This window comes from Anaerosolibacter sp., assembly GCF_029240175.1.
Classification (GTDB): Bacteria; Bacillota; Clostridia; order Peptostreptococcales; family Thermotaleaceae; genus Anaerosolibacter.
Genome location: NZ_JARBTM010000032.1, coordinates 1 through 57671, shown reverse-complemented (window position 1 = coordinate 57671; position 57671 = coordinate 1). Strand labels below are relative to the sequence as shown.

The following is a 57671-nucleotide window of genomic DNA, read 5'->3' as shown; positions in this document are numbered from 1 at the left end:
TGTTCTAAACTCTAAGGAAATGCTTTTGTTCTTTCATAGGGAACTAATAGTTCCCTATGACGCTTCGCTGTAACCCTCCAATTATTAGACATAAAGGGGTGAACCCCTTTAAAAATCCCCTATATCTAGAAAATTGAAGACCATATTTTCTAGATATAAAAAAAGTACGCAAAAGCCATAGACTTTTGCGCAATCATCAAATAAGGGGGTTTTGGGGGGTAACAGGAAAATATAAAACAATTTAATTTTCCTGCCTCTCCATGGGATCTTTAAAATAGATTCCTTATCAATATATATACCCCTTCATATTTTTATAAACATTTTTTTACAAATTTCTTTTTTATTCTTCCTCTTCTGCACCTTGGGCAACTTTTGCTATGGATACAATATTTGTATCTTGTCCTACCCTCATAAGGGTTACGCCTTGGGTATTTCTGCCCATTCTTGAAATGTGCCTTACCTCAAGTCGAATGATGACACCACCTGTACTGATTAACATCACGTCATCCTCATCACTTACGACCTTAGCACCTACAATAAGGCCCGTCTTATCCTTTGTATTGTAGGTAATGATACCTTTTCCGCCCCTAGATTGAATTCTATACTCTTCTAAATCAGTTCTCTTTCCAAATCCATATTCACTGACAACCAGTAAATCACTGCCTTCTGATACTAATTCCATGGCTACAATATAATCTTCATCTGACAGGTTCATTCCTTTTACACCCATGGCTGATCTGCCCATATCTCTCACATCATTTTCATGGAAACGAATAGACATACCTTCTCTGGTAACCATAACAACTTCTTGCTTACCATCGGTTAGCTTTACGCTGATTAATTCATCATCTTCCCTTAGGCTGATGGCAATCAAACCTGCTTTTCTAGATGTATCGAACTGAGATAACTCTGTCTTCTTAATGATGCCTAGTTTTGTAGCCGAAATCAGAAACTTATTATTCTCAAATTCTTTAATAGGGATTACAGCTGTTATTTTTTCATTTGGCTGAAGCTGCAGTAGGTTTACAATAGCTGTACCCTTCGCCTGTCTCTTGGCTTCTGGAATTTCATAGGCTTTCATTCGATAAGCTCTACCAAAGCTTGTAAAGAATAACACATAATTATGGGTCGATGTGGTGAACAGATGCTCCACAAAATCCTCTTCCCTGGTCGTATGTCCTGCAACCCCTTTTCCGCCTCTTTTTTGAATTTTATAGGTGTTGGCTGGAAGTCTCTTTATATATCCAAAATGGGTTAATGTGATGGCCACTTCTTCTTCTTGGATTAAAGATTCCATATCGATCTCATCGGCGGCCGCCATAATTGCAGTTCTTCTTTCATCACCATAGGCTTCTTTAACCTCGATCAACTCTTCTTTGATGATATTTAAAAGCAATCTTTCATTGGCTAGGATTTCTTTATATTGATTGATCATCATAATTAACTCTTCATATTCTGCGTCAATTTTTTCCCGCTCTAATCCAGTTAATCTTTGAAGACGCATATCTAGGATGGCTTGTGCTTGTTTTTCTGATAAAGAAAACTCACTCATCAACCTTGTCTTCGCTTCTTGGGTATTGGCAGAACTTCTGATCAAACTGATTACTGCATCTATGTGATCTAAAGCAATTTTTAAACCTTCTAAGATATGGGCACGCTCTTCAGCCTTTGTTAGATCGTACTTGGTTCTTCTTGTGACCACATCTTTTTGATGTTCTAGGTAATGGTAAATCATCTCCTGAAGATTTAATACCTTAGGCTCTCCATTTACCAAAGCAATCATAATGATACTAAATGTATCCTGCATTTGAGTATGTTTATAGAGTTTATTAAGGACCACATTGGGGTTTGCGTCACGTTTTAATTCTATAACAATACGCATACCTGTACGGTCGCTCTCATCCCTTAAATCTGAAATTCCCTCTATTTTCTTGTCCCTTACCAGTTCTGCAATCTTTTCAATCAGCTTTGCCTTATTCACCTGATAAGGAATTTCACTTACGATAATTTGTGTTTTTCCCTTTGCTGTTTGTTCAATTTCTGCATTGGCTCGAACTGTAACTTTACCCTGTCCTGTACGATAGGCTTCCTTAATACTTTCGAAGCCCATGATCATAGCACCGGTTGGAAAATCTGGACCTTTTACGATTTTAATTAAATCTTCCACATTTGTCTCTTCATCATCAATCATTTTTATGGTCGCATCGATAACCTCATTTAAGTTATGGGGTGGAATCGATGTGGCCATTCCTACGGCAATACCATTAGACCCATTGACCAATAGGTTTGGATATCTACTCGGTAATACGGCAGGTTCTTTTAATGTTTCATCAAAGTTTGGTGTAAAATCCACCGTTTCTTTCCCAATATCCCGAAGCAATTCGATGGCAAGCTTAGACATCCTTGCTTCTGTATAACGCATGGCTGCTGCTCCGTCACCATCCACAGATCCAAAGTTTCCATGGCCATCTACCAGAAGATATCTTGTTGAAAAATCCTGAGCCATTCTAACCATGGCTTCATATACAGAGCTATCACCATGGGGATGATATTTACCCAGTACGTCACCGACGATACGAGCAGATTTTCTATGGGGTTTATCAGGGGATAAACCCAACTCACTCATGGCATATAAAATTCTTCTATGAACAGGCTTTAATCCATCCCGAACATCGGGCAAGGCTCGTCCTACAATTACACTCATGGCATAATCGATGTAGGACTTTTTCATTTCTTCTTCTATATCAATTTGTATTATTTTACTAGTATCCTCTATCATTTCCGTTCCCCCTTACTACACATCTAGATTGCTTACATATTTTGCATTTTCTTCGATAAAATCGCGTCTAGGCTTTACCTTATCTCCCATAAGTGTAGTAAAAATTTCATCAGCTGCCACAGCATCATCGATGTTCACTTGAATCAGTGTTCTTCTCGTAGGATCCATGGTTGTATCCCATAATTGCTCTGGATTCATTTCCCCAAGACCCTTATATCTTTGAATACTGATACCTGTTCTACCAATTTCATTCAATAATTGATCTAATTCCTTGTCGGAATATACATAGTGCTCATCCTTTGATTTTTTAATCTTATACAAAGGTGGCTGAGCGATGTATATATGTCCTAAATCAACCAATGGTCTCATATAACGGTAAAAGAACGTCAGTAATAGTGTCCGAATATGGGCACCATCCACATCGGCATCGGTCATGATGACAATTTTATGATACCTTAATTTATCTATATCAAAATCCGAATCAATACCGCAGCCAAAGGCCGTAATCATGGCTCTGATCTCATTATAGTTCAATATCTTGTCCAATCTTGCCTTTTCTACATTCAGAATTTTACCCCTTAATGGTAGAATGGCTTGGGTTCTACGATCTCTACCCTGTTTTGCAGAACCCCCGGCAGAATCACCCTCTACTAGAAATACCTCGCTTAGTTTTGGATCTCTTTCCGAACAGTCTGCCAGCTTACCTGGAAGGGCCATGCTATCTAGAAGACCTTTCCTCCTTGTCAGTTCCCTGGCTTTTCTCGCTGCCTCCCTGGCACGGGCAGCCCGTAGGGATTTTTCCACAATAATTTTCGCTTCAGAAGGGTTTTCTTCTAAGAAGGCAGTAACAGCTTCAGCGGATATCGTTTCCACAATTCCTCTCATCTCACTATTTCCAAGCTTCGTCTTCGTTTGCCCTTCAAATTGGGGCTCTGTCAACTTCACAGATATAATGGCCGTTAAACCCTCTCGAATATCTTCTCCTGAGAGATTCTCTTCTTTCTCTTTTAGTATATTGTTTTTTCTTGCATAGTCATTTATAACCCTTGTTAAAGCAGCCTTAAATCCTATTAGATGGGTACCGCCCTCATGGGTATTGATATTATTAGCGAAGGAAAATATATTTTCCGTATATGCTTCCGTATACTGCATGGCGATCTCCACATAAGAACTATCCTTTGATCCTTCAAAGTAGATGATGGTTTCACTAACGATATCTTTATTCTTATTTAAGTGCTTCACAAACTCTTGAATTCCACCTTCGTAATGGAAGGTAACATCCTTTGGATTCTCAGGTCTTCGATCAACTAATCGAATACGGATTCCCTTATTTAGGAACGCCATTTCTCTTAATCGGTGCTCCAAGGTATCAAACTTATAAGCTACCTCTTCAAATATAAGGTGGTCCGCTAAAAAAGTAGTTTTTGTACCTGTTTCATTGGTCTCTCCAATGACCTCTAATGCTGTCATTGTCTGCCCTCTTTCATAGCGTTGCTTATAGATCTTTCCATCCCTTTTCACTTCTACTTCCATCCATTCAGATAAGGCGTTTACAACGGAAGCACCTACCCCATGAAGTCCTCCTGATACTTTATATCCCCCACCGCCAAACTTACCACCGGCATGAAGTACCGTATGTATTACCTCTACTGCTGGCTTTCCCATCTTTGGATGAATATCTACGGGCATACCCCTAGCATCATCTTGAACACTAATGATATTGTTTTCATGAATGATAATCTCAATATTTTTACCATGTCCTGCCAAAGCCTCATCAACACTATTATCTACAATCTCATATACCAGGTGATGTAATCCTTTAGGACCTGTAGAACCTATGTACATTCCCGGCCTTTTCCTTACAGGTTCTAACCCTTCTAGTACTTGTATCTGTTCAGCACTATATTCCTGCGTTATCTTTTCAACCATTTTTTTACCCCCTACAATCGATGTACCGTATACTCTTTATTGTGTCGCTTTGTATACAATCATACTTTGAAACTGCAAAAAGGCACACTTTGTGTGCTCGCTTTTCTCATTGGCTTCTGATGTCTATGCTAAAGATGAAGTTCATCCATAAAATTTGTCCGTTTCTGAAGGGTTACAGAAGAGATAGGTGAATAATATATTACTGTTTTCACTTCTTTGGATGATTTTTTTGATCTTTTGATTTTCTTTTCCGTAATGATACAGGACTTTGGTTCTTCCTCTGAGATTCTTACGATAAATTCTTCTTCTTCAGCAACTTTTAAAAATTCTTTACTATCCTTTGATTTAGATATGGAAGCAATATCCACAATCGATATAATATCTTTTATGGGAACAACCACATCTCCTCCCAGATGAAGAAACATAAGAACGCCTCCTTCATAAAATATCCACATTATATTATAACCTTTTCGATTCAAGTATAAAAGTTTTTTTGTAGGTATGGAAAAATAATGAGACTTTCCTCCCTATTTTATTATTTAATTTTCTGTCTATATCCTATCAATCCGATGACTAACAACTCTAAGACTCTCTGCTTATTCAAGCAGAGTTGTACAGCCCCTGGATAACACGACTTGGCGTTCAGGTGGAGTTACCTGTGCCCGCGGCGGGTGCAAACTCCATCTGAACTGAGTCTTAGTTGATATCATCACTTTGTCGAACAACAGCTTTTTCCACATAGTAAATGTTTTTCGCTTCTAAGTTTAATGTAGATAAAGCATTTAGGTCCGTTGTCGTTATAAATGTCTGAATATCCCTTAAACTTTTTACTAAAAAGGCTTGTCTTTTAACATCTAGTTCAGACATAACGTCATCTAAAAGCAAGATAGGATATTCTCCTGTCTCTGCTTTCATTAATTCAATCTCTGCCAGTTTTAAAGCTAAAGCAGAGGTTCTTTGCTGGCCTTGAGATCCAAATATTCGTATATCAATACCATTCACGAACACACCAAGATCATCCCTATGGGGGCCCACAGTGGTTGTTCCTCTTTGTATGTCTACAATTAGAGCTTTTTTCAAATCTCTATGAAAGTAATCTTGAATTTTTGCTTCATCTTGCACTTCCTTAATGCTGCTTATATATTTGATTTCTAGATTTTCTTTGTTATCTGTAATTTTACGATGAAGTAATCTACTTAATGTATTTAAACGAAGAATAAACTTTATTCTCTCTTTGATTATACTGGTTCCCAATTCAACTAATTTTTCATCCCATATATCTAAGGTTGCCATATATTTTCGATCATGACTTATTTTCTTTAATAGATTATTTCTTTGTATCAATACACGGTTATATTGGCTGAGATGATGGTAATATCGGGGTTTCATATTTGATATTTCAATATCCATAAATTTTCTTCTCTCCATAGGTCCTTCTTTTACTAGCTTTAAATCCTCTGGTGAGAATACAATCACATGAACATTGCTCAATAAATCAGCAGTTTTCGTTAAAGTTATCCCATTTACTTTCATTTGTTTTTTTTTATTTTCTTCCAACTTTATCTCAACAGAAATGCCAGTATATTTTTTTTCTCCCTCCACATGAATATAGGCTTTATCCTTATCCATCTTAATGATTTCTCTTTCCTTACTGGTTCGGAAGGATTTTCCTGTTCCCGTCATATAAATAGCTTCCAAAATATTTGTCTTTCCCTGGGCGTTATCACCAATAAATACATTCATTTTCGGATGAAGTTTTAAGTCCAATTGATGATAATTTCTAAAGTTAATTAACTTTAACTTTTTTAAATACACACTTAGCACCCCTTGATCTTGCAAAATCTGATCATCCCTAGATATTCCACCTAGTAACCATTGTATTTATTCCACCACTTTTACTTTATTCCCTTCAACTTCAACAATATCTCCGACTCGAATCTTTTTACCTCGCTGATATTCCTTCGTTCCATTTAACTTTACCATACCATCCTGGATCATTAGTTTGGCGTGGCCTCCTGACTGTACCAAGTCTGCCATTTTCAACAACTGATCTAGTTTAATGTATTCCTCTTGGATTTTAATTTCCTTATACATTATGAGAACTTCCTTTCGTTACGTTTTATATCTATCATGGGATATTTAACACCTAATTATTCCAATGTATCTATTATATAGAACTATTCTTTATTTTAAAAGGAATTTATAATTTGACTTACTTTGACCTTTATTGTATAGGATTATTTTCATTATTACAAATTCCATATATTGTATTTTTACTTTACTAAAAAACTAGAGCCCTTTGTGAAGGGCTCTAGCTCTAACCTGCAAGTCTAACAGGTAATACCAAATAGGTATAGTTATTTGTATCCGTAGGTTTAATAATACATGGACTTACGTTGGTTGTGAAATCTAAATAGATTTCATCACTGTCGAGTATTTTTAATGCATCTAGGAAATATTTGGAATTAAATCCAATATCAATATCTTCGCCCTCAAGCTCAATTCGCAAGTTTTCATATACCCGGCCTATTTCGGCATTGGAAGTAATGGTCATCATTTCATCCTTTACGGAAAACTTAATCAGATTGTTTTTACCTTCTCTAGCAAGAAGAGAAGCTCTCTCAATACTGTCCAGCAAATCTCTGGTTTTCACCTTTACCCTGGATTTGAAATCTTTAGGAATAATTTGCTTATAGTTTATAAATTCTCCTTCAAGCAGTCTAGAGATAACCCGGACATTTGCCATTTGGAACAACACGTGCTTATCGGTAAAGAATATATCTACCTTGGCGTTTTCTTCCTCTGATAGAATTCGATGAATTTCATTCAAAGTTTTTCCTGGAATAACGGCTTTATTGTTAAAATCTGCCTTTATATTCCCTTGTCTTAATGACAACCTATAACCATCTAAAGCCACCATATTGATAATTCCTTCTTGAATTTCCATCAATACCCCTGTCAAAATAGGTCTTGTCTCATCTAATGCGGTTGCAAAAGCGGTTTGGCGGATCATGTTTTTCAATAAATCCTGAGGGATTTCATAAGTATTCTCTTCTTCAACAGCCGGTAACTCTGGAAACTCTACTGATGGTTGTCCTATCAACGTAAACTCTGAGTTCGCACACTTAATTGTCATAGTGTTTGTTTCATCAACTTCAACTTCCACATCGGCATCAGGGAGCTTTCGAATAATATCTCCAAGAAGTCTTGATGAAATAACAATAGCTCCTTCAGATAGAATATCTGCATCTATGTAATGCTCTATGCCCACCTCTAGGTCTGTGCCCACTAGTTTTAATTTTTGATCACAAGCCTCAATGAGTATTCCTTTTAGAATAGGTAATGTAGTTTTTGTTGAAACAGCTTTTTGAACAATATTGATACTAGCTGATAGGTTTTTTTGACTGCAAATAAATTTCATCTGTGGATAACCTCCTTGTCTGAAAAAGGTATAAATAAATATAAATTTTTAGTAGTAATAGTAGTAGGACATGTGAATTTGTGAGTAAGTGGTTGTATGTCATGCAATTACTTGCGTAGAAGCTGTTAACGAAATGTGTATAAAGCCCCTTCACTTATCCACATATTCCAAAGATAAAACATTTGTTAGAACTTATACACAAATTATTAGGGCCTTAACCACAGCCCCTTGTGTACTATTTATTCTTTATATCCTTAATCATGTTTTCTATTTTAGATTTAAAATCTATACTGTTATTGATATCGTGGCTAATTTTTTCATGGGCATGGATAACAGTGGTATGGTCTCTTCCACCAAACTCATCACCTATCTTTGGGAGAGACAAGTCTGTGAGTTCACGGCATAAATACATAGCAATTTGCCTTGGATAAGAAATAGATCGGGTTCTTCTTTTTGAATTAAAATCATCTAACTTTAGTCCACTATGCTCTGCGACTACATCTTTTATGAGGGCTACGGTAATTTGTTTAGGTCTTGCAGATGAAATGATGTCTTTTAAAGCTTCACTGGCTAACTCAACGGTTACTTCCTTATTTGTAAGGGAAGAGTATGCTACAATTCGAATCAAAGCACCTTCAAGCTCACGAATATTGGCCTGAATTTTTTTGGCGATATAGTGCATTACTTCATTCGGGACATCTATATTTTCAACCTCTGCTTTTTTTCGTAAAATTGCTATCCTTGTTTCCAAATCAGGGGGCTGAATATCTGTAATTAAACCCCATTCAAAACGAGATCGTAAACGATCTTCTAATGTAGGGATTTCTTTAGGGGGACGATCGCTGGAAATGATAATCTGTTTATTGGCCTCATGGAGGGCATTAAAGGTATGGAAGAATTCTTCTTGCGTTCGTTCCTTACCGGCAATAAATTGAATATCATCGACCAAAAGTACATCTACATTCCTATACTTATTACGAAATTCCACGTTTTTATCATCACGAATAGAGTTGATTAACTCATTGGTAAATTTTTCTGAGGAAACATAAACAACCTTGGCATTGGGATTCTGTCCCAGGATGTAATGACCAATGGCATGCATCAAGTGAGTTTTTCCTAGTCCCACACCCCCATAGATAAACAATGGGTTATAAGCTTTTGCAGGAGATTCTGCTACGGCTAAAGATGCAGCGTGGGCGAAACGATTACTATTTCCAATAACAAAGGTATCAAAGACATACTTAGGATTTAAATTAAGGGTATCAAAGCTATCGGAAGTGCTATTGTTGTTGTGATGCTGTGGGGCTTGCTGGGTCGCCTTCATATATCTTTCACTTCCAGGAACAATAAAGTCTAGCCGATACTCATGGGAAGTAATTTGCTTAATGGCGTTCATGATCAAATTTGCATACCTGGCTTCCAAAATACCTTTAGAAAAATCATTGATCACGCCGAGAACGATCGTATTTCCATGAATAGAAATAGGTTCTATGGGTTTTAGCCAAGTATTGTAGCTTACTTCTGTCAGCTCTGTTTTTATAAGATTCAGAGCTTTTTGCCATATATCTGGCAGATTAACACTCATATAGCGACCTCCTATCAGAATGAAATAAAAACAACCCCATAGATAAAATAAAAAAAAATAGGAGTTGAAAATAGAGCATATCCACAAGATATCCACAAAAATTGTTGATAGATTGCTTTTCTAAAAAATTTTTGTGAATAAATTTTATGAACTAGGAAATGATTAGATTTGTGGATAACATATGGCATAAAAAAATATTCATAAAATCCCCAAGGGCTTGTACACAAAATCAACAATAGAAATTGATGTTCATACACATATAAAAATGAGATTTATCCAATAAAAATGAAAGAAGTGTGTGTACTTATACACAGTTTTATCCACAGTCTGTGCATAAAGTTGAGTTTGTGAATAAAAATTTCCACTTATCAACAGTTTGTCTTAATCATATCAAATTCAAAAAGGGATTTCAATCATAAACACAAAAATTATCCACAGGAAAAAAATGTGGTGATATCTTTATCCACAAAAGCTGGAAAAAATTCATTTCTTGACAGATTGTGCTTACGAAGTTATAATTATTTAGTAAATGCTCATTTTAGGGATGATATCCCTATCAATAAGATATAATATAGGTAGATTTTGAAGGGGGTGTTTTTCGTGAAGATGACATATCAGCCAAAGAAGAGACAAAGAAAGAAAGAGCATGGTTTTAGAAAAAGAATGAAAACGAAGTCTGGTAGAAACGTTTTAAAAAGACGTAGATTAAAAGGCAGAAAAAGTCTGACTGCTTAAGGGCCGCATAACGTGGCCTTTTTCTATAACTATAGATATAGTTGGAAAATTGTGAAGTGCATAAATTTATGGAAGAGAATTTGAAAAAAATTCATATTACATAGGAAATATTGTGCATACTAAGAAATAAATGACATAATGAAAAGTGCATAAGACGGAAGGCTTTCATTAAAAGGAAGGAAAAACCATGGAGCAAACGCTGCGACTGAAAAAAAACATGGAATTTAAAAAGGTATATGATAAAGGAAATTCTATGGCAAATAGGCTATTGGTTCTTTTCATGATGAAAAATGGAGAAGATTTCAATCGCGTGGGTTTTTCGGTGAGCAAAAAGGTAGGAAAGAGTGTCGTTAGAAATCGTGTTAAGCGGTTAATGAAGGAAAGTTTTCGATCTGTGGGACCTGCGGCTGCGAAAGGATATGATTTGGTATTTATCGCTAGGGTTAATATAAAGGAAGCGTCCTATAGTGACGTAGAGAAGGCCATGGTTCATTTACTAAGAAAATCAAAACTATTGAAATAGGTGAAATCATTGAAGGATATATTGATATGGATGGTGAAAATATATAGAAAATATATTTCTCCTCTTAAACAGCCGTCCTGTAGATTTTATCCAACATGTTCTCAGTATGCATTGGATGCCCTCTCAAAGTATGGGGCAATAAAAGGGACAATTCTGAGTATAAAAAGGATCCTTAAATGCCATCCTTTTCATCCTGGAGGGCATGATCCTTTAAAGTAGAAAGATAGGGGGTAAAAGATTTGATCGCGAAACCGTTAGGAATGCTCTTAAATTTCTTATATGGTCTTATTGGAAACTACGGAATTACGATTATTGCATTCACGATCATTGTGAAGCTTATTCTGCTGCCATTAACAATTCAGCAGTTAAAATCAACAAAGCAAATGTCCGAATTACAACCGAAGTTAAAGGAATTACAGGAAAAGTATAAAAACGATAAGGAAAAGCTGAATGCAAAAACCGTAGAGCTATATCAACAATATAAAGTAAACCCAGTGGGTGGTTGCTTACCCCTTTTGATTCAGATGCCGATTATTTTTGGTCTTTTTGCTGTGTTACGGGAGCCGATTAAGTATATTACTGATCCAAATTTTGTACAGGCTGTGAATGAAGCATTTTTATGGATTCCAAATTTGAGCCAGCCAGACCTGATTATATTACCTGTTTTGGCAGGTATTACAACTTATTTCTCTATGAACTCTGCTAGTACAGGTGCTGCACAGAATCAAACAATGAAAACCATGAATATGGTATTCCCTGTAATGATTTTATGGTGGGGAAGAAGTTTCCCAGCAGGATTAACGTTGTATTGGGTAGTAAGTAATATATTCCAAATGGTACAACAATATCTTTTACCTAAAGCTGGAACAGTGGGAACGCCTAAGGAGGAGTCAAATTAGTATGAGATTTACTGAAAAGACTGCAAAAACCGTAGAGGAAGCTGTAAAGATTGCATTGGAGGAATTAAAAGTTAGCCAGGATAAGGTAGAGGTTGAGGTGCTTGAAGCACCCAGTAAGGGTATCTTTGGCCTAATTGGTACAAAACAAGCAAAAGTAAAGGTTACTGTGATTGATAATCCTCAAGAAGATGCTTTAGTATTTCTAAAGGATGTTCTAAAGACTATGGGGTTGGAAGCACAATACAAAACGAAGCTTAAGGGCGAGACTTTATATGTAGATGTATTCGGAAAAGATATGGGTATATTAATTGGCCGTAGAGGGCAAACGTTGGATTCTTTACAGTATCTTGTTAGCTTGGTTGTAAATAAGGATCGAGAGAATTACCTTCGGGTTGTCTTGGATACAGAGGATTATCGCAGAAAGAGAGAGCAGACCCTTATTCGGCTGGCCAATAGATTGGCACAAAAAGTTAGAAGCTCTCGTAAAGATATCATATTAGAACCGATGAATCCTTATGAAAGAAGAATTATCCACTCTGCCCTACAAAATCATCCCCATGTAGAAACAAGAAGTCATGGAGAAGAACCTTATCGTAAGGTAATTATCACTACAAAATAACAGGAAATAGATTCGATTTATCGATAAAAACAGGTATAATGATGATACTACAAAACCCAGTAAGTATACTGGGTTTTGTTAATGTTAAAGGTTAGATTTAGTTTGTTATTTGATATTGTAATGGTTTGACAGATTATTGGTATAATATATAATATTGAACAGTACTAATGGTAAGTTTATAGCGTTTTTTGATAAAAATGAGGTGAAAAGATGATCGATGATACAATTGCAGCCATTGCTACAGCTCCAGGGGAAGCAGGAATCGGGATTGTTCGTTTGAGCGGACCTATGGCAGTGGAAATTTTAGACCAGGTTTTTGTTCCCAGTAAGGGAAAAAGCATAAAGGAGTTTCCTAGTAGAAGATTAACCCACGGATATATCGTCCACCCTCATACCCAGGACAAAATTGATGAAGCTTTGGTTGTTTATATGAAGGGTCCTCATACCTATACGGCCGAAGATGTGGCGGAAATTGATTGCCATGGCGGTATCGTTCCTGTACGAAGAATATTAAGCCTCGTGTTGTCCATGGGGGCAAGGATGGCTGAACCAGGAGAGTTTACAAAAAGAGCGTTCCTCAATGGAAGAATAGATTTGGCCCAGGCGGAGGCTGTGATGGATGTAATCAGTGCAAAAACAGAGAAGGGCTTTGATATTGCTCTGGGACAGCTAGAAGGTTCTTTATCAAAGGAAGTACATAAGATTCGAGCCAATATTTTAGAAATGATCGCCCATATTACGGTAAATATTGATTTTCCTGATGAGGATATTGAGGAGATTACATATGATGGATTGGAAAAACAAGCGAAAAAAATCGTTGACATCATAGACACACTTCTGTCTACAGCCCATTCGGGAAAAATTATTAGAGAAGGCTTAAAAACTGTTATTATCGGAAAACCCAATGTAGGCAAATCTTCATTGATGAATGCATTACTTAAGGAATCTAGGGCTATTGTCACTGAGATACCTGGAACAACCAGGGATGTCATCGAAGAGTATGTGAGTATCCAGGGAATACCTTTGAAAATTGTGGATACTGCAGGTATTCGAGAAACCGAAGATCTTGTGGAGAAAATAGGGGTAGCGAGAAGTAAGGAATTCTTTAATAAGGCCGATCTCATCATATTTGTGCTGAATGCATCGGAGTCTCTAACAGAAGAAGACCGCCAGATTATTCAACTGGTTAACGATAGGGATGCGATTATCCTTTTGAATAAAACAGATCTGCCCATGGTAGTGAATGAAGGAGAATTACAGGAAATGCTGCCGGGTAAGAAGGTAATAAGAATTTCTGTAACGGAAGGTATAGGATTAAAGGAAATAGAAGACACCATTGCCCAGATGGTTTATGGCGGTCAGGTAAAGCATAAGGAACTATCCTTAGTTACCAATGTACGCCATCAAAATGCTTTAGAAAGGGCAAAGAGGAGCATGGAGGACGCTGTGAAAGCCATTCAAACCAATATGCCATTGGACTTTGTCGAGGTAGATGTAAGGGACTGTTGGGAGTACCTGGGAGAGATTACTGGAGATACCGTCGGTGAAGATATCATCGATAGGATATTTGCAAATTTCTGTTTAGGGAAATAGAATCAAGTAACGGTACGCGGTGCACGGTGTCACGCAAGGAGAACCTGTCATGGATACGATCTTTGATCTATGACAACATGTTCTTGTCCATATGAATTTCTTAAAATGCGATTTGTGGTATATTACACCCTGGCAAAAAGAATTGTATTATAGTTAATTCAGAATCCGTGACACCGTGTACCGAACAACGCGCACCGCGTAAAAAGGAGGAAGGGTAGATGCTAGATCGATTTGTAGCGGGCACTTATGATGTGGTTGTAATTGGTGCTGGCCATTCTGGATGCGAAGCAGCTTTGGCTGCTGCAAGAATGAATTGTAAGACATTAATATTGAGTATAAATTTAGAGTCCGTTGCCATGATGCCTTGTAACCCTGCCATCGGAGGTACGGGTAAGGGGCATTTGGTAAAGGAAATAGATGCATTGGGTGGAGAAATGGGTTTAAACATTGATAAAGCCTTTATTCAAAGCCGTATGCTCAATACGGCTAAAGGCCCCGCTGTCCATTCGTCAAGGGCTCAGGCAGATAAGGTTTTGTATCATGTTGCCATGAAAAAGGTATTGGAAAATCAAGAGAATCTTGACCTCAAGCAGGGGGAAGTTGTTGAGATTCTCGTAGAAAATAATAAAGTACAAGGTGTTGTTTTGCGTACAGGTGGCATTTACCACTGCCAGGCTGTGGTTATGGCTACAGGAACTTATCTTGGAGGAAAAATATTTATTGGTGGTGTGAATTACGAGAGCGGTCCTAATGGTCTGGCATCATCAAAGGAGCTCACTAAAAACTTGAAAGAATTAGGATTGAAAATGCGTCGCTTTAAGACAGGTACTCCTGCACGAGTCGATGAAAAAACATTGAATTTTTCAAGGATGGAGATACAGCCAGGAGATCAAGAAATCATTCCTTTCTCCTTTATGAATGATTCATTGGAGAAGGAGCAAGTACCTTGTTGGCTTACATATACCAACAAAGAAACCCATCTAGTGATTATGGATAATCTACATCGCTCAGCCATGTATAGCGGAGAAATTGAAGGGACAGGGCCTAGATATTGTCCTTCCATCGAAGATAAGGTTGTGCGCTTCGCTGATAAAGAAAGACACCAGTTATTCATTGAGCCAGAGGGGTTAGACACCCATGAGATGTATGTCCAGGGAATGTCTACCAGCTTGCCGGAGGATGTGCAGCTTAAATTTTTAAAGACGATTCCAGGACTTGAAGATGTAAAGATTATGCGGCCTGCCTATGCCATTGAATATGATTGTATAGACCCTCAGCAGTTAAAACTTACCCTAGAGTGTAAGGATATTGATTCCCTATATTCCTCTGGACAGTTTAATGGAACGTCTGGCTATGAAGAAGCTGCAGCCCAAGGGCTGATTGCTGGGATTAATGCTGCCCTTAAAATTCAGGGAAAGGATCCTTTTATATTAGATCGCTCTGAGGCATATATTGGTGTGCTCATTGATGATTTGGTCACAAAGGGAACCAGTGAACCCTATCGTATGATGACTTCGAGGGCTGAGTATCGTTTGGTATTAAGACAAGACAATGCGGATCTTAGACTAACAGAGAAAGGGCGCAAAATTGGGTTGGTTAAAGAGGATCGCTACGACCGGTTCTTAAGAAAAAGTCAGCAGATCGCAGTTGAAGTTGAGCGATTGAGAAATACCATGATTACGCCAGCTGTGGGCAATGAATTTTTACATAGGATGAATAGTGCTGAAATTCGCAGTGGTATATCTCTCTATGATTTATTAAAAAGACCTGAGTTGACCTATGAGAATCTTCGAGAGTTAGATAAGGAAAGACGCACACTGCCGAAAGATGTTATCATGCAGTGTGAAGTTCAAATTAAGTATGAGGGCTACATAGACAAACAATTAAAGCAAATTGAGCAGTTTAAAAAGCTAGAAGGCAAAAAGCTGCACCTAGAGATTGATTACACTGCCATAGAGGGATTACGATTAGAAGCTAGACAAAAGCTTAATGCAGTAAAGCCTCTTTCTGTGGGACAAGCTTCAAGAATCTCCGGGGTTTCTCCAGCAGATATTTCTGTTTTACTGGTATATTTGGAACAGCAGCGTAGAAGGAGAAGTGAAGGTGATGAATAATCTAGATATCTTAACAGAAGGTGCAGGAAAATTGGGTTTAACTTTGTCTGAAAAACAGACAGAACAGTTAATCAAATATAAGGATCTGCTTTTGGAATGGAACGAAAAGATGAACTTAACTGCTATCACCGATGAAAAAGAAGTGATGATCAAGCACTTTCTTGATGCTTTGTCCTGCGCGACGGTGAAGCAGATTAAAGAAGATGCAAAAATTATTGACGTTGGAACGGGTGCAGGCTTTCCAGGAATACCTTTAAAAATTTATTTTCCAAAGTTGTCTTTGACATTGCTAGATTCTTTAAATAAACGAATTAATTTTCTTAAGACCGTTTGTGAAGACATAGAAGTAAAGGATGTTCAGTTTGTCCATGGCCGTGCTGAAGACGTTGGTGCAAATAAACAGCATCGAGAAAAATATGATATTGCTGTGGCAAGGGCAGTTGCTGAACTAAACGTTTTGAGTGAATATTGCCTACCTTTTGTCAGGGTTGGCGGATATTTTATATGTCAAAAAGGACCTAGCATTCATGAGGAGATAGAGCGGGGGAAAAAGGCAATCGAAATCCTTGGGGGTAGAATTGTAGATCGAAAGGACATATCATTGCCCTTCAGTGAGATCACCCATAATATTGTTATTATAGAGAAAGTAAGAAATACGCCGACAAAATTCCCTAGAAAAGCTGGAACACCGTCAAAAAACCCATTGATTTAGTCGTTTTCTAGTTGAATTTGTTGAGCGAAATATAGATTAATTTTCTCTGAAAAGGAAGGAAGTAAGGTGTTTTTGACGAATTGTTTAATATGTCGGAAAATATGAACTTCAATTTCTTACATAGTGTATAAATTAGGAGCTTTTGTATGAGGGGAAGATGGAATATGGTGTTAGAGCAAAATAATACAGTGTTACAGGTTCCAATAGATCTAATAAGGCCAAATCCGTATCAGCCAAGAAAAGTATTTACGAAGACTAGTTTGGAAGAATTGAGTGCATCCATTAAAGTTTATGGTATTTTGCAGCCTATTAGCGTGAGAAAGATGGGACCGGATCATTACGAGTTGGTGGCAGGCGAGCGGAGATTAAGAGCAGCAAAGCTTGCCCAATTAGAGAAAATTCCTGTTATCGTGTCTGAAATGACAGATCAAGATTCTTCTGTATTGGCACTTATAGAGAATCTGCAGCGTGAAGACTTGAATTTTATTGAGGAAGCAGAAGGATACAATCATCTGATCCTAGATCATCATTTCACCCAACAGGATATTGCAGAAAAGGTGGGAAAAAATCAATCTACTATCGCGAATAAGCTCCGAATTTTAAAATTATCTAAAGATATAAAAGAAAAGCTCATGGAGTTTGGTTTGACCGAGCGGCATGCCAGGGCTTTATTGAAGCTGCCAGATGAAAAACTTCAGCTAAAGGTGTTGGAGGAAGTTGTTAAGAAGGATCTGACAGTAAAGAAAACTGAAAAAATGATAGCAGATATTTTAGAAGAGCTGTCAAAACCAAAAGATCCTGAAAAAAGACAGAACATCAAAAGCGCCTTTAATTTTAAAATTTACCTAAATACATTAAAAAATGCCTTTAATGCGATCAAACAGACAGGACTGGATGCGGAGTATAAACAGTTAGACAAAGGAGACCACATTGAAGTTGTTGTAAAAATTCCTAAAACACGATAAATGAAAATATGAAGATTAGGTTATAGATAGGGTATCTATAACCTTTTTATTTTTCTATTTTAAGATGAGTTTTTAGAAAAAAACGACCTTCATAAATTTGATTTAACAAGATAAAAAAAGGCTGGTAATGGGAAAGGTTCAAACGAAGGTTAAAACGCCTTAAAAGGCGATTATAGGGCAGACTTTACCGGAGTAAAGTGCTATATTTTTCCTGATAGGGTCAGGACACCAATAACGATAAAAGCTACACCTGCACTCATTTGCAAATAATGGGGTGGAATGTATTTTGTAATATATGTACCTGCGAAAACGCCAATTAGTGCACTTAAAACTAAAGCGGAGGCAGCACCAATGAAAACACCTAAAACAGACTTTGATTGGGTAGCTAAAAGCATTGTTTGAAGTTGTGTCTTATCTCCCAACTCTGCTAAAAAGACCATCCAAAAAGCACTAATAATAATTTTCCACATCTATAGATCCCCCTTATAATTTGGTGAAAATATCCTATGATTTCCCATCTTTGATTCATAAAAAGTAAAGAGAATGCGCTGGACCAAGTGCCATACTTTTATAGTATATTCATCATAATCCCTTACTATTAATAGATATTAAGAAACGAATCTATTATGAAAGTATAAATTTCCTTTTTTTTCTTAGTAGATTTTTATTTTTCCTTTTCAACGAAGAAGGAATAGAAAATGTTTTAACGAAATGTATTTATATGATAAAAATTAATTGGAGGTGATTTTGGTGGGAAAAGTAATTGCTATTTTTAATCAAAAAGGCGGGGTAGGGAAGACGACGACCAATGTCAATCTGAGTGCTTGCCTCGCAGCGAAAGGAAAAAAAATTCTGGTTATCGATATAGATCCTCAAGGCAATTCAACCAGTGGACTGGGAATTGATAAAAGTAATCTTCCTACATCCATGTATGATTTAATTATTGGAAACGCAGATATACACCAATGTATTTATGAAACCAATCGAGAAAATCTTTCCATCGTTCCCTCCAGCGTCCAACTTGCAGGGGCGGAAATCGAGTTGACGGATTTAGATAGTAGAGAAATGCGTTTGAAGCAGGCAATACAAGAAGTAAGAGATACCTTTGATTATATTTTTGTGGATTGTCCGCCATCACTAGGGCTTTTGACGATTAACTCCTTGACAGCTGTAGACAGCGTGCTTATACCTATACAATGTGAATATTATGCTTTAGAAGGCGTAAGTCAATTAATGAATACGATTGAATTGGTAAGAAAAAACCTAAATCCAAGCCTAGATATTCAAGGGGTAGTACTGAGTATGTTCGATGGAAGGACAAACCTTTCTATACAGGTTGTAGATGAGGTTAAGAAGTATTTTAAAGGCAAAGTATATACAACCCTTATACCGAGGAATGTAAGATTGGCAGAGGCACCTAGTTATGGTTTGTCTATTATCGAATATGATGCAAAATCCAAGGGGGCAGAGGCGTACAGTGAACTAGCTGAAGAATTTTTAGACCTAGAAGAGGATGTGATCTAATTGACCAAGATGAAAGGTGGCCTTGGAAAAGGCTTAAATGCATTGATCCCAGAGCGAAAGATTGAGCCTGCTGTTATCGAAGCAAAGAAGGGTGATGCTTTAAAAATAAGTATCCATGATATTAAACCTAATCGTAGTCAGCCTAGAAAAGATTTTGCCAAAGATAAGCTAGAGACATTGGTAGATTCTATAAAGCTCCATGGTGTCATCCAGCCGATTGTTGTTAGAGCTGTTGATATTGGTTATGAAATTGTGGCTGGAGAGAGAAGATGGAGGGCAGCAAGAGAAGCTGGACTGAAGGAAATTCCTTGTATTATTAAAGAATTGAATGATCAGCAGGGCATGGAAATTGCTTTGATTGAAAACATTCAAAGAGAGAATTTAAACCCTATTGAAGAAGCCCTTGCTTTTAAAAGCTTACTGGATACATACCATTTAACCCAGGAACAAATTTCGAAAGCTATTGGAAAAAGCAGACCCCACATCGCAAACACCATGAGATTATTAAATCTACATGAGACGATTCAGGAAATGCTTATTGAAAATCAGATCACCAGTGGTCATGCTAGGGCTATTCTGCGATTGGAAAGCGCCTCTTTACAACAAAAATTAAGTAAAGAAGTGGTTGAGAGGGGATTGTCTGTTCGTGAAACAGAAGCTTTGGTTACAAAAGTATTGGATGGAAAAATGAAAAAAGAAATCTCAAAAGACCAGAAAGACATAGGTTTGCTTAATTTGGAAGAAACATTAAAAATGTTATTAGGGACAAAGGTAAGTATAGTAAAAGGAAAGAAAAAAGGAAAAATAGAGATTGAATATTATAGTGATGATGAACTCGAACGATTGATAGACTACTTCCAAAAAAAATAGAAATGTTTCACGTGAAACATTTTGTGAAAATTACTTTTGAATGGCAGAATAGATTTATGTTCTGCCATTTTTATGTTATAGACAGGAACAGCACAATATAATATGATAAAAAAGAGAAAGTGTAATTCCATCAAAGCAGTAGATAGCCTTAGAAATATTAAATTTTCTATTTGTGTTGAAAGACATGAAACTTACAGCATAAATCTACTAGAAAAGAGAGATGCCTATGGAAAAAATTATATATCAAGTAGATGCATTCACAAACAAGAGGTTTGGCGGAAACCCTGCAGGGGTTGTGCCTGATGCCTATGGATTGACGGATCAACAAATGCTGAAGATTGCAAGGGAAATGAATTTATCAGAAACAGCGTTTCTGATTCCCATAAAAAATGGTGATGCTGATTATGAAGTTCGATTTTTTACGCCAGAACAAGAGGTTGATCTGTGTGGACATGCCACCATTGGAGCTTTTTATGCCCTTGCAGAAAAGGGATATATGGAGATAAAGGAGAGTATATTCACCATAAAGCAAAAAACGAAAGCAGGCATTTTACCTGTAGAGATTCATTTTCAAAAGGATAAGATCCATAAGATCATGATGACACAAGCACGACCGGAGTTTTTATTTCAGATTACTGATTTTCAAGAGCTGGCAGAGATCTTTGGAATCGAAGGGAACCAGATCGGAATTGAAAACCATGTCCTTTATCCACAAGGGGTATCAACGGGGTTACCTGACTTAATGATGCCCGTAAAAAGCCTGGATGTATTAAAGAAATTAAATCCAAATAAAGAGAAATTAATAGATTTTAGCAATCGTCACGGACTTATAGGTGTCCATGCCTTCACGTTGGAAGCAGAAGAGAGTGGATCTTCGCTGGCCTGTAGAAACTTTGCGCCGGCGGTGGGTATTGACGAGGAAGCGGCTACTGGCACATCAAATGGAGCTCTTGGAGCATTTTTAATTCATCATAATATTTTTGCCTTTGAGGATGGAATGTCTATTATTTGTGAGCAGGGGTATTATATGGATCGTCCAAGCAAAATTATGGTAAAATTAGAAGGAACGAAAGAAGATTTCTCTGTAAAAGTCGGCGGGCAGGCAGTGATTACCTTAGAAGGTGTTATGATTTGTGAATAGGATTCGAAATGGGTGGAGTCACTAGTTATCGGGTGACTCCTTTTGTTTTAGATGTTGTTGTGGAAAAGCACGACGTAAGATCGAGATTGAGATCGAATAAAGGCGGTAGGGAGCGACTTTTTCTATCCGAAGATCTTAAAGATCAGCAGAAGAAGGGCAGGATGAACCTGCCCTTCGGGTATAGTACATATTAGTAGGGGCAGACCTGTGTGTCTGCCCGAAGGAGAACGTTCAAATGCCAACGGGTGGACACATAGGTCCACACCCTACGATTGCGTCACCTTCTTTATTAATTGCAACGAACTTACTTGCTCCTTAAATCAAAATTCCTCAACAATAATCTGATAGAAGTCATATATTCCTGCTAAAATTTGATATAATATATAAGGAAGCAAACGAAGGAGGATGAATATGAGCGAAGAAAAATACTTGGAGACAGTTTTAGATATTCCAGAGGAGATATATGAAGTGGAGTTTACATCCATGGAGGAAAGATTATCTGGGAGCGAGTTGGAACCAGGATTGAATATGTTGAAAGAGAAGATTGGTGACGCAGACTTTGAAAAGTATTTCAATGTACTAATTGATATAAAAAGATATCAGAAAGATATGATGATCATTACTTTCAGCGAAAATCATTCTGCGATCATTATTAGAGAATACTATGATATCCTGAAAGAAGTTTTCAATGTAAACAATATTCGAGTGGTTGTTCAATCAAGATAGTATACATACTGTCCGTTATATGAACAAAATAGAGCTTAACGAAATACAATAGAATCAGAAAAAATGTTTCACGTGAAACATCAGATGAAGTAAGGGGCTTTGAAGATATTTATGGGGGTGAAATGATGATATATTTGGATAATGCAGCTACCACTTTCCCAAAACCGGAAATAGTATACCAAGCAGTGGATCAATGCATGCGCGGTTTTGGCGCTAATCCCGGGAGATCAGGGCATAAGCTGGCATTAGAAGCAGGGAGAGCCATCTATAAAACAAGAGAATTATTGTGCAGATTGTTTAATATTGATAATCCAATGCAGGTAATCTTTACAAGCAATGCAACAGATTCGTTAAACCTTGCGCTAAAAGGAGTGCTAAAGCCAGGGGATCATGTCATTACTACCAGCATGGAGCATAATTCCATGATACGTCCAATCATGTCCTTAAAAGAGATTGGGGTGGAGCATACTGTTGTTCAGTGCAAAGAGACCGGGGAATTAGATCCAGAAGAAATAAAGAAGGCGATTAAAACACACACAAAGCTTATCGCTATGACCCATGCATCAAATATCACTGGAACGTTAATGCCAGTGGCTGAAGTCGGAAAAATTGCAAAAGAAAATGATCTTTTGCTGCTGGTTGATGCAGCACAAACAGCGGGGGTATATTCTATAGATGTGAAAGCAATGCATATAGACTTGTTGGCAGCGCCGGGTCATAAAGGTCTTATGGGTCCTCAGGGAACGGGTATTCTTTATATTCGAGAAGGGATAGACCTAAAACATATGAAAGAGGGCGGCACTGGCAGTAAGTCAGAATCCTTATTACAGCCAGAAATCACACCAGACCGATATGAAAGCGGAACACCAAACACACCGGGAATTGCTGGAGTTGGTGCAGGTATAGAATTTATTCTATCTACAGGGTTGGAGACAATTCGGAAACATGAAGAAGAATTAACAGCCTACATGCTGTCAGGACTAAAAAAGATTCAAGGTATAAAAATATATGGACCTCAGGATCACAAGAAGCAGGCGGCAGTGATATCCATCAATATTGGTGAAGAGGATTCTTCAGAGGTAAGCTATGTGTTAGATAAGGTGTTTGAAATAGCAGTTCGGTCAGGCCTCCACTGTGCCCCATTGGCGCACCAGACCATAGGAACCTTTGAGCAGGGAACGGTAAGGTTTAGCATCGGATATTTTAATACAAAGGAAGATATAGATAAGGCCATAGAGGCATTAAGAAAAATCTGTGAAGAATTAGAGGTTTAGGGTTATATTACAGGGCTATAAGTATACTAAAATAATAAATTTAGCAATGCGCACTAATCGGGCGGGGGAACCCCGCCCCTACAGATATAAAAATAATTGGTAGGGGCAGGGTTCCCCTGCCCGTCACTGTATCGCGGTTGAATAAAAGATATTGAAAAAAATACTAGTCTATTTCAAACGACAAGTTCTTTCATTTTTTGTCAGACCATGAGATAATAAATCGTTAAAACAAATTAGGTGAAATTGAGGGGGATTCGGGTGGATGTATTGTTTAATTTTATAAAGGAAAACGGAGAATTGTTTATCTTGTATAGTGGTATTGCGAATATCTTTTTATTCATCATGTGGATTGTTCAAGTGAGTAAAACTTCAAAAATGGATAAAAAATATAGCAATTTAGCAAGGGGACTAGACGGAAAAAATCTAGAAGAAGTTATTTATCGCTACTATGAAAGGATCGATCAAGCAGACATTCATATGAACAAAATAGATCAACGGCTTGGAATGATAGAGGGTAAGCTGCTAAAGAGTATTCAAAAGGTTGGCATTGTACGATACAATGCGTTCAATGACACTGGCGGGGATTTAAGTTTCTCCATTGCCCTTTTAGATGAAGAACATAGTGGTTTCATTCTAACAAGTATCTATGGTAGAAATAATACGACTGTCTACGGAAAGCCTGTAAAAAAAGGCAAGTCGTCGTATACCCTTTCAGCGGAAGAACTGCAGGCCTTAGATCGGGCTAAAAATAATTCCCTTGATGAATATGCCAGGGCAATTTCCTAGGTAGCATCATGGATTGGATGTTTATTGTTAATCCCGTAGCTGGAAAAGGGAAAGGGAGAGACGTTGCCCAGCAGATTCAAAAATTCATGAAGAAAAAAAATATTGCCTATGAGATACGCTTTACAAAGTTCAAAGGAGATGGAGAAATTTTAGCCAAGGAGGCAGTGGATAGGGGCTGCTGCACCATCATTGCTGTAGGTGGAGATGGAACCATTTATGAGGTGGTGAACGGCATGGGAATTGGTACGGGAACCTTAGGCGTCATCCCTTGCGGAACCGGGAACGACTTGGCTAAAACATTAGGTATACCAGAAAACCCTGTAAAGGCAATGGAGATTATTCATGGGGAACATGCCACAGCCATTGATTGTGGAAAAGCCAATGGTCGGTATTTTCTAAATGTGGCCAGTATAGGATTAGATGCTGAAATAGTAAAGGAAACAGAAAATATCAAAAGATATATAAAGGGGCCATCGGCTTATATCGCAGGGGTATTAAAAACCCTTTTGTCTTTTCGGGATAAGGAAGTTATTATAGAGGTTGATGGAATTCAAACCAAGAAACAGATAATGTTGGTTGCTGTAGCAAATGGAAAATATTATGGCGGTGGAATGAAAATCGCACCTAAAGCTGATATCCAAGACGGGTATTTTGATATATGCATTATCAACAAAATTTCTAAGGGGAAGGTGTTGAGATTATTTCCTACCATCTTTTCAGGAGAACATATAAAAGTAAACGAAGTTGAAATGATTAGAGGTAAAAAAATAAAAATAATTGGATTAGAAAAACTTATTTTGAATGTAGATGGTGATATTGTTGGAGAAGCACCAGTTACCATGGACATCTACTCTGGCGGAATAAAGGTTTTTGTGGCCAAACAGATGCAATGTAGATAGAATGAAATATTTTTGACATGTTTTTGATAAAATGGGTATAAAGGATAAACCTTCTAGTCATAATACTGCTAGGAGGTGTTGAAATGCCTAAGGTTATAGCTATTCCACCCGGACTGGAAGCAGTGGGAAGACAACTAGAAGCTCGGGGTTACGAGGTTGTTGATGAGCGATATGAAGGGTACGTGGACACCATATTGTATGACAGCAATTATAGCAGACTCAGCTACCTAACGAACTTTGATAATGTCATTGACATGGATCGAGGAGCCTTTGTGGTGAATGCTGGGGGAAAAAATGTAGATGAAATTATCTATGCCATCGAGCGAAGGAGTTATGAATCTTTATTTTAGATGAAAAAAATCTGAGGAGCAGTCAAGATTAAAATAGTCTTGACTGCTCCCTTGCATTTTCTTGAAGATACTTCCAAAGGCCGTATTGAATACCATCGGAGATTGTATCGGCCATTTTCATAACAAGGCTTAAACGAGTATTTTGAAGGACAATATATTCCATGAAACCTCCAAGGTTTACTATGCCTGTAACATGAATATCACCAACCGGAGGAAGATCCTTATTTACGCCTGCACCTGGGCGAAGAGGGCCATGGGACATATTAATACACCCTACGCGCTCTACCTTACCTAAGCAGGCATCTATGGCAATAATGAATGGTTTTTTATATGAATTATAAACAAAATCAATGGAGTTTTTCAAATTTTTTGCATGGACAGGATCTTCCAAGGTGCCATGGACAAATACGTTTTGATATCTCTTAAGTATCCGTTGGAGCTTATAACCAATCAAAGGACCAAGAGAATCACCAGTGGAACGATCTGTACCGATGCACATAATGACCAAATCACCATATTGCTCGGTGTTATAATATGTATGCAAAAAGTCTAGAAAAATCTTGCTAAAGGCAGAAGCTGCCATTGGTGTTTGGACATTCACGGAATGATCTGTGGTGGGTGTTATCGTATTCATGATAGTTTGTACCACTCCCTTCTAGTTTAATATATTAAAGTTTGTCCGAAACATGACTATAAAATACATAATAGTAGTGGGTAAGAACCAAAGGATGTCTTTTCAATAGCAGCAGTGCTATAGAAAAAACGGGTGCTTCAACGGTATGGAAAAAGGCGGGAAAGGATAGAATAAAAATGATATTTATGTTTCCACACAGTAGGAAACTTTTGTTTTTTACAGTACAAAAAGCAGAGGACAGTGGAAGGATTCCCATGTCAGAGGAGACTATAGACATATACAGTAAAGTGCTATTTGGGGAGCGGATGATAGACATGGCAATAAAAACCGTAATCTATGATGTAATCATTGTTGGTGCAGGACCTGGAGGGTCGACTGCCGCAAGGGAGTTAGGCAGCAAGGGGTTTAACGTTCTGATCATTGATAAGAAAAAGTTCCCGAGGGATAAAACCTGTGGAGGGTTTATTCCAGCTAAAGTATTAAATGAACTAGGCTTTCATTTGCCAAGGGAGTTTATACGCAACGAAATTCGAAGCATATCCTTGTATGGAAAAAGTCTAGAAAAGTCAACTTACCATAGCAGCGTACCATTAGGGGTAACGATACCTAGAATAGATTTAGATCACTTTCTCATCAATAAAGCTATAGGACAAGGTGTACGCTTTATGGATGAGACGAGATTCTACCACATGGAACAACAAAAAAGCATACTGAAAATATACACTTCTTCAGGAGAATATTATTGTAGAATACTCCTTGGGGGTGACGGTATGTTTAGCAAGGTAAGAAAATACGTAGAAGATGATGCTGTCATGAATCCATATAAAACAGGATTTACTGTGAGTACAAGGCTAATGAAGAAAACATTTGATGAGGATGTTGACTTTAAATTATTCAGTATTCCTGTGGCCTTTTCCATGGGCTGGGCAATTCCCATGGGAGAGAAGGAAATGAATGTAGGTATAGGCGGGCCTATGTTTAAAAAACAAGAGCTGCTCAAAGAGTTTCAAAACTATATAAAAAAGCTAAATCAAGTTTACCAATTAGAGGATGGGAAGGTAAAAGTAAAGGGCGCTTTTTTACCAGCAGGTGGATTTAAGAGAAGAATTATGAAAGATCATATTTTATTGATAGGTGATGCTGCAGGTTTTGCTGACCCACTTACAGGAGAAGGGGTTTATTACGCAGTGAGAAGTGGAAAAATTGCAGCAGAAGCCATCCAAAAAGGAAGCCTGAAATCCTACGAAACTCAATGCGTCAAAGAGTTTAATGCAAAATTTAAGATGTCATTATTAGAGACAGGATTAACCCTAAAAAAAGAATATATGGATATAAAAATATTAAGAGAGAAAAAATGTCAATCCTTCGCAAGACTCATGTAATATTCAAAAATATAATTAGACGTATTCAAAATATTTGTTGGGGGTCGACATCGCATGGAAATTTTGAGCTTGGGGGAAAAAATCAAGCTGCACCGAAAGAGATTAAATATGACGCTAAAGGATTTAGCAGGAGATCGTATTACGGCTGCACAAATTAGTCATATAGAAAGAGATAAGTCCTATCCAAGTCAGGACTTGCTAAAATATTTTGCCAAAAGACTTGATGTTACCGTAGATTATCTGGTTGAGACGAGAGAGGCTCAGTTGAAAAGACATTGTGAAGCTATTCTATTGGAAGCAGAAACCTTGGTTTACAAAAAAAATTATGAAAAAGCTATCTCAAAAATTTCAAGGATGGTAGAGCTTACAGAAAAGCATGAAGTAACAGCCATCGATGCAAAGGCAAAATATCTCTTGGGATCTATTTATTTGCAGAGTAGGGAGAACGTAAAGGCAGCGCGATATCTAGAGGAAAGCGTAAGACTATATACCCGGGTTGGAGATTATGAAGGGGTAGTACAGAGCTATCTACAGCTAGGGACAGCGTACTATAACAAAAACTACTTTCACTCTGCCCTCGATAAATTTAATCAAGCAGAAGTAGTGATTCATAAGAAAAGACTGATAAATAAAGAGTTGGAATTCAAAACGTACTATCACATATCCCTTTGTTATGTAAATATGGGCAAAGGGGATGAGGCAGTAGATTATGCCCTAAAGGCAAATGAAATACATAAGCAGATTGAGAATCCCTATGACTATGGTGAGACATTATCCCTATTGGCTTCAGGATATATGGAAAATGGCGATGTAGAGATTGCTGTGAAGTGTCTAAAAAAGGCATTGGAGATGTATAAACAAAGTAACGAAAAGAAAGAGCTAGCCCTTATTGAAGATAATTTGGGTCGCGTCTACATAAGAACTGAGAAGTATGATCAAGCTTTAGAGCATTTAGACAAGGCGTATCATCTAAAAAAGGAAATACAAGATGATTCTCTGGCGGATACTATATTGGTCTATGCAAATTATTATATTCATAAAAAGGATTATCATCAAGCCGAGGTTATGATATCTGAGGCTTTAGAAATTGCAGAAGAACGTGATATGGAAAGGTTTAAAACCAATGCACTTATAAGCAAAGCGAGGATTCACAAGGAAATAGGAGAAAACGCTAAGGCCATAGAAATTCTTGAAAGTGTCATAGAAATTTTGAGAAAGGCAGAAATGCCTAAAGAACTTGGAAAAAGCTATCTACAACTGGCAGAATTATTGGCGTCTATAGGAGAAGAACACAAGAGTATAGCTTGTTACCAAAAAGGGATAGATATTCTCAAGAAGGCATATGTCATTAATTTTTAAGAAAACGAAGGAGCAGAAATTGATCTGCTCCTTTGCTAATACCTAGGAAAAAAATGATGTAAATGATTGAAACTATCATTGGTAAAATTTTACGGTTGTGCTATAATGAAAAGCAAAAAAGATGAGGATGTATTTTCAAGAAATTATTGATTTACGTTCTTTGGAGGAGATAAAGAAAAAATGGAAAAACTACAAATAGATTTAGGAGAGAAGATATATCCAATATATATAGGAAGCGGTCTATTGGGAAGCCTTAGAGAATATTTAGATACGGCGGATCAGTGGGTAATGATAACAGATGAAAACTTAGATGATTTATATGGGGAGCCGTTGCGACAGGCTTTTGCTGGTAAAACAGTCTATAAGGTAGTTATTATACCGGGAGAAGAAAGTAAAAATATTGATACGGTGACAGAGATTATTGATTATATGCACGAAATCGGCTGTACGCGACAGAGTAAGTTATTGGCTTTTGGCGGCGGTGTTGTGGGAGATATTGCAGGGTTTTGTGCATCAATCTACATGCGGGGAATTGGATATATACAAGTGCCAACTACCCTATTGGCCCAAGTGGATAGCAGTGTAGGCGGCAAAACCGGGATAAATATCACCCAGGGAAAAAATATTATGGGGACATTTTATCAACCTCAAGGGGTGATTAGCGATGTAGCTTTGCTGAGAACTCTTCCTAAAAGAGAGTTTATAAGTGGCTTAGGGGAAGTGGTGAAATATGGAATCATCTATGATTATGCATTCTTTCAATACATCCGTGCCCATAAAGAAAAAATTCTATCCCTAGAGCAAAGCAGTATTGCCTATATCATTAGAAGATGTTGTGAGATAAAGGCAAGGATTGTGGCACAGGATGAAAAGGAAAATGGATTGCGGAAAATATTGAATTTTGGTCATACAATTGGCCATGCCCTGGAATCTATCACAAACTACGAAAAATATACCCACGGGGAAGCTGTATGGATAGGGATGTATAATGAGATTTTACTGGCCCAAAGGGCAGGCTTAATAAAACAGGAATACTTTCAGGAACTTCAGGATTTTTTCATAGATATGGGAATACACTATGATTTGCCTGGTTACGATACAGAAGCTTTGTTGGATAAAATGAGCAAGGATAAGAAAAATCTGCAAGGGAAAATTTCTTTTATTCTTCCTGTTGATCGGGGCAGTGTAGTAGAGAAGCATCTTACGAGGGAAGAAATACGGTGGTAGATGTTATGATATCTAGAAAGGATGATGGACTGTGAACAATAGAATCAATGGAAAAACCGCTTTATATGGCGTGATTGGATATCCCATCTCCCATAGTATGTCACCGGAGATCCATAATACTATTTTTGATCTACGGAAAGAGAATAGGATATATCTACCCTTGAGTATACCCCCTGAGACATTGAAAGATGCCATGATGATGCTGGGCAGTAGTTTTAAAGGATTTAATGTGACGATTCCCCATAAGGAGAAAATCATGGAGTACTTGGACGAAATCGATGAAAAGGCCCGTTGGTATGGGGCTGTCAATACAGTAAAGGTTGAAGATGGAAAGCTGATAGGATACAATACGGATGGATATGGATTTACCAGAAGTATGGTGGAAGAAGGAGTTTCCTTGGAAGGGAAAAGGATTTTGCTAGTGGGGTCTGGTGGTGCAGCAAGGATTGCAGGTCATGAAATCCTTTTACAAGGGGGGCTGCTGACGATTGCGAATCGAAGTAGTGATAGATCCCATCGGTTAAAAGAGGTGTTGGAAACCAATATAGGGGCTAAAGATATAAAGACTATGGACTTAAATCATATTGAATCGGGCTTTGATTGTATCATCAATGCGACGCCATTGGGCATGGCACCATGGGTAGAAGAAATGCCTGTAAGAGAAGAGGTATTGAAAAATTCTCCCTGGATTTTTGATATGGTATATAACCCTTATGAAACGAAACTCATGAGACTGGGAAAGATATATGGTTGTCGTGTCAAAAACGGATTTTCCATGCTATTTTATCAGGCGGTGAAGGCCCAAGAAATATGGATGGGAAAGATGTTCCTAGAAGATGAACTATATAAGCTTCATGAAGAAATTGAAAATTACATTGTGGGAAGCAGGAGGGAAGATATTGAATCAATTGGATAGGCTCCGTCAAGAGATAGACCGTTGTGATCAAATTATCGTAAGTGCCTTGGAAGAACGAATGAATGCCGTAATAAAGATTTTGAACCATAAAAGGAACAATGGGATGCCTATCTTTCAGCCAGAACGGGAAAAACAAGTGATAGAAAAGGTGGTAGACCAGCTTAAGCATAAAGAATTTTCCAGGGAAATAGAGAAGATTTATATAGAAATCATGCGAAATAGCCGAAGAATTCAGTCTAAGCAGCTCTTTCCCTATAACATTGTGCTTATCGGATTTATGGGGGCAGGTAAGAGCAGTGTGGGTGAATATCTGTCTAAACTGTTGGAGATGGAGTGGATTGATGTAGATCAAAAAATTGAAGAACATCAGGGAATGAAGATCCACGAAATGTTTGATATCTATGGTGAGTCTTATTTTAGAGAGATAGAAACTGAAGTAGTATATGAAATTCAAGATAGGGAAAATACGATTTTTTCTTGTGGCGGCGGTGTGGTACTGAGAAAAGAAAACATAGAGGCACTAAAACGAAATGGACGATTGGTACTACTTCAGGCAGAGGCGGAAACAATTTATGAGCGTCTCAAGGATGATCGTACAAGACCATTGTTAAAGAATCAAATGGCGGTATCGGCCATTGCACAGCGCTTAGGAGAGAGAAAGCAAAGGTACCATGATGCGGCAGATTTTATCATCGATACAAATGAGAAGGATATTCCAGCAGTGTGTCAGGAGATTATTTGTGAGTTAATGAAATAGAAAAGCAGTAGGGATATCAGAAAGATAATATGGTTGGAAGCTACATCATATTGGACAACAAAGGTGCGTAAGGTTAAGGTTGAGGTTGAAAACAATATCTAGGGTGAGTCTAGTAGGAGTGAAATGTGCTCAGGTATGGCAAACACTGTTCGCTGCTACGATTTTCCTTAACCTTAGCCTAAACCTCAACCTTCATTATTTTGGATAAAAAAAGAAGTTGCAAAAAGACGAAAAGAGGAATAAACTATATTTAGATAGTTAGATATTTATCTAAATATATAAATACAACAAAGGAGGCGAGGCGCTTGAACGATGTCTTTAAAGCATTGGCAGATCCGACCAGGAGAAAAATCTTGAAGATGCTTCGAGAGCAGGACTTATCTGCAGGAGAGATCGCAGATGCTTTCCATATCAGTAAGCCATCGATTAGCCATCATTTAAATTTACTAAAGCAAGCAAACCTTGTGCTTAGTGACAAGCAAGGTCAAAATGTTTACTACTCTTTAAACACTACAATTTTTCAAGAGGTCATGCAATGGTTCTTTGAGTTTTCAGAAAGGGGAGAGATAGATGAAAATAAATAAATGGCTTATCTTGATTATTTTGCTTTCAGCAATTGGAACAATTTTTGTATATCAACAGCTGCCGAGTATGGTACCGGGGCACTGGAATCTAAATGGAGAAGTTGATCGGTATAACAGTAAAGAATTTGTATTTTTTACAGCATTGTTGCCCCTAGGATTATACATCCTGATGGTATTTTTGCCAAATCTTGATCCAAAGAAGGCTTCTTACTTGAAACATGAAAAGGCCTATGCCATGGTCCAGACATCAATTATTATTTTTCTAATAGCAATTCATTGGTTAACCATTATCATGGCGTTGGGATATGATGTGAATATCGGAAGAGTTATAAGGGTTGGGTTAGGGCTTTTATTTGTTATCATGGGTAACTATATGAGCCAGATCCGCCATAATTATTTCTTTGGTATAAAAAATCCTTGGACGTTGGCCAGTGAAGAGGTTTGGACGAAAACCCATCGCTTGGGCGGGTATGGTTTCGTTTTATCCGGGATCATAGCTTTCCTCAGTGCTTTTCTCCAGGATCCTGCTGCATTTAAAATGATGATGATCGGCATATTTGGACCGCTGATTGGTGTAAATATTTACTCTTATTTGTTATATCAAAAGGTAAAAAAAGAATCCTAGAAGATAGAAAAACAGGCTATACTGCAGGTGAAGTGAAATTATAGAATAGTGGAGAGCTCAGAGGAGAAAAATAGCAAGAGAGTCTATAAAAAACTAGGCAGGAGAGACCTCAATGAAGTATACCTTTGTGGAAAAAGATATAATCATCTCCGGAGAATACCCCTTGGTTGGAACCATAACCATACCCAAATTAGAGGATAGATTCGTTCCCGGGATTTTAATGATTCCTGGTATGGGGAAAGTAGACCGAGACGAGAATTTTAAATTTTTACCTATGAATATATTAAAAGGCTTATCTGATGCTTTGGCAGAAGAAGGATTTATTACCTTACGATATGATAAAAGGGGTGTTGGAAGAAGTGGTGGAAACTTTTATAGAGCAAGCCTTTGGGATCTGGTGGAGGATGCTAAAGCAGCCCTTGAACTTCTAAAAAGTCACCCCTATGTCGATAAACGGCGGATTATTGTTCTTGGACATAGCGAGGGAACGATTATTGCTGCTGCCCTTTATCGTAGGGAGCCAGTAGACGGTATGATTCTGCTTTGTGGCCTTGCTCACGGTATGGAAGAGGTCATTGAAAGGAGAAAAAATAGGATATTACAGGATTTGGACCATATAAAAGGTATAAAAGGCAAGCTGTTTCAGCTCTTTAAGACCAAAAAATTTTTAAACTGTCAGTATAAAAAAATGAAAAGAAAAATAATGAAGGATCGAGGTTCAGTCATTCGGATAAAGGGAAAGCGAATAAATGGACAATGGCTGCGGGAACACTTTCGATATAACGTCATGAAGGATTTACGAAAAATAGAGTGTCCTACGTTAATATTGGGAGGGTCAGCCGATGTACAAGCGGTTCCTTCTCAGGTCCAAGAAACTGCCCGTGCGATAAAAGGGCCAGTAGAAAGCCATGTGATCCAGAATTTAAATCATATTCTTCGAAAGGATTCGTCAGTAAGCTCTGTGCTAGGAGGTGTTCTAGATTATTGGATACAGGTAGAGCAACCCATAGACCCAGAGGTAATTCAGATCATCACCCGGTGGCTAAAATCATTCAAAGTTGAAAAATAATGTCTTTACAAGAATTGTAAAGACATTATTTTTTTGAGGATAACAACAGAGGAAATTAGAAAAAATATTAATGTTAATTTTTACCATAATATTCATAAATCAATGTATAGATGTATAAAAGGAGATTTGGATATCTGTACAAAACCTTTGTAATACTTGAATTGACTAGAAGGCATGGTTTCCCATAAATTCCCATGGAGGAACAGCGGATATTTATTCGAAAGTTATATTTATTCAGAATTATTAATAAAAATTTTTGTTTTCCTATTGGAAATAGGGTGATATAATCGGTATTATGTTATTCCACAAGATAAACTTGATTGAAATGTAACAACTACTTATTAGAAAATCATTTAATATATTATAGCAAAATAGGAGGCAACGACCCATGAATATTAGTTTGATTGGTGTACCAATGAATTATGGATGTGACCGAGAAGGTGCCCAGTATGGTCCAGAGAAATTAAGAGAAAAGAAAATCATAGAGGTAATTAAAAAGTATAATCATAGCATCTATGATTTTGGGAATCTACATGTGCCTAAGGTATCAGAAGAGGAAAAGTATGCTTTTCATAAGAAAATGAAGTATCTAAAGCCAATTATTGAAGTGAATACAAATCTAGCCCATAACGTATACAGCGCCTTAGCGGCAGGAAATTTCCCATTTGTTATCGGTGGTGATCATTCTCTGGGATTGGGTAGTATTGCAGGAGCCAGTAAGTATTATGAGAACCTAGCAGTGATTTGGATTGATGCCCATGGAGACATTAATACCCACGAAACGTCTCCATCTGGAAATATCCATGGTATGCCGTTGGCTGCGGCTATGGGTGTAGGGTGTCCCTCTTTAACGAATGTTTATTATAAAGGGGTTAAGGTTAAGCCTCAAAATGTATTCATCATCGGAGCAAGAGATTTGGATGAAGGAGAAATCCAGTTAGCAAAAGAAAAGAATCTAAATCTATATACCATGGATGATATCAAAACAATGGGCGTAAAAGCTATGGTTGAAGATATTACGAGAAAGCTACACGAAAACAACGTGGAAGCGGTACACATGAGCTTCGACTTGGATGCATTGGATTCAGAGATCGTACCGGGAACAGGTACACCCGTACAAGATGGAATGTCAATGGATGAGGTAAAATATGTATTTAGACATTTAATGGATACACAGATGGTGAAATCTATGGATTTGGTTGAGTTAAACACCCATCTAGACAAGGATGATGTTACAGCGGCTGTTGCTATTGAGTTAGTGGACTGGACCTTCCAATTAATCGCATAACATAAAAGATTTGCAGAGCAGCTAAGAGATTGGCTGCTTTTTTCTTTAAAAATTTAAGCTCGGTATAAAAAAGGAGGTTTTTAGAGAAGAATGTGGAATATACTGGATATAAATGGAAGGTTCCCGAGACAAAAGGAGTGTGATTCACCATGTACAGAGTTTTATCAATCATCAACATCATCCTTGTATTTGTTCCTATCGTATTTAGCGTGAAGTATTTGATTACGCATTTTAAGGACCGCAGTGTGATTTTAAATTTTATTCTACTTGGTTTTTTTTCATGGGCCTTGGTTGATTATAGTGAAGCATTTTATCTAAGCAGCTTTGGCGACTATGCGATTAAGGAATTCTTAGAGCAAGGTCATAGTCTAGGGGAAGTTATAAGATACATGGCAACTGGATCTATTGCAACTGCATTGGGGTTTATTCTGCGTAGAAAAATGGAATACAAAGCACCCGCTGCTTACGGCAGTGATGATGAACGTTGGGAGCAGTGGCTGAAGGTAGGGAAAGTAAAGAAATAGTCCTAAAGCAAAGAAGGTGAAAAGGCCTTCTTTTATACTTTTATTCAAAAAGCATATTTCCATAAAAAATATAGAAACTATGTGATATATAGTAAAATAACAATCAAGGTTTACAAGTAGGAGGAAAAAATGACATATATTCTTTTGATCGTTGGGTTTGTATTGTTGATTAAAGGTGCAGATTATTTTGTGGAGGGAGCGTCTGGTATTGCCAGGTCATTAAGAATTCCCCCCATATTAATTGGACTAACAATCGTTGCCTTTGGTACCAGTTCGCCAGAGGCAGCTGTGAGCATTGGAGCAGCCATTAGGGGAAACAATGGGATTGCCCTAGGGAATGTTATTGGCAGCAATATATTTAATATTTCTTTTGTCATTGGCATTACAGCTTTACTAAATCCATTGAAAGTAGAGCGGGAAACCGTGAAAAAAGAAATTCCTTTCACACTATTATCCAGTATACTGCTATTGATTCTCATTGGAGATGTAATACTCCAAGGATATTTAGCCAATGAAATTACACGGGCTGATGGCCTTGTACTCCTGGCTTTCTTCTCAATATTTATGTTTTATCTTTTGGAGGTAGCCCTTCACAGTCGAGAAAAAAACAGCGAGGAAGGTTTAGAAGTAACAAAGGGTGGAATTGTAAAACAGATTGTGTTTTCTGTGGCTGGGCTGGTAGCTATTATTTTTGGCGGTGAAGTCGTGGTGCGGAATAGTACGTTGATTGCTAAGCAATTCGGTATGAGTGAAACCTTGATAGGATTAACCATCGTTTCAATAGGAACATCTTTGCCAGAGCTCATTACATCCGTGGTTGCCGCCATGAAAAAACAAAGTGAGATTGCTGTTGGAAATATTGTTGGAAGTAATATTTTCAACATTCTTTTCATACTTGGAACTTCATCCCTCATTACTACAATTCCAGTAGAACCTAAACTGTTTTTTGATATGATTTTGATGGTTGGATATACCTTATTGCTGCTGATCTTTTCTAGAACCCATCATAAAATAACAAAAGCAGAAGGCGTAATCCTTCTACTTTCTTACATTGCATATATGGCATTTATCATCATGAGAAAATAAATCATAGAAAGTTAAAGGCAGATGCGGCAAGGTTATTTTCCTATGCCTAGCAGTCTGTGATATTCATTTAGAGCGCCGTGGAGTTCATCACTGAGGGCGATCAGTTCTGGAGAATGAAGATCATCATTATGGGTTAGTAGGTTTAAAAGCTTTTCACGCAAGGATTCGATTTGGTATCTTAGTTCATTTATTTTATTCATAAAGCCTCCTGAGAATATCGACATATTTAGGACTATTATACTATTTTTCGGCAAAATTCGGAATAGTCTCCACAAAATTAAATAAAATTTATAAATGATGATGGGATCTAGATCTTATTTCATTCTATAGAAAGAATCCTTAGATTAGAAGGAAATATAGGGTATCACCATTACGATTTTTATGAATACAATAGATAGTAAAACCCAAGAAGTAGGTGAGTATTCGTGAATTTTGTAAGATATCACACAGACTTTCGAAATCTAGTCATTGGTGTTGATACCAAGGTACCCACTATCGACGGAAGCTATGTAACAGCCATTAATTTTGATAATGCAGCAACTACACCACCTTTTGTATCGGTGATGCAAGAAATTATTAATTTTGCACCCTGGTATTCTTCTGCCCATCGCGGTACAGGGTATAAATCACAATTTTCTTCCAATCTCTATGAGCAGAGTCGAGAAGTCATTGCTAGATTTGTCAAAGCAGATTCAAGGGAAAACACGGTAGTTTTCTTCAAAAATACCACAGAAGCTATCAATAAGTTAGCCCATAGGTTATGCGATGGGAAAAGAAAAAAAGTGATTCTTTCCACCTGTATGGAACATCATTCAAACGATTTGCCATGGCGAAGAAAATGTAAGATAGATTATATCGAGGTAGATGAATGCGGAAGGCTGTCTTTGGAAGGTTTAGAAAAAAAGCTGAGAAAATATAGAGACTCCTTAGGATTGGTAGTTGTAACAGGGGCTTCCAATGTAACAGGCTACAAAAACCCTATTCATGAAATTGCTGCATTGGTTCATAAATATCACGGAAAGATATTGGTGGATGGTGCCCAGTTGATTCCCCATGTGCCCTTTGATATGAAGCCTATGGACTTTCCTGAGCATATTGATTATGTTGTATTTTCAGCCCACAAGATGTATGCTCCCTTTGGTATTGGCGTTCTGATCGGGCCTAAAAAGACTTTTGAAGAGGGAGATCCTGTAGACGTAGGCGGTGGAACGGTAGATATCGTTACCCATGACTTTATACGTTGGGCCATGCCACCCCATAAAGAAGAAGCGGGCTCTCCCAATATTATTGGAGTAGTAGCCTTAGCAGCTGCTATTCAAAACTTAGAAATGATAGGAATGGAAAATATTGAAAAATATGAGAACTGTTTAACCAACTATGCCCTACAGCGAATAAAAAATATTCCAGGAATCAAACTTTATGGAAATAAAGAGGATTGTCAAGATCGTCTAGCCATTATTCCGTTTAATATTGAAGGAGTTCCCCATGGCGTACTGGCTAAGATTCTTTCCTATGAGGGTGGCATTGCCGTGAGAAATGGTTGTTTTTGTGCCCAGCCCTATGTTCAAAGGTTGTTAAAAATATCGAGCGAAGAGGTAAAGAAAAGAATAGAGGATCCTACATTGGAACATCCAGGAATGGTACGGGTGAGCTTTGGCATCTATAATCATTATGGTGAGATTGATATATTGATCCACATGCTCCATAGAATTGCCACCCATAAAGAGCAGTATTTATTCAAATATACAGATACACCAAAGACCCTTGTATAATGATACCTTCCCCCTAGGAAGGTCTTTTTTTTTTATTTATTAGGAAAGCTCTACTTTCCTAATAAGCAAAAAAACAGGGGTGCAGGGGAAGTATTCCCATGCCGTAGTCAGAGGGGTGCTCAGGCTGCTTAGCAGCCGTCGAAGGGGAACTAGGTTCCCCTAGCGAAGCAGCTTTGCTGCTTTTTTGAAGGTTTATAAGGTGAAGGCAAGTATTATTCTACGAAGCGATACCTCTCCAATAAATGAGCCAAGCTTCTTGTAAATTGGATTCTTCACTGATCGTATTGAAGGATAGCAGTGAAATCATATAGCCCAGGATGAACGAGCGATATGAATCCGTAAGTAGCTGCAGGTCCATATCTTTAATTTGACCCAGGGAAATGCCTTTTGAGAAAATAGGTCTGCAGTTATTTTGGAAAGAAGCCTCCCAGAGATTGATATGGTTTTGGGGGGAATTTTCCATAAGCCTTGGAGGAAATATTTGGCTTCTAAGCCAGAGCATTCCCTTATCTCGATCATTTAGGAAGAACTGAATGGTATCTTTAAAAATGTGAAATAAAATACCACCAATATCTAGGTTTTGAATGGGGAATGAGCAGTTCACAAAGGGGCTAAAAACAGAAGTGTATTCCTTCGAAGATTCTTCAGCTAGCTGTATATAGATTTCTTCCTTGCTGACAAAGTGAGCGTAAATAGAAGGTGCTTTTAGACCAACCTCATTGGCAATTTCCCGCATCGAGGTAGACTCATAGCCTTGTTTCGCAAAAAGCTTTAGGGCCGTTTGTTTGATTGCATCCTTGGTCAAATAAACCACCTACCTATAGAAATATTTTTAATATGGACATAGGGAATAAGAGGTTGTTCTATAATATACGGAGAGACCCATAAAAATTGGGACCAAAGATGATGGAATGTCTGATGATATCTTATGGCATGAAAAGAGGAGGCATTGGATAAACTACCGTTGTAAAGGAAGAGAGGAAAGATTGCAGGGGAGGTTTGTCCAGTGAGCAAGAAAATGACGCTGTTAATGTTCAGCGGGGATTATGATAAGGCATTGGCAGCTTTCATCATGGCCAATGCAGCGCGGGAAATGGATGTAGAGGTTACCATGTTTTTTGCTTTTTGGGGGTTATGTATACTGAGGAGTCCAGAGCACATGACCACAGAGGATAAAACAAGCTTTGAAAAAATGTTCGGCATGATGACACCCAAGGGCCCAGAGGATTTACCATTGTCTAAAATGAATTTCAGTGGTATAGGAAAACAAATGCTTATAGAGATGATGGATGATGATCAAGCCCCTCACTTGACAGCTTTTGTGGAAGGAGCAAGAAAGAAAGGTGTAAAATTCTATGGATGCAAGCTATCTATGGAAGTGATGGGACTGAAAAAAGAAGAGTTGATTCCTGAACTAGAGGTAGAAAGCGCCCATACATTCATTCAGGAAGCATTAGCATCGGATATTCAATTGTTTATATAGATAAAGTGCCTGATCATTCATCATCAGGCACTTTATCTATTTTGGTATTCTCTCAAGTATTTTCCTATAAAATACGACAATAGGCCCAGCATCCAAGGAATGAAAGCAAGAGAGATGGTGAGGACAAGGTAATTTCTGATAGAAAGATGATAGGCCAATCCATATAAGGGGCCAAAACAAAGAAGAACCATGAATGCATAAGTAGGGTATAGAATAGAGCGGGGAAAATTAGAACCAATCATATAGGCCAGAATACCCATGCCCCAGTAAAAAGTTATCACCAGGTTAAAAAGTTTTCTTCCCTTCCAACCCATGAAGCTGCCGACAAATATCCAACTCAATAGATATACAATGGTTGTAAGGATACCTAAAAAGGTAGGTGTTAAATTCCATAAGAACTCATTAAAATTGAAAAAGATTGAAAACCCGCCGCAAATAAAAATGAATAAGATACCGACCATTTTTTCCTCTCCACTCCTTATATCAATACAAATCTACTGTTATTACATTGTATACCCAGGATAAAAATACATGCCTAAATTTTGTTGCTGGTCCTTAAAAAGAAGATAGAAAAGAACTTATAGAAATGATTGTGCATTTTATCATGAAAAACCCTCCCCTATACATAGAATGAACTATCAGTAAGAATGGGAGGTTCATTATGAACAATGGAAATATCATAAAGATTGCCAGCATTTATATGGGTACTGTCATCGGGGCGGGGTTTGCTTCTGGTCAGGAAATCATGGAATTTTTCACCAAGTATGGACTCCAAGGATTTTATGGGGTGATCATTGCAGCGATTTTATTTGCTCTTATTGGCAGTATTATTTTGTTAAAGGTACATAAGCTTCGTATAACATCTTTTGAAGAGCTGCTTCAAACCACCATGGGAGCAAGGCTAGGACAAGGGATCAAGAGCATCCTATTTCTATTGCTTCTATCAGGATATTGTGTCATGCTTGCAGGGAGCGGGGCCTTGTTTCAAGAACAGTTTGGTCTGCCAAAAATCCTTGGTGTTTTGAGTATGACCATCGTCTGTTTTATTACTTTTGTATTTAGCATCAGCGGGTTAGCCCTCTTGAATACTATGGTGGTTCCTTTGCTGCTGGTAGGTATCTTTGCCATCGGCAGTATAGTAACATTGCAAAACGATCTGACCATGAGCAATGGGACAGGAATGGTTTTCAGTGATATGACAGGGAATTGGTTGACCTCATCCCTTCTTTATGTAAGCTATAACAGCATTGGAGCTATCGCAGTGATGTCCGCATTGCTTCCTTTGGTAAAGAATAAGAGGACTGCCGTAGGGGGTGGAATTCTAGGGGGGCTAGGATTAGGACTACTGGCAAGCTTCTTACTGTTTCCTACCTTGGTTCTTTATACAGATCTCCAAGGGGTAGAAATTCCTATGATGGCCATCGCAACTCGATTGGGAGGGAATACAAAATTGGGCTATGGTGTTTTGCTTTGGCTGGCTATGCTGACAACCGCTGTGTCCAATGGGTTTGTGTTTATTGAAGGAATCAAAGATAAGCTGGGTATCGGCCAAATATGGACCGCCCTTCTGTTTTGCATAGCAGCCATTCCCTTGGCCAGCTTTGGATTTAAAAGTCTCGTCCACACCTTATATCCCTTATTTGGGTATATTGGTATTTTTGTGGTGTTGATTATGCTCTTCCAGTCTATTGCTTATCGGAGAGAATAGAGCCAGCATACTACAACGGGTTATCGTTGTGTATTAGAAGGAATTTCTCAAATTTACTCGAATAATAGAATATAGAGTAAATTAGTACGAGGGGTTGCTTACATGGGCGCAGAACTAGAAAAACAATTGTTTGAGCAGCGCAGGTTCTTTGAAAACATTCTTTCAGGGATGAAGGATTGGGTACGGGTAATAGACCAGAACAATATGGTTGTATTTATGAATGAACCCATGCAAAAATACGTTGGTAATACAGTTGGAAGGGAATGCTATAGGGCGTTGGGAAAAACCTCCCCCTGTGAGCATTGTATTTCTAATCGTGCGATTTTCCAAGGAACTTCTATTACCAAGGAAGAAGTGGTAGATGGAAGGATCTATTCCGTAGTAAGCTCACCTATACAAGGGCCGGATAACAGCGTTCAGTATGCGGTAGAGGTATTTCGAGACGTGACAGAGAAGAGAGCCATGGAGCGTCTTTTGATAGAGCAAAATAAAAAGATGAAAAGCGATTTAGATTTTGCCAAGCAGCTTCAGCATAAGATACTACCTGAAAATAAGGTGTACAATGATACATTAAAAGTTGCATCTAAATATATCCCTAGCGAGATTTTAGGGGGAGACGTATATGATGTCATAGAAATCAACAATCATGCTATCGGCATGTATATGGCGGATGTTTCAGGTCATGGGGTGACATCTTCTATGATGACCATGTTTATCCGACAGACATTAAAAAACCTAGGGGAGAAGGCTATTGATCCTGCTTTGACACTGCAGTATCTATACCATCGATATAGAGAACTTAACATAGACGATGAATACTATATTACCATATTTTATGGTGTATATGACAAGAATGCGAATCTTTTCACCTATGCCAATGCAGGTCATAACTGTATGCCCGTATTGATAAAAGGGGATGTAATAGAAGAAATTTATATCGAAGGGCTTCCCATCTGTACCCTCTTTGAAGAGGTGGAGTACAAAAAACAACAGATTCCCTTTGAAAAGGGAAATAAGCTCTTGTTTTATACCGATGGAATTTCTGAAGCCTATCATCATGAAAAGGGATTTTTTCAGAATCAAGGGGTTTTTGATATATGCTTAGAAAATAAGGATATTGAGGTTGAAGCCCTCATCGAAAAGGTAATCCATGGCGCTAGGAACTATGCTGCGGAAGAGATCAAGGATGATATTGCCATTATGGTAGGGGAAATTTTATAGAATCCTACTAGATCAAAGAGAGGGTTCGGCGGCTGGCCAACTCTCTTTATTTATAGTGCAGGCAGGAGGAAGAAGTATGGCACGAAAGAGGAAGGCGAGAACTAGGGTATTGGTCATGGTGATCATTATTATCGTTTTTATCATCGGCAGCGCCAAGGGGATTACGATGATTAAGAACCTCATGGGACGAGGTGAAATGGAATTTAGCAAATTAGGTGTTATCCAATACGATAGAAGTGAGAATACGGATATTCAGGCTTACGGCAACAATGTTGCTGTCTACAGTGATGGAACGTTAACGGTATATAATGATCAGGGCACAGCACTATGGGAAATAAAGCAGCCAATAGAACGGCCTAAATTGGTAAGTAGTGAGCAATTATTGTTCCTCGGAGATAAAGAAAAAGGGAATATATTTTGTTTTGACACCTTGGGTAATCCTATTTGGACGGTAGAGTCTGGGCAGAAGATAGAAGACATGGTATCCAATCAAGGATTTGTTGTCATGTGGAGTAAAGGGGAAGAGCAAGGGAGCACCATCTTTATCTATGATGTTAGCGGCAAACAGAAGGGAACGATTAAGCTTGGTAAGGGAGACATTATTGATGGTGCCATATCTAAGGATGGATCCGTAGTCGCTCTCTCTGTACTGGATATAGAAAATGACAAAATTGAAACCAATGTGATTCTATATGGTGCCGATGGAAAGCTCTTAGGTGGAAATAAGTATGATAATCAAGTGATTCCAAAGCTCTTTTTCCACGAGGACAATCGACTGTTCAATGTGGGTGACCATAAATTGATTGGCTTTGATAAAAGCAAAGGGCTGTTATGGAGCAAAGAGATGGATGCATCTCTGAATCGGGTTTCTTGGAATGAAGAGGGTTTTGTTGTACTAAGTTTGGTCAATAATAAAAATATGATCATGGATACAAAGAATAGAAACTATCTCATGATGATGAATATGGATGGACAAGAAATAGGCCGTGTCCCCATGAAGGCCGAAGTCTTAGGGGTAGATACGAAGGGGAAAAATATCACAGCATATACAAAGAGAACCCTATATTTTTTCACAAAGACAGGAAAGGAACTAGGGGAGAAGAAGGTAAACAGTGACATCCATGGGGTACATATGCTGACCGAGGATCGAATGGTTTTGGTATTGAACAATAAGCTGGAGATTACGAAGGTAAAGTATAAAAATTAACAGGGGTGTAGCAATGGGTTGGATTGATGTTGTGATTATTGTGATACTGATGATAAATGGAATTCAAGGATGGCAAAGAGGATTTATTCTTACAACCTTTAGCATGGTAGGGTTTCTGGTTGCAGGCTTTGTTGCCAAAGCCTATCACCCCGTGCTCTCGGACTATATTTTAAGAAATCCAAAGTTTTTTCTCTTTTTGCAGGAGATGGTAGGGGAGAAGGTAGAAACGGCTTCTGCCATGGAAGGAACGGCGATGGAGTCTGCATCGAACCAGAATATTTTTGAAGTATTAAAGCTCCCAAAAGCATTGGGGGAATTGCTGATGAAGAGTGAAACCATGCAGGACTACAGTGCAAGAGCCATGGAAGGTGTTCAGAGCTATATCGCCGATGTATTGACGAGAATGTTTATTGATCTCATTAGTATACTGATTTTGTTTATGGTAGTGAAGCTGGTGTTAAATCTGATAGCCCATGTTCTCCATGGCATTGCCTCTCTGCCCATATTAAATTCTTTTAATCATTTGGGTGGTTTGTCAGTAGGTGTGGCCAAAGGTCTATTAATTGTATTTATTTTTCTTACCCTCATTACGCCTTTTACAGCCATGACAAAGCAAAGCATCTTTACTGAGGGATTAGAGGATGCAGTTCTGGGAAAATATTTATATGATCACAATCCCATTATTGCTATGTTTGAGCGAATTGCAGAACTATAGATATTTTTTATGTCGATAGGCTATACCATAAAAAATATCTATAGGATAGAAGCTGAAATTACCGATATAATAAACTTAGATTGATTCCAGTAGAGAATGGGAGGAAGAAACTTGGAAAAGCAGGTAGATGCTAGGGGCATGAACTGTCCTAAGCCAGTGATTGAAACCAAGAAAGTATTAGATACATTGAAGGAAGGCAGTATTATTACCATCGTAGATAACGAGATAGCCAAAGAGAATGTGCTGAAACTGGCCCAAAGTATGGCGTATAAAACCGATGTAGAAGAAGAAGCGGGAGATTACTATATCCATATCCATAAAGAAGGGGTTCTTAAGGAAAAAGGAATGAAACCCATCAACCATAAGGATATGGTTATGCTTATTGGCAGCGAAGTCATGGGTGAGGGATCCTTTGAATTAGGGAAGGTACTGATGAAGGGTTTTATCTATACATTGACAGAGAGTAAGCCGTACCCTAAGGCGCTGCTATTTGTGAATTCTGGTGTTCGATTGACGACAGAGGGGTCAGAGGTCATTGATTACTTAAGACAGCTAGAGGGGGAAGGGGTAGAAATTCTTTCCTGTGGCACATGTTTAGATTATTTCAATTTGAAAAATAAGCTGTTGGTTGGCGGCGTGTCCAATATGTACACCATCGTCGAAAAGATGAATGACGCCAAGAATACAATAAAGATCTAGAGGGAAGCCATGATAGAGAAAGAATTTTATGTGATCGCCTTTGATTCAACCCATTATGCGATGAAGACAGAAAAATTATTAAAAAGCAAATTTCAAATAGAAATGATTCCAACCCCTAGAGAAATCAGTGCCAGCTGCGGTTTATCCATCAAGTTTTCAAAGACGATTTTTGACAGTATTATGGATACCCTTGAGGAGGATCAAGGAACCTATAAGGTCTTCCTTGTGGAAAAATTGGAGAATGGCAGGCAGGTAACAAAAGTATTGTAACGGAGGGGGATGAACTTCTTTGAACAACACATATGTGAGTTTCAGAGACCAGATTCGGGAAATGTTTGTTTTGTATAGCCATCCTGAATATTTGGCAGCCTATGCAGGAAAACTGATAAAAATCATATTCATTTTCTTGATTGCCATGATATCTATCCGATTTATGAATATGGTGGTAGATAAATTCTTTGAAAATCGAGAAAAGTTTAAGATTGTAGGTGAAGAGAAGCGATTTAATACCTTAAAAGGGGTTACCAAAAGTATTCTAAGGTATACAATCTATTTTGTGGCATTCACCCCAATCTTGGAGATTCTCGGTGTAAATATATCTTCCCTGATTGCAGCGGCAGGAATTGGAGGCTTGGCCATTGGTTTTGGTGCCCAGAACTTGGTGAAGGATGTAATCACAGGCTTCTTTATCCTTTTTGAGGATCAATTCCACGTGGGGGACTATATAGAAACCGGCGGTAAGTCTGGAATAGTAGAGGAAATGGCGCTGCGGGTTACGAAGATCCGAGATTTTAATGGAGACCTCCATATTATCCCCAATGGTTCTATTGATAAAGTGACCAACAAGTGCCGAGGCAATATGCGGGCATTGGTAGAAATCGGGATAGCGTATGAGGAAAATATTGATAACGCCATCCGTGTGATGGATGAGGTATGTAAGGAAATTGCCCGAGAAAATGACAAGATCATGGAAGGCCCTACCGTTCTAGGGGTAACAAGACTGGGAGAGTATGACGTGATCATCTCGGTCATGGCCAAAACCCAACCCATGGAGCAGTGGGCTGTGGAGAGAGAGTTAAGAAAGAAAATCAAAGAAAGATTGGATGAGAAGGGAATAGAGATCCCCTATCCGCGAAGGATGGTTATCCAATCCAGTGAGAAGAAATAAAAAAACCCAGGGGGTTATCCCTTGGGTTTTCCTGTATAATAAGAATATAGCGAGTTCAATATAGGAAAATTGATGGAGGAGATAGATATGAAAGCAGCTTTACTACGCATTGGAAGATTATTTATAGGACTGTTTCTCTATGCCATAGGGATTGTGATGACCATCAATGCAAATCTAGGCCTTGCACCCTGGGATGTTTTTCATCAGGGGCTTTCTAAAACCATAGGGATTACCATGGGGCAGGCAAGCATTGGCATAGGGTTGATACTGATCATCGTAGATAGTTTCTTGGGTGAACGATTGGGCTGGGGAACTATAAGCAATATGATTTTTATCGGTCTTTTCATGGATGTACTCATGTTGAACCACTTGATTCCAACTTTTCAGCATGTGATTCCAAGTCTCTTGATGATGCTTGTGGGTATGTTTATTATTGGCATTGCCAGTATCTTCTATATCGGCGCAGGATTGGGCTCTGGGCCTAGGGATGGTTTGATGGTTGCCCTAACAAAAAGGACAGGAAAATCAGTACGCTTCATACGAAATGCCATAGAAATCTGCGTGCTGGCAGTAGGTTACCTAATGGGAGGATTCATCGGTGTAGGGACTTTGATCACCGCCTTGGCCATAGGATACATGGTGCAGTTCGCATTTAAACTATTCAAGTTTGAGGTAGGGCAGGTACAGCATCGGTTTATCGATGATGACATACGGTGGATTGGAAAAAGGATGAAGAAGGAAAACAGCTCTGCGGCTGAGTAGATGAAAATGTGACGGGAGTTATACGCTGTCACATTTTTTTCGGTTGAAATAGGGTAGCCTAGGAGGAAAATAATGGAATATAGCGGAATATATTAAAGCGTGGAGGTGACATCTTGGAAAAGGAAGAAAAGAAGGATTATAGAAAAGCAAAGCTGCTGTATGTAAGTTGGTGTGTTATTGTCATGGTACTGTATCTACTCAATAAAAATATAGAGAGATCCGCAGGAATCCTGCTGTACTGGGGTGTATATCTTAGTCATCTGATCGTCTTAAAGCGACTATATAGGGTAGATATTGTTCTACTGATGACTGTTATTACAATTTATATTTTTTCTGACGTAGCCTACTTATATATTCCGTTTAATATTCTTCTAGGGCTTTCTTTCCTGTTGTTGGGACTTTACAATGCATTAAAGGAAACGAATATTAGAGGCAAATGGATGCAAATTGGGGCCTTGCTGCTAATCCTTCCAGTGGTGATGGTTACCCATTTCTATATAAGGGAAGCGCAATTAATAAAAGATCCTGACTTAAAAAAGCAAATCAGAACGACATTAGAAGATGGCTGGGATGTGCAAGAAATAACTCCAGAGAATTTAGAAAAGCTAAGAAGACTATCTTTAATGCCTAGGGATGAGGTATATGAATTAGAGGGGATAGAGTATTTGAAAAATCTAGAATCCTTAAGCATTTGGGAAGTTGAGCGGATAGAGGGCTTGTACCGACTTGCTTCATTGCCTAAGCTAAGGCGTTTATACATTCGAGGAGAAAGGATAAAAGATTTATCAATGCTAGAGAAATTAGACAAATTAGAAGATTTAACCGTAGGTTTTGGTGAAGTTGATTCTAACGTTCAAATAAAAAATATGAATAGATTAAAAAACCTAACGATAGAAGGCAGCTACCTTGAAAACTTAGCCTTAATAGAAGAACTCGCAGAAGTGGAGCAGGTAAGGTTTTACAACTGCCATGTAAAGAGCATGAAAGGCATAGAAAAGTTAAAGAGTCTAAAAACTCTAGAAATAGATAGCTGTACCATCGAGGACCTAGATAAAACTATAGAACTAGAGTCTTTAGAAGCTGTGGATGTTCGAAATAGTGATGTAAATAATGTAGAAGCATTTCGCCAGATGTCAAATGTGAAAAAGCTTATCATAGGACCAAAGCCAACGAAGATTCAATGAAAAAAGGACATTGCTCAAAAAATGACTTAATTTACAAAGAAAAGGGTATAAATATGCTAGATAGATGAAATTTAGCATAGAGGTGATAGTTATGAAAGAAATTGTATTGGCAGGGGGCTGTTTTTGGGGAGTAGAAGCCTATCTAGCACGGGTTGAAGGTGTGGTAGAAACGGAAGTTGGTTATGCCAACGGCCATGTAGAAAACCCCAGCTATGAGCAGGTATGTAGAAGGGATACGGGCCATACGGAGGTCTGCCGTGTAATATATGATGAATGTGTCATCGATTTAGAAACCTTATTAAATCGATTTTGGAAAATCATAGACCCTACCGTATTAAATCGTCAGGGTCCCGATATTGGATCACAATACCGGACGGGGATCTACTTTTTGGATGAGGGCGATCTGCCTGTGATCTTACAGACCAAGGAAATCCAGCAAATGAAGTACACAAAGCCTATTGTAACAGAAATTGAACCCCTAAGATGCTTCTATCCGGCAGAGGAATATCATCAGAAATATCTAAAGAAGAACCCAGGGGGATACTGCCATATTGATCTTAACAGCTAAATAAAAACTCCTAGGAGTAAATAGACCTTCTAGGTATGTCCAATAATTGGAGGGTTACAGCGAAGCGTCATAGGGAACTATTAGTTCCCTGTGAAGAACAAAAGCATTTCCTTAGATTTTAGAGCATGAAATGTTTTTGTTCTGGGTTTATAATACCTTCTTAATATGATCCGCTTGGAATTCTTTGATGTAGCGGTTGTTTTTTTCATCCACTAGGAGAAGTTGAACCATGTCTCCTTTAGTTTTTAGAACATTGCCCTTGGTTTTTGTACCGATGACGTTGACAGGGGCACTCTTTACCAATGGTTTGATACTTTGAGATTTGCAATAACTACATCCATTGGATGCAGCAAAGATTCGCTTACAATCTAAACAATAATAAAGTTTATCCATAGGAATCCTCCATTCTTTTCATCATATTATGGGGGCATGCAGGGTGATGATACAAGCCCATGTAATAATATATATTCGATCCAATGGTAAAAATGACAGAATTATATAGACGAAAAGACCTGAAGATAAGGAGGGAGTGTCGTAATAAAAAATAAAGCTATCTCCCTATTTAGAAAGATAGCGTTGTTTATGCATAAATAACCTGTGTCTTTTTCCAATGGTATTCATTCAAAAGTTGATCGAGCTGCTGGCTTACTCTTACCACTTCTTCCAAGATCAAACTATGACTTTGTTCGACTAGGTCATATAATTGCTTCCTAAGTTTTTCAATTTGATGTTCAAGTTCTTTTAATTGTAATAATGTCACTTTTTTGATCTCCCTTTCGACCTTTGTTATAATAGTGCCCTTAGAAAATTATCGATATTTATCAATATAACTAATGATACCACGCTGATTCTAAAATATTTGTCAAAACAACAAGAAAAAATTTTTTTTATATGAAAAATTTATAGTAATTTTTTGTCATAAGAAGGTAAGGGTTTATAGGATAGAATTCATGGAAAAGCTTTATTTAACATAGCGTTGGCAAGACTCTATAACATACTATCTAGGAAAAAGCATACTATAAGAAGGAGGCGGATATTTTGCGGTGAAAATTCCTTTGAGAAGGGTATAAGTGTGCTATAATAATATACAATCCCATAGGATGATTTCAATAGAAAAAAATAATGATGATATATAGAGTTTTATTATACTAGAAATATGGAGAGGATAAACGTGAAAAAATGCTCAATGTGCAATAAAAATATAGCGATTGTTTTTGCTACGAAGATTGAACATGGCAAGACAGAGATGAAGGGTTTATGTATAGAATGCGCGAAGAAATTGGGGATTCCTGTGATTGATCAACTGATGGAACAAACAGGGATGTCACGGGAAGAAATCGAAAGCCTTACAGATCAAATGATGGATTCTACAGATGAAGGAGATACGGGAGATTTCGATGAAAATACAGCCCTAATGGACCTTTTTAATGGATCTCTTTCTTCTACGGATGGAATCAGTAGTAAGGCAGAGGACTTTGAGGATGAGGATTTACGTCCTGAAGTAAAGGAGAAGCCAGATCCAAAAGGAAAGGGTAAGAAGTCAAAGGGAAAAAAGAAATATTTAGATACCTATGGGACGAACTTAACGAACAAAGCCAAGAACCATGAAGTAGACAGGATCATCGGAAGAAATAGAGAGATTGATCGTGTGGTACAGATCCTGAATAGAAGAACCAAAAATAATCCAATCTTAATTGGAGAACCTGGTGTAGGAAAGACTGCCATTGCAGAAGGTTTAGCGGTACGTATAGCAGAACGCCAAGTCCCTGCGAAGCTTTTTGATGCTGAGGTATATTTGTTGGATTTAACAGCTATTGTGGCAGGTACACAATTCCGTGGGCAGTTTGAAGGACGTATGAAGGCCATCATTACTGAAGCCCAGGAGTGCGGTAATGTGATTTTGGTCATTGATGAAGTTCACAACATTATGGGCGCAGGGGAAGTTCATGGCGGGGTTATGAATGCAGCCAATATCTTAAAGCCTGCCTTGGCTAAGGGTGAGATTCAGGTGATCGGTGCAACGACTCTAGAAGAATATCGAAAGCATATTGAAAAAGATTCCGCCCTAGAGAGAAGATTTCAACCTGTATTGGTTGATGAGCCAACGGTGGAGGAGACTATTGAGATTTTAAAAGGTATTAAGGGATACTATGAAGATTATCACAGGGTGAAGATCTCTGATGAAGTGCTTGAAATGGCGGCGAAGCTATCAGAGCGGTATATTACAGATCGATATTTGCCTGATAAGGCCATTGATGTTATTGATGAAGCTGGTTCTAAGGCCAATCTAAAGAACCAAGGACTGGTGGAGCTGGAGCGCTTAAAGGAAGAACTTTCTAATCTCCAAGAAAGAATTGAGGAAGCAGCTAGAGTGAATGATTATGAAAAGGCTGCCCAGTATAAAGTACAAGAGTGTACCCTCCAGGAAAAGATTAAGGGAATCGAAGAGGATACCAGCAAAGCGGAAATTACTGTAGAGGATGTGGCAGGGGTGATTGAAGCCTGGACGAAGATTCCAGTTCAGAGAATCACCGAAAAAGAAGCCCAAAAGCTTCTTGTTCTGGAAGATAAGCTCCATGAGCGGGTCATTGGACAGCATGAAGCCATTGTAAGCTTAGCTAGAACCATTCGAAGAAATCGTTCAGGGTTTAGAAAAAAGAGAAAACCCTCCTCCTTTATTTTTGTAGGACCTACTGGTGTAGGAAAAACAGAACTGGTTCGGGCTTTGGCCACGGAGCTTTTCGGCAGTGAAGAGGCCATGATTCGGGTGGATATGTCGGAGTATATGGAAAAGCATACCGTATCCAAGCTGATTGGCGCGCCTCCAGGGTATATCGGATATGATCAAGGAGGACAGCTGACAGAAAAGGTGAGAAGAAAGCCTTACTCTGTGATTCTGCTGGATGAGATCGAGAAGGCCCATCCCGATGTATTCAATATTTTGTTACAAATCCTAGAGGACGGAAGACTTACCGATAGTCAAGGCAGAACCGTGTATTTTGACAATACGGTCATTATCATGACCTCCAATGCAGGAACTCATTTTAAAGCCCACGGTATGGGGTTCACCAAAGACGGTTATGATGCCATGGAGAGTCGAGTAAAGGATGCCATCAAGGAAACCTTTAGACCTGAGTTTTTAAATAGAATCGATGAGATTATTGTATTTACCCAACTATCTAAGGATGAGCTTCAACAGATTGTTGATCTCATGCTAAGAGAGGTTGCGGAAGAGGTTGGAGAGAAGGACATGACCATAGAGGTTTCCGATAAGGTGAAAGAATTTATTCTGGAAAAGGGCTATGACGAAAAATATGGAGCAAGACCATTAAGAAAGACCATTCAGCGTTATATTGAAGATGAGATCGCAGAAGAGTACCTGAGAAACAGATTCAAAGAAGGCGATCATGTAAAGGTAGATCTAGAGGATGGAAAGATTGTTTTAAAATAGGATAAGAAAGTCCCCATGATGAATTTTTAATTCATCATGGGGACTTTTATTCTCTCGTATATTTCAAAGGGAGTAGCTCTGAAATATCACATTTTACAATCTGTCCATTATAAGGAATCAGTACTTTGATATCAGGGCCGTAATCGCTGAGCAGTTCTCTACACATACCACAGGGAGAAACGACTTTTATTTCTCTATCCTCCTCATCCCCATAGGGATGCCTTACGGCAACGACAGTGTCAAACTCTCTCTCTCCCTCGGATATAGCTTTGCCAATGGCAATGGCTTCCCCACAAACGGTTACTCTGCTGATGTAAGCTTCTACATGGACAGCAGTAATAATCTTTCCAGACTTTGTTCTTATGGCAGCCCCTACATGGTGTTTATCTTGGACATACAGCCTGCTGATAATATCCTGGGCAGCTGTGATTAGTTCTTTATCCTGGGCTGTGATTGGCAAAGTGTTCATATATGCACCTCCAATTTAAAATATTAGTCTATATAATATTGATCTAGCTCCCACTTCAATGGATTGGTTTCTATGTATTCACATATCTTCTGATAGGATTCTTCACTACGAATAATATGATCATAATACCCCCGCTGCCACTGTAGGGGTTGCATAGTATGCAACCCGTCTAATCTTTTAGACAATTTTACAGTTGCTGTCTTAAACTGTTGTACAATTTTAGGTATTAGCATTTTAGACTTCTCCTGAGTGGACATTTCTGCCATATTGCGGGTTGCATGATATGCAACCCCTACAGTAAGGATGAAATGCACATGATTGGGCATTACAACTTTACAATCTATTGTAGTATCAGCGTACAGATGTGGAATTTTAGAGATACAATCGACTATCATTTTTCCATATTTATTTAATTGCATAGTTCCATCTTTGATATGACCAAAGTAATTCTTCTTATCCTTGGTGCATATGGTCAAAAAATAGCATCCAGCTTGTGAATAATCATAATCTTTTAAACGTAATTGTTTTCTTTGAGATAAGTTATCCATGGGAACACTCCTTATTGATCAAAGAATATGCGGGTACCTCTCTAGAAGACTTTAAGAATGAACTTAATACCATTATACAAGGTAATGGAATTCTTTTACAGATAAAATGGTAAATAATTACCAGGATATTTAATAGGGTGATATACTACTTATATAGAATATTAGGTGAAATAGGGATTTTGATTTAAAGGGGGATAGACATGAAGAAGGAAAGATGGATTTTGCTGATAGGGCTGCTTGTGGTTACGGTTTTCTTCATCAGAGAATGGGTAGAACCACCTATACTAGAGAATGCCAAAATGTTCTCCAGTGGACTGGCTGGGGTCAAGATCGAGGGGAAATATGGGTTTATCGATAAAACAGGTAAGGTTATCATCAAGCCCAAATATGATGATGTATCTTATTTTTATGGAGCATTTGTCCCTGTTAAAATTGATGGAAAATGGGGCTGTATTGATAAAAAGGGAAATATGATCATAGAACCTAAGTATGATGACGTTTGGTCATATGGGGATGGTCTATTTAAAGTGCGGGAAAAGATGAAATATGGATTGGTGGACAGTCAAGGCAAGTATATATTGGAGCCCATCTATGATGATTTTAATTACGATACGGATGATCTTAGTCCTTTTAAGTTAAAGGGAAAATACGGGTTTATGAAAGGTAAGAAGATCGTAATAGCTCCTCAATTTAATAGGGCCAGCGCCTTTGTAGAGGGACTGTCAGCGGTTATGGTTGGCAGTAGATGGGGGTTTATCGATACTACGGGAAATGTGGAAATAGAGCCTATTTATGGGAGCGTTAACAGTTTTTCAAATGGACTGGCCCAAGTAATGATTAATGGAAAAGAGGGTATGATCGATCAGACAGGCAAGATGGTCATAGAAGCAAAGTATGATACGCTGTATTCTTTTCGTGAAGGACTTGCGGCAGTGGAGGTCAGCAAGAAATGGGGATATATCGATACATCAGGCAAACTGTTCATTAAGCCTATTTATACCTTTACCTCTGGATTCGAGGAAGGATTAGCACCAGTTTTATTGGAAGGAAAGTGGGGCTATATTGATAAAGGAGGAAAGATGGTTATTCCTGCAAAGTTTAATTGGGCACAAGGGTTCAGGAATAGCTTGGGTGAAGTAAATGTAGATGGAAAGTGGGGGTACATCAACAGGCTAGGGGAGATTGTCATAGAGCCAAAGTATAATGAGTTAATGGACGCAGGTAATAGTCTGATTCGAGTAGACCTAGACTATAAATGGGGTTATATAGACAAAACAGGTAAGAATATCATAGAACCCATCTATGATGAAATAGGTTGCTTTGACAAGCTAGGTCTGACAAAAATGAGACTGGGGGATCTATGGGGTATTATAGACGATAAAGGAACCATCATCGTTCCGCCTAAGTATGAGGAAATGGAACTTTTTTACGAAGGAGAATTGGTTTTAGTAAAAGAAAATGGGAAGTATGGTATGATTGATACCTCTGGCAAAAAGATCATTGAACCCATCTATGACGAGATGATACCATTCAATGACGGCCTTGCAGCCGTAAAGGCAGATGGACGGTGGATGTATATTGATCAAACTGGAAAGGTTTTAATCCCTTAGGAAAAATAAAACCAAGTTTACATGCTCCCCATAGGGAGGATAAATATGATAATATATACAAAGTATAATATCAATCTATAAGATGATAGATGAAAGGGTGAGATTTTATGCCAATGGATTTGAGGTTGGGCGATGTGGTAGAGGTTAAGAAAAATCATCCCTGTGGTAGCAATAAATTCGAAATTCTTCGGACAGGAATGGATTTTCGTATCCGCTGTGTAGGTTGTGATCGACAGGTATGGATTGCCAGGGTAGACTTTGAGAAAAGAATTAAAAAAATCATCGAGAGAAAAGAAGCGTAGTTACATATATTACCAAGATCAGCCATGGAAATTGTTATGTACAACTGTACAAGCAATGGAAAGGCTGTAAATAAAATACAGAATTTTCTTACAAAATTTGTGGCATAGGTACAAAAAAATTTTAAAAACCCTCTAGAAAAATAGGGAATTAGTGATATAATAAAAGTGGATAATTGGTCGGGCAAACCTTTTCCTAAAGAAATATTAGATGGAGGTGCTTTGAAGATGGCAATTAAATTTGCAAAGCGTATGGAGGGAATCAAAGCTTCTGAAATACGTGAGTTATTAAAGCTGACAACAAGACCAGAAATCATTTCCTTTGCAGGGGGGCTACCAGCGCCAGAATTATTCCCTATTGAAGAAATGAAGAAAGTGACAATTAAGGTTTTAGAGGAGCAAGGCAGACAGGCACTTCAATATAGTACGACAGAGGGACATCAGCCATTAAGAGAAAAAATTGCAAGAAGTATGGACATATTTGGTATACAAGCAGAAGCTGATGATATCCTTATTACAAGTGGTTCTCAACAAGGGTTGGACTTTAGTGGAAAAATTTTCTTAAATCCTGGAGATGTGGTTGTATGTGAGAGTCCAAGCTATTTGGGGGCACTCAATGCATTTAAGGCATATGAATGTGAATTTGTGGAAGTACCAACCGATGACCATGGTATGATCATGGAAGAATTGGAAAAGGTACTTGCAAATACACCTCAGGCGAGAATGATTTATGTAATTCCAGATTTCCAAAATCCAACAGGCAAGACTTGGCCTGTGGATAGACGTAAGCGTTTGGTTGAGTTGGCAAATCAGTATGATTTACCAATCGTTGAAGATAATCCATATGGACAATTAAGATTCGAAGGTGAAATTCCTCCATCTATTAAGTCCTTTGATACAGAGGGAAGAGTAATCTATTTAGGAACTTTCTCTAAGACCTTCTGTCCAGGCTTAAGAATTGGCTGGGTGTTTGCATCTCCAGAAATATTAAATAAATATATCACTGTGAAGCAAGGGGCTGACCTTCAGGCAAGCTCCATCTCTCAAAGAGAATTAGATACGTTCTTAGATATGTATAACCTTGATGAGCATGTGGAGAAGATCAAGAGTATCTATAGAAAGCGCCGTGACTTGATGTTAAATACGATGAAGGAACTATTCCCGAAAGAAGTGAAGTTCACTTATCCAGAGGGTGGTCTGTTTACATGGGTTGAGTTACCAGAGCATGTAAACGCTAGGGATCTTATGGTAAAAGCATTGGAAAGAAATGTGGCCTTTGTACCAGGGGGTTCATTCTTCCCCAATGGAGGACATGAAAACACTTTCCGTATGAACTACTCCAACATGCCTGAAGATAAGATTGTAGAGGGCATAAAGAGATTAGCGGAAGTGCTAAAGGAAGAATTAAATAAGTAAGCTATTATGGTCGCATGGATAAAGTGCGGCCTTTCATTTTTAGCTCTGGCCTTCCGTTTATCTCGGGGAAACAACCTAACGGAACGGCACAGGGGCCGCTCCCTACGAATATTCTTTTCACAATCTTGATCTCGATCTTACGTCGCAATATTTTTCTATTGCGAATCAAGAGATTTTGGAGAAGATGACAAAATTGGCTTATTCAAATAAAGCCTTGCATATTATCTATGCTGATGATATAATACTAAGACGTGAGTATATACTCTCTGTCCTACGAAAAGTAGGGCCGAATCAGTCCATAGGGAGGTGGAAAATACATGAGAAAATATGAAACGATGTTCATATTAAAGTCAAACCTTGAAGAAGAGAAAAGAAACGAGTTAATCAACAAGTTCAAGTCTATCATCGAAACAGATGGTCAGATCACAAGCGTTGACGAGTGGGGTAACAGAAAGTTAGCTTACGAAATCAACAAATTGAACGATGGTTACTACGT

General features: G+C 38.2%; 60 protein-coding genes. 45 read left to right on the top strand and 15 right to left on the bottom strand.

The window, feature by feature from the left end:
• Positions 1–340 precede the first annotated feature (340 nt).
• The 7 genes from gyrA to dnaA all read right to left on the bottom strand — a co-directional run bounded on the left by gyrA (position 341) and on the right by dnaA (position 9714).
• Positions 341–2776, bottom strand: a complete 2436-nt coding sequence (gyrA, locus tag K0R93_RS17690; RefSeq protein WP_300304295.1) for a DNA gyrase subunit A — start codon at positions 2774–2776, stop codon at positions 341–343.
• 18 nt (positions 2777–2794) lie between these two features.
• A complete protein-coding gene (gene gyrB, locus K0R93_RS17685) occupies positions 2795–4708 on the bottom strand; it encodes a DNA topoisomerase (ATP-hydrolyzing) subunit B (RefSeq protein ID WP_300304230.1) in 1914 nt (637 codons plus the stop codon).
• 128 nt (positions 4709–4836) lie between these two features.
• On the bottom strand, positions 4837–5133 hold the full coding sequence (remB, locus tag K0R93_RS17680; protein WP_300304227.1) for an extracellular matrix regulator RemB: 297 nt from the start codon (positions 5131–5133) through the stop codon (positions 4837–4839).
• A gap of 271 nt (positions 5134–5404) precedes the next feature.
• Complete coding sequence (gene recF / locus K0R93_RS17675) at positions 5405–6523, bottom strand: DNA replication/repair protein RecF (protein WP_300304224.1); 1119 nt, start codon at positions 6521–6523, stop codon at positions 5405–5407.
• 66 nt (positions 6524–6589) lie between these two features.
• Positions 6590–6802, bottom strand: coding sequence for a S4 domain-containing protein YaaA (yaaA, locus tag K0R93_RS17670; protein WP_300304221.1), 213 nt, complete (start codon positions 6800–6802; stop codon positions 6590–6592).
• A gap of 223 nt (positions 6803–7025) precedes the next feature.
• Entirely contained in the window at positions 7026–8129 is a 1104-nt protein-coding gene (dnaN, locus tag K0R93_RS17665) for a DNA polymerase III subunit beta (protein WP_300304218.1), read from the bottom strand.
• A gap of 235 nt (positions 8130–8364) precedes the next feature.
• Positions 8365–9714: a chromosomal replication initiator protein DnaA gene (gene dnaA / locus K0R93_RS17660; protein WP_300304215.1), complete on the bottom strand. Its 1350-nt coding sequence runs from the start codon at positions 9712–9714 to the stop codon at positions 8365–8367.
• A 600-nt stretch (positions 9715–10314) separates the two neighbouring features.
• Here dnaA and rpmH point away from each other — a divergent pair.
• From rpmH to noc, 9 genes are all read left to right on the top strand, one after another.
• Positions 10315–10449 carry a 50S ribosomal protein L34 gene (rpmH, locus tag K0R93_RS17655; RefSeq protein WP_184312558.1) on the top strand — a complete coding sequence of 45 codons (135 nt, stop codon included), beginning with the start codon at positions 10315–10317 and terminating at the stop codon, positions 10447–10449.
• A gap of 187 nt (positions 10450–10636) precedes the next feature.
• The gene (gene rnpA / locus K0R93_RS17650; RefSeq protein WP_300304208.1) at positions 10637–10972 is read left to right on the top strand and encodes a ribonuclease P protein component; all 336 of its coding nucleotides are present in this window, start codon (positions 10637–10639) and stop codon (positions 10970–10972) included.
• Positions 10973–10981: 9 nt separating this feature from the next.
• A complete protein-coding gene (yidD, locus tag K0R93_RS17645) occupies positions 10982–11191 on the top strand; it encodes a membrane protein insertion efficiency factor YidD (protein WP_300304205.1) in 210 nt (69 codons plus the stop codon).
• A 20-nt stretch (positions 11192–11211) separates the two neighbouring features.
• The gene (locus K0R93_RS17640; RefSeq protein ID WP_300304202.1) at positions 11212–11871 is read left to right on the top strand and encodes a YidC/Oxa1 family membrane protein insertase; all 660 of its coding nucleotides are present in this window, start codon (positions 11212–11214) and stop codon (positions 11869–11871) included.
• 1 nt (position 11872) lies between these two features.
• The gene (jag, locus tag K0R93_RS17635) at positions 11873–12490 is read left to right on the top strand and encodes an RNA-binding cell elongation regulator Jag/EloR (RefSeq protein WP_300304199.1); all 618 of its coding nucleotides are present in this window, start codon (positions 11873–11875) and stop codon (positions 12488–12490) included.
• 210 nt (positions 12491–12700) lie between these two features.
• Positions 12701–14083: a tRNA uridine-5-carboxymethylaminomethyl(34) synthesis GTPase MnmE gene (mnmE, locus tag K0R93_RS17630; protein ID WP_300304197.1), complete on the top strand. Its 1383-nt coding sequence runs from the start codon at positions 12701–12703 to the stop codon at positions 14081–14083.
• 218 nt (positions 14084–14301) lie between these two features.
• Positions 14302–16197, top strand: a complete 1896-nt coding sequence (gene mnmG, locus K0R93_RS17625; protein ID WP_300304194.1) for a tRNA uridine-5-carboxymethylaminomethyl(34) synthesis enzyme MnmG — start codon at positions 14302–14304, stop codon at positions 16195–16197.
• On the top strand, positions 16190–16909 hold the full coding sequence (gene rsmG, locus K0R93_RS17620) for a 16S rRNA (guanine(527)-N(7))-methyltransferase RsmG (RefSeq protein ID WP_300304292.1): 720 nt from the start codon (positions 16190–16192) through the stop codon (positions 16907–16909). Before mnmG ends, rsmG begins: the two co-directional genes overlap by 8 nt.
• Before the next feature lie 146 nt (positions 16910–17055).
• Positions 17056–17874, top strand: a complete 819-nt coding sequence (gene noc, locus K0R93_RS17615; RefSeq protein ID WP_300304191.1) for a nucleoid occlusion protein — start codon at positions 17056–17058, stop codon at positions 17872–17874.
• Between the two features lie 200 nt (positions 17875–18074).
• On the opposite strand, the gene K0R93_RS17610 is transcribed toward noc, so the two are convergent.
• Complete coding sequence (locus K0R93_RS17610) at positions 18075–18344, bottom strand: TMEM165/GDT1 family protein (RefSeq protein WP_300304188.1); 270 nt, start codon at positions 18342–18344, stop codon at positions 18075–18077.
• Between the two features lie 280 nt (positions 18345–18624).
• Between K0R93_RS17610 and K0R93_RS17605 the strand changes: the two genes are divergently transcribed.
• The 8 genes from K0R93_RS17605 (at position 18625) to K0R93_RS17570 (ending at position 25444) form a co-directional block, all read left to right on the top strand.
• Positions 18625–19398, top strand: coding sequence for a ParA family protein (locus tag K0R93_RS17605; RefSeq protein WP_300304185.1), 774 nt, complete (start codon positions 18625–18627; stop codon positions 19396–19398).
• A gap of 9 nt (positions 19399–19407) precedes the next feature.
• Positions 19408–20268 (top strand): ParB/RepB/Spo0J family partition protein, encoded by an 861-nt coding sequence (locus tag K0R93_RS17600; RefSeq protein WP_300304289.1) that lies wholly within the window; start codon positions 19408–19410, stop codon positions 20266–20268.
• A 226-nt stretch (positions 20269–20494) separates the two neighbouring features.
• Complete coding sequence (locus tag K0R93_RS17595) at positions 20495–21409, top strand: PhzF family phenazine biosynthesis protein (protein ID WP_300304182.1); 915 nt, start codon at positions 20495–20497, stop codon at positions 21407–21409.
• A 411-nt stretch (positions 21410–21820) separates the two neighbouring features.
• Positions 21821–22135: a hypothetical protein gene (locus tag K0R93_RS17590; RefSeq protein ID WP_300304179.1), complete on the top strand. Its 315-nt coding sequence runs from the start codon at positions 21821–21823 to the stop codon at positions 22133–22135.
• Between the two features lie 125 nt (positions 22136–22260).
• Entirely contained in the window at positions 22261–23409 is a 1149-nt protein-coding gene (locus tag K0R93_RS17585; RefSeq protein ID WP_300304176.1) for an aminotransferase class V-fold PLP-dependent enzyme, read from the top strand.
• Between the two features lie 258 nt (positions 23410–23667).
• Positions 23668–24195, top strand: coding sequence for a DUF4446 family protein (locus K0R93_RS17580; RefSeq protein WP_300304173.1), 528 nt, complete (start codon positions 23668–23670; stop codon positions 24193–24195).
• Between the two features lie 8 nt (positions 24196–24203).
• Positions 24204–25094: a diacylglycerol/lipid kinase family protein gene (locus tag K0R93_RS17575; protein ID WP_300304170.1), complete on the top strand. Its 891-nt coding sequence runs from the start codon at positions 24204–24206 to the stop codon at positions 25092–25094.
• An 83-nt stretch (positions 25095–25177) separates the two neighbouring features.
• A complete protein-coding gene (locus tag K0R93_RS17570; protein WP_300304167.1) occupies positions 25178–25444 on the top strand; it encodes a YkuS family protein in 267 nt (88 codons plus the stop codon).
• A 28-nt stretch (positions 25445–25472) separates the two neighbouring features.
• Here the strand turns inward: K0R93_RS17570 and yyaC are convergent, their stop codons facing one another.
• Positions 25473–26078, bottom strand: coding sequence for a spore protease YyaC (gene yyaC, locus K0R93_RS17565; RefSeq protein ID WP_300304164.1), 606 nt, complete (start codon positions 26076–26078; stop codon positions 25473–25475).
• A 209-nt stretch (positions 26079–26287) separates the two neighbouring features.
• On the opposite strand from yyaC, the gene K0R93_RS17560 reads away from it, so the two are divergent.
• The 11 genes from K0R93_RS17560 (at position 26288) to K0R93_RS17510 (ending at position 36895) form a co-directional block, all read left to right on the top strand.
• Positions 26288–27460 carry a geranylgeranyl reductase family protein gene (locus K0R93_RS17560; protein ID WP_300304161.1) on the top strand — a complete coding sequence of 391 codons (1173 nt, stop codon included), beginning with the start codon at positions 26288–26290 and terminating at the stop codon, positions 27458–27460.
• A gap of 54 nt (positions 27461–27514) precedes the next feature.
• The gene (locus K0R93_RS17555; RefSeq protein WP_300304158.1) at positions 27515–28819 is read left to right on the top strand and encodes a helix-turn-helix domain-containing protein; all 1305 of its coding nucleotides are present in this window, start codon (positions 27515–27517) and stop codon (positions 28817–28819) included.
• Positions 28820–28999: 180 nt separating this feature from the next.
• Positions 29000–30046, top strand: coding sequence for a 3-dehydroquinate synthase (gene aroB / locus K0R93_RS17550; protein ID WP_300304155.1), 1047 nt, complete (start codon positions 29000–29002; stop codon positions 30044–30046).
• Between the two features lie 31 nt (positions 30047–30077).
• Positions 30078–30962, top strand: a complete 885-nt coding sequence (aroE, locus tag K0R93_RS17545; RefSeq protein WP_300304152.1) for a shikimate dehydrogenase — start codon at positions 30078–30080, stop codon at positions 30960–30962.
• Positions 30946–31719: a chorismate mutase gene (locus K0R93_RS17540; protein WP_300304149.1), complete on the top strand. Its 774-nt coding sequence runs from the start codon at positions 30946–30948 to the stop codon at positions 31717–31719. Before aroE ends, K0R93_RS17540 begins: the two co-directional genes overlap by 17 nt.
• Positions 31720–31973: 254 nt before the next feature.
• Positions 31974–32303 (top strand): autorepressor SdpR family transcription factor, encoded by a 330-nt coding sequence (locus K0R93_RS17535; RefSeq protein ID WP_330685210.1) that lies wholly within the window; start codon positions 31974–31976, stop codon positions 32301–32303.
• Positions 32290–32928, top strand: coding sequence for an SdpI family protein (locus K0R93_RS17530; RefSeq protein WP_300304146.1), 639 nt, complete (start codon positions 32290–32292; stop codon positions 32926–32928). Before K0R93_RS17535 ends, K0R93_RS17530 begins: the two co-directional genes overlap by 14 nt.
• A 112-nt stretch (positions 32929–33040) precedes the next feature.
• Positions 33041–33997 (top strand): alpha/beta hydrolase family protein, encoded by a 957-nt coding sequence (locus K0R93_RS17525; RefSeq protein WP_300304143.1) that lies wholly within the window; start codon positions 33041–33043, stop codon positions 33995–33997.
• 388 nt (positions 33998–34385) lie between these two features.
• Positions 34386–35285 (top strand): arginase, encoded by a 900-nt coding sequence (gene rocF, locus K0R93_RS17520; protein WP_300304140.1) that lies wholly within the window; start codon positions 34386–34388, stop codon positions 35283–35285.
• A 149-nt stretch (positions 35286–35434) separates the two neighbouring features.
• Positions 35435–35809, top strand: coding sequence for a hypothetical protein (locus tag K0R93_RS17515; RefSeq protein WP_300304137.1), 375 nt, complete (start codon positions 35435–35437; stop codon positions 35807–35809).
• A gap of 129 nt (positions 35810–35938) precedes the next feature.
• The gene (locus K0R93_RS17510; protein WP_300304134.1) at positions 35939–36895 is read left to right on the top strand and encodes a calcium/sodium antiporter; all 957 of its coding nucleotides are present in this window, start codon (positions 35939–35941) and stop codon (positions 36893–36895) included.
• A 32-nt stretch (positions 36896–36927) separates the two neighbouring features.
• Here the strand turns inward: K0R93_RS17510 and K0R93_RS17505 are convergent, their stop codons facing one another.
• Positions 36928–37095 carry an aspartyl-phosphate phosphatase Spo0E family protein gene (locus K0R93_RS17505; protein WP_300304131.1) on the bottom strand — a complete coding sequence of 56 codons (168 nt, stop codon included), beginning with the start codon at positions 37093–37095 and terminating at the stop codon, positions 36928–36930.
• Positions 37096–37320: 225 nt separating this feature from the next.
• On the opposite strand from K0R93_RS17505, the gene K0R93_RS17500 reads away from it, so the two are divergent.
• Entirely contained in the window at positions 37321–38667 is a 1347-nt protein-coding gene (locus K0R93_RS17500) for an aminotransferase class V-fold PLP-dependent enzyme (protein WP_300304128.1), read from the top strand.
• Positions 38668–38884: 217 nt separating this feature from the next.
• On the opposite strand, the gene K0R93_RS17495 is transcribed toward K0R93_RS17500, so the two are convergent.
• Positions 38885–39472 carry a TetR/AcrR family transcriptional regulator gene (locus K0R93_RS17495; protein ID WP_300304125.1) on the bottom strand — a complete coding sequence of 196 codons (588 nt, stop codon included), beginning with the start codon at positions 39470–39472 and terminating at the stop codon, positions 38885–38887.
• A 201-nt stretch (positions 39473–39673) separates the two neighbouring features.
• Between K0R93_RS17495 and K0R93_RS17490 the strand changes: the two genes are divergently transcribed.
• The 11 genes from K0R93_RS17490 to msrA all read left to right on the top strand — a co-directional run bounded on the left by K0R93_RS17490 (position 39674) and on the right by msrA (position 49382).
• The gene (locus K0R93_RS17490) at positions 39674–40150 is read left to right on the top strand and encodes a DsrE/DsrF/DrsH-like family protein (protein ID WP_300304122.1); all 477 of its coding nucleotides are present in this window, start codon (positions 39674–39676) and stop codon (positions 40148–40150) included.
• Positions 40151–40811: 661 nt separating this feature from the next.
• Positions 40812–41858 carry a YkvI family membrane protein gene (locus K0R93_RS17485; RefSeq protein WP_300304119.1) on the top strand — a complete coding sequence of 349 codons (1047 nt, stop codon included), beginning with the start codon at positions 40812–40814 and terminating at the stop codon, positions 41856–41858.
• A gap of 102 nt (positions 41859–41960) precedes the next feature.
• Positions 41961–43079, top strand: a complete 1119-nt coding sequence (locus K0R93_RS17480; RefSeq protein WP_300304116.1) for a SpoIIE family protein phosphatase — start codon at positions 41961–41963, stop codon at positions 43077–43079.
• Positions 43080–43155: 76 nt separating this feature from the next.
• Positions 43156–44286, top strand: a complete 1131-nt coding sequence (locus K0R93_RS17475) for a DUF5711 family protein (RefSeq protein WP_300304113.1) — start codon at positions 43156–43158, stop codon at positions 44284–44286.
• A 13-nt stretch (positions 44287–44299) separates the two neighbouring features.
• Positions 44300–45001 (top strand): CvpA family protein, encoded by a 702-nt coding sequence (locus tag K0R93_RS17470; protein ID WP_300304110.1) that lies wholly within the window; start codon positions 44300–44302, stop codon positions 44999–45001.
• A gap of 111 nt (positions 45002–45112) precedes the next feature.
• Complete coding sequence (gene yedF / locus K0R93_RS17465; protein WP_300304107.1) at positions 45113–45700, top strand: sulfurtransferase-like selenium metabolism protein YedF; 588 nt, start codon at positions 45113–45115, stop codon at positions 45698–45700.
• A 9-nt stretch (positions 45701–45709) separates the two neighbouring features.
• On the top strand, positions 45710–45970 hold the full coding sequence (locus tag K0R93_RS17460) for a DUF3343 domain-containing protein (protein WP_300304104.1): 261 nt from the start codon (positions 45710–45712) through the stop codon (positions 45968–45970).
• A gap of 19 nt (positions 45971–45989) precedes the next feature.
• Positions 45990–46868 (top strand): mechanosensitive ion channel family protein, encoded by an 879-nt coding sequence (locus K0R93_RS17455; RefSeq protein ID WP_300304101.1) that lies wholly within the window; start codon positions 45990–45992, stop codon positions 46866–46868.
• A gap of 87 nt (positions 46869–46955) precedes the next feature.
• Positions 46956–47630 carry a YczE/YyaS/YitT family protein gene (locus K0R93_RS17450; RefSeq protein WP_300304098.1) on the top strand — a complete coding sequence of 225 codons (675 nt, stop codon included), beginning with the start codon at positions 46956–46958 and terminating at the stop codon, positions 47628–47630.
• A 113-nt stretch (positions 47631–47743) separates the two neighbouring features.
• Positions 47744–48814: a leucine-rich repeat domain-containing protein gene (locus K0R93_RS17445; RefSeq protein WP_300304095.1), complete on the top strand. Its 1071-nt coding sequence runs from the start codon at positions 47744–47746 to the stop codon at positions 48812–48814.
• 91 nt (positions 48815–48905) lie between these two features.
• Positions 48906–49382: a peptide-methionine (S)-S-oxide reductase MsrA gene (gene msrA / locus K0R93_RS17440; RefSeq protein WP_300304093.1), complete on the top strand. Its 477-nt coding sequence runs from the start codon at positions 48906–48908 to the stop codon at positions 49380–49382.
• A 147-nt stretch (positions 49383–49529) separates the two neighbouring features.
• Here the strand turns inward: msrA and K0R93_RS17435 are convergent, their stop codons facing one another.
• Positions 49530–49775 (bottom strand): hypothetical protein, encoded by a 246-nt coding sequence (locus K0R93_RS17435; RefSeq protein ID WP_300304091.1) that lies wholly within the window; start codon positions 49773–49775, stop codon positions 49530–49532.
• A 187-nt stretch (positions 49776–49962) separates the two neighbouring features.
• On the bottom strand, positions 49963–50142 hold the full coding sequence (locus tag K0R93_RS17430; protein WP_300304088.1) for an aspartyl-phosphate phosphatase Spo0E family protein: 180 nt from the start codon (positions 50140–50142) through the stop codon (positions 49963–49965).
• 411 nt (positions 50143–50553) lie between these two features.
• On the opposite strand from K0R93_RS17430, the gene K0R93_RS17425 reads away from it, so the two are divergent.
• Complete coding sequence (locus K0R93_RS17425) at positions 50554–52833, top strand: ATP-dependent Clp protease ATP-binding subunit (RefSeq protein WP_300304085.1); 2280 nt, start codon at positions 50554–50556, stop codon at positions 52831–52833.
• 46 nt (positions 52834–52879) lie between these two features.
• Here the strand turns inward: K0R93_RS17425 and K0R93_RS17420 are convergent, their stop codons facing one another.
• Entirely contained in the window at positions 52880–53302 is a 423-nt protein-coding gene (locus tag K0R93_RS17420; protein ID WP_300304082.1) for a cytidine deaminase, read from the bottom strand.
• A gap of 23 nt (positions 53303–53325) precedes the next feature.
• Positions 53326–53850, bottom strand: coding sequence for a transposase (locus tag K0R93_RS17415; protein ID WP_300304079.1), 525 nt, complete (start codon positions 53848–53850; stop codon positions 53326–53328).
• A 200-nt stretch (positions 53851–54050) separates the two neighbouring features.
• On the opposite strand from K0R93_RS17415, the gene K0R93_RS17410 reads away from it, so the two are divergent.
• The 4 genes from K0R93_RS17410 to rpsF all read left to right on the top strand — a co-directional run.
• Complete coding sequence (locus K0R93_RS17410; RefSeq protein WP_300304077.1) at positions 54051–55460, top strand: WG repeat-containing protein; 1410 nt, start codon at positions 54051–54053, stop codon at positions 55458–55460.
• Positions 55461–55567: 107 nt separating this feature from the next.
• Positions 55568–55762, top strand: coding sequence for a DUF951 domain-containing protein (locus tag K0R93_RS17405; protein WP_300304074.1), 195 nt, complete (start codon positions 55568–55570; stop codon positions 55760–55762).
• A 225-nt stretch (positions 55763–55987) separates the two neighbouring features.
• Entirely contained in the window at positions 55988–57175 is a 1188-nt protein-coding gene (locus K0R93_RS17400) for an aminotransferase-like domain-containing protein (RefSeq protein ID WP_300304071.1), read from the top strand.
• A 317-nt stretch (positions 57176–57492) separates the two neighbouring features.
• Positions 57493–57671: 30S ribosomal protein S6 (rpsF, locus tag K0R93_RS19220; protein WP_300304283.1), on the top strand; the 179-nt coding region annotated here is incomplete at its 3' end.

What these genes read in the sequence shown, in the direction of transcription:
- yaaA (WP_300304221.1), bottom strand. Translation starts at nt 6,802, where the DNA reads ATGTATAAGGAAATTAAAATCCAAGAGGAATACATTAAACTAGATCAG.
- rnpA (WP_300304208.1), top strand. Translation starts at nt 10,637, where the DNA reads ATGGAGCAAACGCTGCGACTGAAAAAAAACATGGAATTTAAAAAGGTA.
- mnmE (WP_300304197.1), top strand. Translation starts at nt 12,701, where the DNA reads ATGATCGATGATACAATTGCAGCCATTGCTACAGCTCCAGGGGAAGCA.
- mnmG (WP_300304194.1), top strand. Translation starts at nt 14,302, where the DNA reads ATGCTAGATCGATTTGTAGCGGGCACTTATGATGTGGTTGTAATTGGT.
- jag (WP_300304199.1), top strand. Translation starts at nt 11,873, where the DNA reads ATGAGATTTACTGAAAAGACTGCAAAAACCGTAGAGGAAGCTGTAAAG.
- K0R93_RS17405 (WP_300304074.1), top strand. Translation starts at nt 55,568, where the DNA reads ATGCCAATGGATTTGAGGTTGGGCGATGTGGTAGAGGTTAAGAAAAAT.
- K0R93_RS17480 (WP_300304116.1), top strand. Translation starts at nt 41,961, where the DNA reads ATGGGCGCAGAACTAGAAAAACAATTGTTTGAGCAGCGCAGGTTCTTT.
- aroB (WP_300304155.1), top strand. Translation starts at nt 29,000, where the DNA reads ATGGAAAAACTACAAATAGATTTAGGAGAGAAGATATATCCAATATAT.
- K0R93_RS17575 (WP_300304170.1), top strand. Translation starts at nt 24,204, where the DNA reads ATGGATTGGATGTTTATTGTTAATCCCGTAGCTGGAAAAGGGAAAGGG.
- K0R93_RS17530 (WP_300304146.1), top strand. Translation starts at nt 32,290, where the DNA reads ATGAAAATAAATAAATGGCTTATCTTGATTATTTTGCTTTCAGCAATT.
- remB (WP_300304227.1), bottom strand. Translation starts at nt 5,133, where the DNA reads ATGTTTCTTCATCTGGGAGGAGATGTGGTTGTTCCCATAAAAGATATT.
- K0R93_RS17610 (WP_300304188.1), bottom strand. Translation starts at nt 18,344, where the DNA reads ATGTGGAAAATTATTATTAGTGCTTTTTGGATGGTCTTTTTAGCAGAG.
- K0R93_RS17400 (WP_300304071.1), top strand. Translation starts at nt 55,988, where the DNA reads ATGGCAATTAAATTTGCAAAGCGTATGGAGGGAATCAAAGCTTCTGAA.
- K0R93_RS17435 (WP_300304091.1), bottom strand. Translation starts at nt 49,775, where the DNA reads ATGGATAAACTTTATTATTGTTTAGATTGTAAGCGAATCTTTGCTGCA.
- K0R93_RS17470 (WP_300304110.1), top strand. Translation starts at nt 44,300, where the DNA reads ATGGGTTGGATTGATGTTGTGATTATTGTGATACTGATGATAAATGGA.
- K0R93_RS17590 (WP_300304179.1), top strand. Translation starts at nt 21,821, where the DNA reads ATGAGCGAAGAAAAATACTTGGAGACAGTTTTAGATATTCCAGAGGAG.
- gyrB (WP_300304230.1), bottom strand. Translation starts at nt 4,708, where the DNA reads ATGGTTGAAAAGATAACGCAGGAATATAGTGCTGAACAGATACAAGTA.
- K0R93_RS17505 (WP_300304131.1), bottom strand. Translation starts at nt 37,095, where the DNA reads ATGAATAAAATAAATGAACTAAGATACCAAATCGAATCCTTGCGTGAA.
- K0R93_RS17415 (WP_300304079.1), bottom strand. Translation starts at nt 53,850, where the DNA reads ATGGATAACTTATCTCAAAGAAAACAATTACGTTTAAAAGATTATGAT.
- K0R93_RS17410 (WP_300304077.1), top strand. Translation starts at nt 54,051, where the DNA reads ATGAAGAAGGAAAGATGGATTTTGCTGATAGGGCTGCTTGTGGTTACG.
- msrA (WP_300304093.1), top strand. Translation starts at nt 48,906, where the DNA reads ATGAAAGAAATTGTATTGGCAGGGGGCTGTTTTTGGGGAGTAGAAGCC.
- K0R93_RS17450 (WP_300304098.1), top strand. Translation starts at nt 46,956, where the DNA reads ATGAAAGCAGCTTTACTACGCATTGGAAGATTATTTATAGGACTGTTT.
- rsmG (WP_300304292.1), top strand. Translation starts at nt 16,190, where the DNA reads ATGAATAATCTAGATATCTTAACAGAAGGTGCAGGAAAATTGGGTTTA.
- K0R93_RS17595 (WP_300304182.1), top strand. Translation starts at nt 20,495, where the DNA reads ATGGAAAAAATTATATATCAAGTAGATGCATTCACAAACAAGAGGTTT.
- K0R93_RS17555 (WP_300304158.1), top strand. Translation starts at nt 27,515, where the DNA reads ATGGAAATTTTGAGCTTGGGGGAAAAAATCAAGCTGCACCGAAAGAGA.
- K0R93_RS17510 (WP_300304134.1), top strand. Translation starts at nt 35,939, where the DNA reads ATGACATATATTCTTTTGATCGTTGGGTTTGTATTGTTGATTAAAGGT.
- K0R93_RS17420 (WP_300304082.1), bottom strand. Translation starts at nt 53,302, where the DNA reads ATGAACACTTTGCCAATCACAGCCCAGGATAAAGAACTAATCACAGCT.
- K0R93_RS17585 (WP_300304176.1), top strand. Translation starts at nt 22,261, where the DNA reads ATGATATATTTGGATAATGCAGCTACCACTTTCCCAAAACCGGAAATA.
- yyaC (WP_300304164.1), bottom strand. Translation starts at nt 26,078, where the DNA reads ATGAATACGATAACACCCACCACAGATCATTCCGTGAATGTCCAAACA.
- K0R93_RS17485 (WP_300304119.1), top strand. Translation starts at nt 40,812, where the DNA reads ATGAACAATGGAAATATCATAAAGATTGCCAGCATTTATATGGGTACT.
- K0R93_RS17475 (WP_300304113.1), top strand. Translation starts at nt 43,156, where the DNA reads ATGGCACGAAAGAGGAAGGCGAGAACTAGGGTATTGGTCATGGTGATC.
- rocF (WP_300304140.1), top strand. Translation starts at nt 34,386, where the DNA reads ATGAATATTAGTTTGATTGGTGTACCAATGAATTATGGATGTGACCGA.
- K0R93_RS17570 (WP_300304167.1), top strand. Translation starts at nt 25,178, where the DNA reads ATGCCTAAGGTTATAGCTATTCCACCCGGACTGGAAGCAGTGGGAAGA.
- K0R93_RS17600 (WP_300304289.1), top strand. Translation starts at nt 19,408, where the DNA reads ATGAAAGGTGGCCTTGGAAAAGGCTTAAATGCATTGATCCCAGAGCGA.
- K0R93_RS17515 (WP_300304137.1), top strand. Translation starts at nt 35,435, where the DNA reads ATGTACAGAGTTTTATCAATCATCAACATCATCCTTGTATTTGTTCCT.
- noc (WP_300304191.1), top strand. Translation starts at nt 17,056, where the DNA reads ATGAGGGGAAGATGGAATATGGTGTTAGAGCAAAATAATACAGTGTTA.
- dnaA (WP_300304215.1), bottom strand. Translation starts at nt 9,714, where the DNA reads ATGAGTGTTAATCTGCCAGATATATGGCAAAAAGCTCTGAATCTTATA.
- K0R93_RS17525 (WP_300304143.1), top strand. Translation starts at nt 33,041, where the DNA reads ATGAAGTATACCTTTGTGGAAAAAGATATAATCATCTCCGGAGAATAC.
- K0R93_RS17460 (WP_300304104.1), top strand. Translation starts at nt 45,710, where the DNA reads ATGATAGAGAAAGAATTTTATGTGATCGCCTTTGATTCAACCCATTAT.
- dnaN (WP_300304218.1), bottom strand. Translation starts at nt 8,129, where the DNA reads ATGAAATTTATTTGCAGTCAAAAAAACCTATCAGCTAGTATCAATATT.